Source organism: Myxosarcina sp. GI1 (assembly GCF_000756305.1).
Taxonomy (GTDB): domain Bacteria; phylum Cyanobacteriota; class Cyanobacteriia; order Cyanobacteriales; family Xenococcaceae; genus Myxosarcina.
In genome coordinates, this window is sequence record NZ_JRFE01000006.1 from 286803 (window position 1) to 341602 (window position 54800).

Sequence of the window (54800 nt, forward strand, 5' to 3'; positions counted from 1 at the left end):
TGCCAGTCTTCGGGGGGTTTCCTCAGAACGTGAACGATCTTTAAGTCAAGTTGAGTTTTGAGTTCCTCTAATTCTTCGTAGAAAGTTATTTGCGATCGCGTTTTACTGCTATAGATTAATAAAAAAGGTCGGTCGTCATGACGTTCGGCAGCAGTGAGTAACATACTCATCAACGGCGTAATACCAATCCCCCCAGCAATTAAAATAAATCCTGCCGAGTCCCAATAGAGACTGGTGGTAAACACGCCATAAGGTCCATCGAGATAGGCTTTAGTCCCTGGTGTAATATCTTTAATTCTCTTGGTAAAATCTCCTAAAGCTTTGATGCTAAATTCTAAACGGTCGGGAGATACTGCACTAGAAGACATGGAAAAAGGATGTTCCCGCATCCCGTAGGGAGAAATACCCAGGGTAATCCAGGCAAATTGTCCTGGTTCAAACTGCATCCCTGGGTGTCCGTGCGATCGCAATGCCAGCGTCCAGACGTTACCCCGTTGGGGAATTACTTCTTCCACTAAATAGGGTTTTTTCACCATAAACCAGGGTTTGATTATCCGAACGTAAATCAGCAGCCACAGGGCTAATAAGGCGATCGCGCTCCAAAGGACGCTTTTCCAAAACAGGCTCAGGTAGTAACTCACCCCCAAAGCATGAGCCAAACCAAAAGCAACGATCGCTACTGCTAAAATCCCGTGGAGAATGCGCCAGGGTTCGTAGGGAATTTTCAGAGGCTTGCGCCAGATGGAAGTAATTACCAGCAAAATCAGCGCAGTCGTCGATGCTACGGCATATCTAGCTCGCCAGGGGGCTTCCAGAAGATTTAATAGCTGCCTGGTTTCGGGCGCGGTGATGAATAAAATCAAAGGATGAATCAGGATTAAACCAAAGGCAACGATGGACGTATAGCGATGAAACTGAAGGATAATATCTACGCCATAAGAAGCTTCAACCCGATTAATCCTGGCTGTTAGCGCAAACTGAAGTGCCATCATCGCCAGCCCGATAAAACCCAAAGCTACCGAGAATTCGATCCAAAATCCCCTACTTTCTGCTGGGGCATAAAATAGTAGTACTAATAACGGTAAAAGAGTAATAACAAGATAAATACCAATCCAAAAAACTGCTACCGCTACGGGACTGGTCATTAACAGACGTTTCATTTAAAACCTTCTAACTGCATGACATTGTTTGAGGTTTTAATAGTACCTTGCGAACGCTGCTGTAGTTCTTCGATAGAAATCTGCGCTTTTGCTAAATTGGGAATAGCTAGCGTTGCCCCTGCTGATAGGGCAGTCAAAGCAATAAATAATCTTTCCATTATTAGATTTCTCAAAAACTCTGCTGATATTCAGTTTTAAGAACAAATATGACCAGAAAATGACGGCAGTTAAACTTCGTCCATTTAGAAAACCATAGTTTCATATTTACCGTCTGTTCCCTGTTCCCCGTTCCCTGTTCCCTCGAATAGATTACTTAAAACTGTGGGTTTCAAATTAGATGCGGTTTAACAAGATATGCACTTTCGAGAACTGGTATTATTTTCTTTTTTAAAGTAAATCAATGGAATCAATACTAGCTGAAGCGTTTGGCGCGTTTAATAGATATAGAAGTTTAAAAAAGCCAGGGTTACAAAGGTAACTTAATTGTAAAAATAGTTTTTGTTGCCACTTGTGAAGAGACGGAAATTTTACCACCATGAGCTTCGACAATTTGTTTGGCGATCGCCAACCCCAAACCAAAACCACCAGTGTTGCGCGATCGCTCGCTATCTACCCGATAAAATCGCTCGAAAATGTGAGGTAAATCTGCTTCGGGGATACCAATTCCGCTATCTTCGATCTCGATTATCGCCTGACGGAATTTTTCCTTCAAGCTTAACTCTACTTTGCCTCCAGTGGGAGTATATTTACAGGCATTGGTTAGTAAATTAGTTATTGCCTGAGTCAATAAGGTAGGTTCTGCCAATATTTGAATGGGTTGGGAAGGTAGAGTGCAGGTCAAATTCAAGCCTCGTTCTTTAGCTAAAATCTGATAGTCATTGGCGATTTTTTGGAGTAAATTATTCAGATCGAGTTTTTGTAAAGACTCAGTAGCAAATTGTCCTTCATGACGAGCTAGAAATAGTAAATTACTTACTAAACTGCTAATGGACTCTACCAGCTTGGTGATTTTTTCTAACCGAAAAAGCTGCTGCGAACCATCTTTAACAGGAGTAATCAGTCCTACTTGAGCGTTAGACAGAATTGCTGCTAGAGGGGCGCGTAATTCGTGAGAAGCATCGGCGGTAAAACGCTGAAGCTGGCTGTATGCCAGACGAATTGGTTGCATGGCGATTACTGCCAGTACCCAACCAGTTACGCCGATTATGCCCAAAGAAATAGGCACTGTTATAGTTAAAACTAAGCGTAACTCAGCTAGGTTTTCTTGAGTGGAAGTTAAAGGAGTGCCAACTTGAAGATAGCCAATAAGCTGCTGTTGCTGGTAAACGGGTAGAGTGATTTGGCGAATCCAAAGCGTACCATTTTTAATCGTTTGTAGATCGGAACTAACCATTAAGCGATCGCTGCCAGGGCTACCAAAAAATTGACCCAGTTGCTTTTGAGAATCATACCAACGGGCGTATACCAACTCGGTGTTTAGTAGTCGGGTATTACTTCCCAGCAACGGCACATTTTCTAGGTTGGCAGTGTCAGATTTTAGATCGTATTGAACGTTGGTTGCCATCACTCTCGTCTTGCGATACACAAGGCGATCGAGTTTTTCAAGCTCGTCTATAGATTGTACATAGTAAAGCACCCCTGCAAAAACTATCAAAATACTGCCCATTGAGAAAGTAAACCAACGAGCTAAATTGCGACGGCTACGATTAAACATACAGCGACAATAGATATTATTACTGCTTTAGTTGGGGAGGAGTGAGACGATAACCCATACCGTACACGGTTTCAATCCAATCTGCTGCCTCTACTAATTTCAAACGCTGTCTGAGGCGACGCACGGCTGCGGTAACGGCATTGCTTTCTGGTTCTTCTCCCCATTCCCACAGATATTCTTCAATTTGGTTGCGGGTCAAAACTTGTTGAGGGTGGCGTAAAAAATACTCTAGTAACTGAAATTCGCGGGCGGATAGTTCTACTGTATCTGTATGGCGTTTGGCGGTTAGGGTATTCATATCTAGCTGGAGATCGGCAACTGCTAAAGTATCTCCCTGCCATAAGGGCGATCGCCTGGATAAAGCTCTAACTCTTGCCAATAATTCGGTAATGTTAGCAGGCTTGACTAAATAATCGTCAGCACCCGCATCTAAACCCATAACTTTATCGGTTATAGTATCTTTAGCGGTTAACATTAATACTGGTGCATTTTTCCCTGCATCTCGATACTGGCGACAAAGTTCTAAACCGCTAATTTTGGGGAGCATCCAATCTAAAATCAGTAAGTCATAATCTTTTTGAGAGATTAACCATCGAGCAGTTTCTCCATCTTCGATACCATCTACCAGATAACCAAGTTCTGATAAAACCGCCTGCATCGGCTCTAGTTGTTCGCGATCGTCTTCTACCAAGAGAATTTTCATTTCATTGTTGGCAACAGTATTAGGAATCGAATTAAAAGCATATGGCTCTGGCGATCGCTACACATCATGCTAAGGTTCGATTTTTTATCGAGCAGATTCGTTTTTATGATAAAAAAAACCGAGCAACGTTTGTCTTGATTTTATTAACTAACCAATATTAATTTATACCGTTCTAACCTATGTCATTACCGCGCTGGTTACAAAAAGCGTCCAGTCTCAATTTAGATTTTTGGCTGCTGCTACCTATATTAGCGTTGGCTTTTTGGATGGGTGGCGAAGTTATTTCCGATCGAGTTTTAAGTCGCCCTCATGGTATTGTTACCGAACTAGAAGCCAACCAACGTACCCAGATCGAACTTTCTTTTACGGTACAGGTAATCCAAGTTTTAATCGATAAAAACAGAGGAGCAACTCAGGTTAAGATTAAAACTAATGATTCGGAACTAAAAAAGTTAGAGTTTGAGTTTCCCACGACTGAGTTTGAGCAGGTAGAAAAGGCGATCGCTCTTGAGTTAGGTTTATCCCGAGAAGATGTCAAAAGACTGGCACGCTATCAAATTGAAGATTAAACTCAAAAAAAATTAATGGCAAAGCGGTCGCCCATAGTTTGAATTAGACAAACCGTACTAACAATCCCAATAAGGCACCAGCAAGAATTAACCGCCAAGTAGCAACACGATAATAAATCAATGCAATCAACGCCAAAATAAAAATTACAGTCGCAATAATAGAGTAAGATAATCTTTCCTGGATTAAAGCTGTTTGCGCCAAAGGAATTGCTGCTGCGGCGATCGCTCCCAATACTGCTGGAGTTACTCCCTTTAAAAAGTTTCTGACTTGAGGATTTTGCCTTAACTTTTGTAGTAGCGGTGCAGCTAACATAATAAACAAAAAAGAAGGAGTAAAAATGGCGATCGTCGATACAATCGATCCCATAACTCCCGCGACTTTATATCCGACAAAGGCAGCCGTCAGGACTACAGGACCCGGACTCAATTGCCCTATGGCTACTCCGTTAATAAATTCGGTTTTAGTCAACCAGTGCAGTTGCTCTACTACTTGAAATTCTAATAGGGGAATTATTACCAATCCACCGCCAAAAATGAAGCTGCCGACTTTGAAAAAAAACCAGCTTAGAGGCAAAAAAAATTCGCTGATTCTTTCAATTCCCCAAAAGCTAGAGAGGGTCAAAGATGTAGGAGATATCTCAGCTACGATCGCTGGTAAAATCGGCAAAATTAATTTATTGTCAGACCCAGAAATACGAGCATTTGGCTTGTTGTTCCCTAAAAAATACACTCCCAAAAATCCAGCAACTATAAACTGAATTAGAACATTGACGTTAGTAAACAAAGTAATTACCAAAACACCTATCGCGATCGCGACGCTAGTTCGGTTATTAATAATTCTGCGACCTAACTTCCAGCAAAAACCCAAAATAATTGCCGTCACTACTGGAGAAATGCCAAAAAATAGTGCCGATGTTTGTGGTAGTCCTTGAAACCGAAAATACATCCAAGATAAAACCAGCACGATTAAAAAAGCGGGAAAAATAAAGCAAATTCCCGCTACTAATGCCCCCCACTGACCGCCCCGTAAATAGCCCGTATAAATTGCTACTTGAGTTGAGGCAGGTCCTGGTAACATTTCGCAGACGGCTATTGCTTCGCTAAATTGTTCGGCACTTAGCCAGTTACGTCTAATGACTGCTTCATCATTAATGGCTGCAATGTGAGCTTGGGGACCGCCAAAAGCAGACACTCCCAATTTCAAAAATAGTAAGGCTAGTTCTCTCATCGCATTTATTCAACATCTGTATTTCAGATTGTTTATAGTTTTTTTACTTCAAATTAATTTTGAATCATGCGACGTAGCCGATCTACTTCTTCAACAATCTTTATTATTTCTCCTTATTTTGCTAATTTTGGCATTAAGCTTGAAGAACTTGCTCGATCGCCAATAGCAAATTTTCGACGGTAATTGGTTTGGCAATAAAATTTTTGATGTGAGGATTACTGTTGGATGAATATTCGTTGGCTAGTCCACTCAGACAGATTACTTTTACTTGAGGAGAGATCTTTGCTAAATGCTCGATCGCAGTAAACCCATCCATTCTGGGCATCATCATATCCATCAAAACTAGTTCGATCTCAGCATGATGCCGTTCGTATGTAGCGATCGCTTCTTCTCCGTTTTTAGCTGTTATTACTTTATAGCCATTAAGCTCTAACAGAACCTCAGACATCTGGAGGTTATCTTCCTCATCGTCTACTACCAAAATTAGTTGTTTATTGCCTTCGCTTGCTGGAGATGTTTCTTCTACTGTAGATATATTTTCTGTTTCTATAACTGGTAGAAAAATCTGAAACTGAGTTCCCTGTCCGAAGTCACTGGCTACATCGACAAAACCATTATGTTGTTTGACAATTCCCATGACGGTAAACAGTCCCAACCCCGTACCCTGTCCGATTTCTTTAGTAGTAAAAAACGGATCGAAAATACACTCGATGATGTTGGATGGAATGCCCACTCCAGTATCGGCGACGGTTATAGCTACATATTCTCCAACATGGGCATCTAAATGCTGTCGGGCGTAGCTTTGGTCTACGAAACGATTTTCCGCGCTCAAAGTAAGGCTGCCGCCATTAGACATAGCATCGCGAGCATTTATACAGAGATTTAGCACTGCTTGATGAATCAGCGTCGAATCGCCATTAACTAGCTTAAGGCAATCGGGAAGATTGACTTCGATGTCAATCGTTTTAGGAAAAGTTTCCTTTATCATCTGCTCGATTTCGCAAATAACCTCGGCAGTTTGTAGGGGCATTAGCTGCTTGACTTCCGCACGAGAAAAAGCTAAGACCTGCGTAACTATCTCTGCGCCGCGTTTGGCACTTTTTTCAATAATTTCTATTAACTCCAAACTCATCTTGCTAGGCTTGACCAACGTAGCGGGCAACAACTGAGCCGAACCGAGAATAGGGTTGAGAATATTATTGAGATCGTGCGCGATGCCGCTAGCCATAGTGCCAACACTTTCCAGTCTTTGAGCGCGATATAGCTGCTTTTGGAGTTGCTTTTTTTCGGTGATGTCGGTATCGACTATCATTATCTTTTGGGGTTTACTCTGGCTATCTCTCACTAAAGTCCAACGACTTTCAATTGTCAGTTCTCGTTCGCTTGTAGAGAGTTTTTCTAGCTCTCCCTGCCACTCACCTGTTTCTAATAAACTGTCTTTGGCTATTTCTAATTGCGGCAGTAGTTTTTTGCCCCAAAGCTCCTTTAAGTCTTGTCCTAAAATTTCTGCTGGTTGCCAACCATACAACTGTTCGGCACTACTGTTACAAAAAATTACTTTATCTTCTAAGTCAACAACTATAATTGCATCGGTAGTTACTTCTAAAAGTTTTGCTTGTTGGTGTATCTTTCGCTCGGATTTAAGTCGCTCGCTAATATCTCGGATCGACCACAACAGTCTTTCAATTTTACCCGCATAGTCCCACTCGATTGCCAGAGAAATCGAGCTATAAAATGGTTTTGAGTGTCGGGGCAATAATTTGATTTCAAAGTCGTCGATCTTGTCTTTTCTATTCAAATTATCTAACATCGAGTAAAAAGCTTGACGTGATGATTCTTCTACGAAGATAACTAACGGTTTGTTTATCAAGCGATCGCTACGTACTCCTAGCAACTTTTCTGTAGCCTGGTTGGCATTTTGAATTACGCCATTTTTATCAGTAGCAATATATCCATCTGGAGCTAGCTCGAATAAATTTTGATATTTTTGCTGTTCGTGTTCTAGTTCTTGACGGGAAAAAAGTAATTCTGTATTTTGTTCTTGCAGTTCTTCTACCGCTACATGCAGTTCTTCTAAAGCGGTTGATAAAGCAATTTTTATCTCTTCATTAGTTTTTGTTTTTAATTCAGATTGATTCTGATTGTCTTGCAATTTGGCTAACTGCATTTGCAACTCTTTGATTTTTTCTTCAAAATCAGAACTATACATTTTTGCTGGAACTACCTTTATATATATATTGCTCGAATAATTGGTAATTAACTATAAATAGATAAAATCAACAAAATCATAACAGGGTACAGAAATTGTTCTGTACCCTGTTCTAATTAAAAAATTTATTTGCATTTAATAACGGCTCTTATTTAATAAGTTAATTTAAGTCTAGCGTATTATTTTTAATCGCTAATTATTATGTATTTTAAAATATAAGTTATATTTTGTTTATTAAAAATTAAAGTTTACAGTGATATAGCAGTTCTCAATTATATACATGCGTTACGCTTTGATTCGATTGGGCAAAAGGCACCAAGAGTTTAAGCAATTTATTCTAAGTTTAAATTAGTATCTTACGAAGACAGAGGCAGCTCCGCAGTTAAAATGACGGTGCTTCTCTGACTTAGTTGAGAGTTGCTATATTGACACAACAGCATAAAAATTTACTGTACGGTTTTGTACTTAAAACTATTTTTATGTTTTTTTGTTAGCTATGCTATATAGTATAAAAATTTTATATAAATACTACATTGTGAATCAAAAGTTTTGTAGTTTAACGCTAGTTCGACAGAACCTACTCTAAGCTTGAATATTCGACTCGAGAGAACAAAAGAATAGCCTCTTGCCTGTTCCCCATACGAAGATTTGACTGTTCACAAATAATTTAGGATTGCTGTTGTTGCTTATATTGCTCTATTTTTTGCCGATTCTCTTGAATTTGCTGCTGAAGATATTGGTTATATTCATAAACCGCCTGGGTATGCTCCTCTGTCGCTAGTCTTCGGTACATAGCCGCAGTTTCCTGAGACTGACGAGAATCTGCTTTCCGTTCTCCTACTTGTTTTAAAGCTTCTTCAGCCTGCTGTGCTTCATGTTGCATGTACTGCTGAATTTTTTCGCCATGTGCTTGCAAAGATTTTCCCAGTTCTGTTGCTGGATTTTCTTGTTTTTGCAAAGATTTTCCCAGTTCGATTAATTCTTCGCCGCATTTGGTAGCGATTTCTTGATGCTGTCGGGCAATTTTTCCTTTGTTCGAGGAATAGTTTTTTTGGTCTTTAGCTAATTTTGATTCGTACATAACTATTTATTTATATAGCGATTTTATTTCCTCTGCGAACTAATTAAATTAATGAAAGAAAGCAATAGGTATCTATAAAACTCTTGTCTTTTGCCTTCTAAAATATCAATTATTAGTTTCTATTACTTCCATCATTAGAATGACTCCCTGACGCTCTTGTTGAAAGCCAATCAAAAGATTAAAGCTAATACGACATTGAAACGACTTGCCACGGCGATTAATTGCCTGTAAAGTTATGTCTTCGCTTTTTTTATCTTCATTCAAACAGTCAAGGATTGGTTCTCGCAGTTGTGCTACTGGCAAACCAATATCAAGACCCAAAACAGATTTATTTCTGACTTCATCGGCTCTTAAGCCCCAAAGGTTTTCGGCTTCATCGTTCCAACTGAGAATGTTAAATTGTCTGTCTACTACCACTACTCCCGCCTGAAGACTTCCCAAAATAGAACCCAAAAAAGCATTAGTTTGATTTAATTCAGTAGTACGAAGCCTTAGCTCATCGTTAATAGTCTGCAATTCTTCATTGGTCGATTGCAGTTCTTCGTTCATCGTTTCTAATTCTTCATTAGTCGATTGCAGTTCTTCGTTGGTGGTTTCTAGTTCTTCGTTGGTCGATTGCAGTTCTTCGTTGGTGGTTTCTAGTTCTTCGTTGGTCGATTGCAGTTCTTCGTTGGTGGTTTCTAGTTCTTCGTTACTAGACTGCAATTCCTCGTTTGCTGTTTCTAATTCCTGATTGGCTTGCTGTAGTTCTTCCTGAAGCTGATGATAGCGAGTCGTATCCGCAAAAGTTACGCTGGTTCCTAAAATTTCGCCACTTTCGTTTTGCAGCAGACAAAACTCTACGTCTAGATACTGAAAGTCATCATTTGGCAACTGACGAACTACATCGTTAACAGTAACTTTTTGACGCTCTTGATAAACTTTATCTAAATGGGAGCGTAATTCTAATGGACGATAGGAAATTTCTAAATCTTGTAAGGGACGACCGATATCGATAAAATTGAGTCCGAACATCGAACGAGCTGTGGTATTTGCCAAGCTCAAATTTCCGTTTATATCTATGACAATAAAAGCTGTAGCAACACTGTTCAAAGCTAGTTCTCGCAGTTGAACGTAGCGAGATAAATCGTTGGCATTGTTAGCGAAACTATTAGGAATTAAAATCGAACGATCGCGCCGTTTTCCCGTTTTGACCCGACGAAAAATACGATATTGTAAGTTAATAGGACTAAAAAGATTGGCGTGAGTTAACAGCATCTCTGCTTTGCCTAAAAACAGCAATCCCGAATCGTTAAGTGCGAAGTGAAAACGGCTGAGAATCTTGGCTTGAGTTTCGGCATTAAAATACATTAGCGTGTTACGACACACCAGTAAGTCCAGACGTGAAATTGGCGCGTCTTGTACTAAATCGTGACGACCAAAAATTACGGCGCGGCGCAAGTCGGAACGAAAAATATATCTTTCTCCTAATGGCTCGAAAAATCGCTCGCGTATTTCTGTTTCGATTGGTTCGAGCTTTTCTGCGCTGTAGCTAGCGGTACGCGCCTGAGCCAGAGCATCTTCATCTACATCGGTAGCGTAAATTTTAACCTGCTGGCGAAATCTTTCCAATCCTAAAATATCTGCCAAAATTATCGCCAGGCTATAGGCTTCTTCACCAGAAGCACAACCCGCACACCATACTCGGATCGGCGATGGCTCCGATTTATCCGCAATTATCCGAGACAGAGCCTGCTGCCGCAAAAAGTTCCAGGCATCGGCATCGCGAAAAAAGGAAGTAACGTTAATTAAAATGGTGTTGAATAAAGGCAGAAACTCTTCCTGATGAACCTGTAGATAGTCTAGGTAAGCTTCAAAACTATCGATATTTCGCGAGTTCATCTGTTTGACTACCCGACGCTTGAGGCTAGAGCGTTTATAACCCGTAAAGTCAAAACCCCGCGCTTGTCTGAGATATTCTAGAATTTCTTCAAAAACTCGATCTGATTCTTCGTTCATTTATTTGGTTTGGTAATCTTGTGTCTGTAAGAGGGAATGGGGAACAGAGAACAGTGATTATTTTTCTAGTTTCTTGGTCAGGCTAATAATCATTCTGCTTTCCTCTTTTAGCAAAATGATAATTGTCTCTATATCGCTTTCCTTACATAATCCTATTAGTTCTCAATAATAGATATCAATATATAGTTTGGTTGGGGTTTAAATGTTTATGTGAAAAAATAATATCTGCCATTTGTCTTCTGCCTTCTGCCTTCGCTTGTGGTATTCGCTACAATCAAAATAAAGTTAGTAGCAAATAATTGTTCCATCATTATTAAGATGGCTAGTTTTATGAGTGAATCGCGTATCTGTATCATTGGTGGTGGCTTTGGTGGTTTATATACTGCCCTGCGCCTTAGTGAGTTACCCTGGGAATCGACACTAAAACCAGAAATAACTCTAATTGATAAGAGCGATCGCTTTCTCTTTTCTCCTCTACTTTACGAGTTGATTACCGAAGAAATGCAAACCTGGGAGATTGCTCCCCCATTCGCTGAAATTTTAGAAAACACGGGAATTATTTTTCAGCAAGGTTCTGTTACCGATATCGATGTAGAAAGCAAACAGGTAAAACTAGATAAAGATAGAGAAATTGATTATGATAAATTGGTTATTTCTACAGGCAGTAAAACCCCAACCGAGATAGCTCCTGGAGCCTCAAAGTATGCTATTCCTTTCCGCAGTATCGATGATGCCTATCGCCTTAAAGAGAAATTAAGACTATTAGAAGAACTCGACCCCGAAAAGATTCGCGTAGTTATTGTCGGTGGTGGCTATAGTGGAGTAGAACTAGCCTGTAAATTGAGCGATCGCCTGGGAGCCAAAGGCAGAATTAGAATTGTCGATCGCGGCGACAAAATTCTCAAAGATAGTCCTGAATTCAATCGTGAAGCCGCAATTAAGGCATTAGAACAGCGGCAAGTTTGGCTAGATCTAGAAACCGAAGTTAGCAAAGTTGAGTTAGATACTATTTCTCTAACCTATAAAGGACAGACCGATACAATTCCTGCCGATATCGTTATGTGGACTGTAGGCGACTGTGTCGTAGAGCTAATTCAAAACTTACCTCTAGAAAAAACTCAGCGTGGCTTATTAAAAATCGAACCAACTCTTAAAGTAGTCGGTCGAGATGATATTTTTGCCCTTGGTGATATTGCCGAATGTTACGATGCTGACGGTAAGCTTTTACCCGCAACGGCACAAGTAGCTTTTCAACAGTCGGACTATTGTGCCTGGAATCTTTGGGCATCGACGACCAACCGTCCTTTACTCGATTTCCAATATCAAAATCTGGGAGAAATGATGACCTTGGGCATGGATAATGCTACCTTGAGCGGTTTGGGACTCAATCTCGATGGCTCTGTAGCATATATTGCCCGCCGTTTAGTCTATCTTTCCCGTCTGCCTACCCTCAAACATCAGCTAACGGTAGGCTTGAGTTGGATTACTCAACCTTTAGTAGAATTGCTTTCTACAGCCAATCGCTCTAGCTAGTACCGCCAGGCGGAAGTCAAAAGTTAAAAAGCTGTAATTCATAGGCTTTCAAAAAAATTAAACGGTTGCTTTATTTACGCTATAGTCTGCTGGAAATTGCGGTTTCTCTTTGCCAAATGTGCCAGTAATCACCGAGGCGACCGACAAACGCCTTGGGTTTTTCTACGTAGATTTTTTGTCCCAACCATTGAGCCGATAGCTGTAGTTGTTCGCGACGGCGATCGATTAAAGAACTTAAAATCGCAATTTCGGTATTGCTGGCTAACTCTTCCTGTCGATCGTCGATAAACTCACCGAGTACGGCTAAATCGTGGTCGTCACCCAGGTAATCTGCTAGCTGGTGGCTTTGTTTTACCCACTGTTCTAGTAGATCCGACCAGACAGGGTGCAAAATTTTAAGGTGATACCAAAGATACTTAACCTGTTTGCGCCATTCGTGTAAATTTTCTACCGTTGGCTGGTTATTAAAAATGCCGCGAGCGTCTTGATAACCATGTTGGTAAATACGTTTTAAACCCGCTCCCAATACCGACCAATCATTATCTAAAGACCAGTTGTTAATCCGTTCTTTAGCCTCTTTAATATCTGTTACTACTTCGCTAACCGCATCTTGCTGCTCGAAAACGCGATCGCTCATTAACTTGTAGTGTTCTGTTAATATTTGCTCTAAATCGCCAAATGCTTCCGGATTGACGTACTCTTGAAAATGTTTTTCCAAACTTTCTAGAGTTTCCGATAGTACCTCTGCATCTCGCACGCCAGATAAACGCCTTCCCGCATCTCGAAAACAGGCGTTTTCTTTCTTATAGGTTTTTTTGTCCAAATCATCGCGAACCAAACGAATTACCGCTCGTATTTTTTTAAACCGTTTGCGAGCATCGTGGATTGCTTCATCGCGATCGTCTTTTATCTTAACCGTTAATTCTTCGGTTGCTTTGTCAATCTGTTCGCTGATAATTCTTTTGATTTCTGTAGAGATTGATTCTCCTTCCTTGAGTTTGTATGGCATGAAATGTAAGTGGCTCTATAGTTTTTGCTGAATTAATCATCATACAATCTAATAATAACTTTCGCTTAAATACCTCTTAAACTGCATTTAGATATAGAGCCATAGTTTTAACTTCAGGCGATCGAGATTGGTTTTTACTATAATTTGGGAACTTCCCGACTGTAAAAAATTTGACTATATTAATTTATGTCCGATCGCAGCTCGCAATTTTTTCCCCCGCAACTCAATCCTTTATTTACTCGACTTTGCCAGAGCATTTCTTATCCTGCTGCTTGTCTTGCCTATCAGCTAGAATTAGCGATCGCTCCCGAAGATGTCGCCAAGCTTAAAGAAATTGAATCGGAACGCATTGTCTATCTACCCAACCATCCTACATTAGACGATGGAGTTGTAATGTTTCTCCTGTCGGCAAGAATAGGGCAATTATTTAATTACATCATCGCCCAGGAAGCTTTTCAAGGCTGGATAGGTAAATTTTTACAGACAATTGGAGCTTATTCAATTAGAAGAGGAGTTGGCGATCGCTCCAGTATCGTCCAAACTTTAAAATTACTCCAACAACCTGCTACCCATTTAGTTATTTTTCCCGAAGGGGGTTGTTCCTATCAAAATGATACGGTTATGCCTTTTCGTGCGGGAGCGATCGAACTATCTTTTAAAGCACTCGCTCAAATTGCCAAACAAGAAACCGTTCCCGACTTTTATTTAGTACCCGTAAGTTTAAAGTATCGCTATACAAGTCCTATGGACTCGGCGATCGCAAAAACTTTGAGTCATTTGGAAGCAACTTTAAAAATTACTCCTCTTACTAATGATTTTTATCAGCGTTTGCGAATCGTTGCTGAAAGAATCTTGATCGATTTAGAACATCACTACTTTAGCGGCAAACTCGATACCACACTCAACTGGAATCAACGCATCGAAAGGCTTAAAGAGTTACTAATCGATCGCTGCGAAACCAAGCTAGGATTAACCCCGGCAGATCGCTTGCCTCTACGGGAAAGAGTCTATAAAATACAGTCACTGTTAGATTCTCCCCTTCAGGCATTAGACATAACCAAAGCAACCAGAGAAGATCTCTATCAAACTACGGTACGATTATTAAATTTCGACGCTATTTACGATGGTTATGTTGCCGAGTATCCAACGGCAGAAAGGTTTTTAGATACTTTGGCGCGATTGGAACGAGAAGTTTATCAAATTAACTATCCACCCGTAAAAGGACATCGTAAAGCCTGTATTAATATCGGCTCGCCAGTTAACCTCAAAGACTACTTTACCCAATATCGAGAAAATCGCGAAGCAGTAGTCCAAAAGTTAAATCAACAATTGCAAGAAACAGTACAAAAAAATTTGACACAATCTGCTTTTGATTGACTTGATTCTGACAACGCAAATACTTGTATTTCTAATTTTTGTTTCTTTAATTAAAACTGCTTTAATTATATGAATTCTCAACTATCTTTTGAGACTGCCAAACCCAAGGTAATTTATCTCGATGCTGTAGGAACTTTATTCGGAATTAAAGGTAGCGTAGGCGAAATTTATCGAGCGATCGCTATTAAGTATGGAGTACAAGCAGAGGCTGCTGCAATCGATCGAGCTTTTATTGACAATTTTAAACAGAGTCCGCCCTTAGCTTTTCAAGAAGATCGATTAGAAGCAATTGTGCGACAAGAATTTATTTGGTGGAAAAATTTAGCCGAAGCAACGTTTACTCAAATAGAAGTTTTAGATAATTTTACTGATTTTAATGCTTTTTTTGACGAGCTATATGCTCATTTTGCAACTAAAAAACCTTGGTATATTTATTCAGACGTAGTTCCTAGCCTAAAAAAATGGCGACAACAGGGAATTCAATTAGGTGTTATTTCTAATTTTGATACCCGTCTAAATACAGTATTAAAACTGTTCGATCTCGATCTATTTTTCAGTAGTATTACCGTTTCTTCAATTGTTGGCTCTGCCAAACCAGATAAAAAAATTTTTCAAGCAGCATTAGCAAAACATAATATTAATGCTAGCCAAGCCTATCATATTGGTGATAGTTTTAACGCCGATTATCAAGGAGCAAAAAATATCGGAATTAAATCTTTTTGGTTAGATCGCTCTCAAACATCGATCGAAAATCGAGAGCGACTACCCAATTTAATGAGTCTGGGATAAACTTGTTCTTATATATTGCTAAATATGTGTAGTTTTATGTGGCAAAATAGGGGGAATTAGCTTTGGATACAACCAATCAACAAAGAATTCTAGGCTATTTCATAGAAGAAGCAAAAGAACATTTGCAAACTTTAGAACAGGGAATATTACAGCTATCTACCTCTGCAAAGGATGCCGAAACTGTAAACGAAATGTTTCGTGCGGCACATTCTGTAAAAGGTGGAGCGGCAATGCTCGGTTATACTAGCATTCAAAAAACCGCTCACCGTCTGGAAGATTCTTTCAAAGTACTTAAAGAAAATCAAATTAATGTCGATAGCAAGTTAGAAAATTTATTTTTAAACGGATACGATTGTCTTCAAGATCTGATCGAACGTTTGGAAAGCTCTAGCGATTTTAGCGACAAAGATGCCGTCGAAATTTTATCGCAGGCTGAAGATAACTTTGTAGACTTGCAAAATTATTTGAATAGCTTACTTTCTGGTGGTGATTCGAGCAGTAAGATTACTGTAGTTCTCAAACAAATGTTACAGCTATTCAAACAGCCCGATAGTGCTGAAAATCGCCAAAAACTACAGGATTTATGTCAATCATTAGCCCAAATAGCTCCAGACCAAGCTAACTGGCAAAAACTGATTAATTCTGCCAAGTTAGCAGTAAGCAACAAAAAATATCCTTATAATGCGATCGCGCAAGTAGTTATTAAAGAGCTTAAGCTAGCAGGGGATAAACTAAATGCTGGACAGGCAGATACTATAGTTCCCAGTAGAAATTTACAGCAGCTAGCGGCAACCGCAGGCGGAACTGCTGCTTCAGCAACGATAACTATTCCTAGAGAGCCACAGGCAGCAGCAGTCGCTCTAATGAAATCTTTCAACAAACAGCAACTCAAGCAGATTTGTCAAATTATCTCTAGCCGACTATAAAAACAGCAATTTTTGGGTTTTTATTTTGCTTGGGAAGATAGATTGCCAAAGTTAATCTATGTCATAATAAATTTTTATAGAACGTAAAAGGCATATTTTCCTTGGCTTTATATCATTATCACGGATATTTAATTGGGTTTTTAGAACCAGTTAATCTTTCACTTCGCTTTTTTTGCGCTTCTTCTTTACTAGGTCTTTGTGGTTGGAGCCTGGTAAGTGCAATTATGGATGCAGTGGCTAAAGCCAAGCGAATGCATCAAATTCCCTGTTCTAAATGTCGCTTTTTTACACGGGATTATCGTCTTAAGTGTACGATCCAACCTCATGCTGCTAATACAGAACTAGCGATAGATTGTTCCGACTATCAATCCAAGTAAACTCAATCTGAATTGTCAAAGATGTTAGTTCAAAAACTCAGTGAGATGGCAGAATTTGTAGCAGGAGATGGTACACAATTAAGAGAACTGCTACATCCAGACAAACAGTCTTTAGAATTGGGTTACAGTTTAGCTTGGGCGAGCGTTCCTGTCGGACAAACTTCATTACCTCATTCTCTGGAATTTTCAGAAGTTTATTATCTGATTGGCGGTCGGGGTAAAATGTTTATCGATGATGAAACTCGCGAGGTGGAAGCAGGAGACGCAATTTATATTCCACCAAATGCCAAACAATATATTCAAAATCTTGGTGAAGAACCTCTGGTATTTATTTGTATTGTCGATCCCGCCTGGAAAAAAGAAGCCGAAACGGTTTATTCAGAGGAATAAGTTATAGTCGTCTTATAAAGTGTCTAACTTTTTGGCATCAGCGCGATCGCTACCAGATCTGAAACTGTTCGTAACAAGGTAGTTTCTTCGGCATCAAAGCTATTTCCCGTATCCCTACTAAAAGAAAGCGTTCCCACTACTTTATCTTCAACGATTACAGCATAACAGGCATGAGCGGTGATGCCGAGACTGTGAAGCAGATCGAATTTAGAATTGGCTATATTTTGCACGTTGGCTATTTCTAATCTTCCTTCAGAAACAAGAGCAATACCGCAGACCGAATCATTTAAATTAACGCTCTCTATTTTCTGACGAGTTACTGTGTCAATTCCATAACTGAGTTTTAGCTGTAGATGAATTTTATCTTCGGCGATCGCACAAAAGTAATAACATTTAAGTTGCAGCAATGAAACAAGTCGATTTAATAAATTAGAAAGATATGCTTCGGAATCGGGGTGTTTGACTAGATTTATTGCCGAGTCAGACAAAAACTTAAAAAACTGGTTGTTCCTTTCTAGCTGCCATTTTGTTTGTTTTTCAGCAGTGATATCTCTAGCGATACCAATAATTTGGTCGATTTGACCTTGGCTATCTCGAATGGCAAAGCCACGATCGCTTATCCAGCGAATCGAACCATCAGGGCGAACGATACGATATTTTATTTCAGCGTCTTCTTGGTAATCAAAACTGGCAGTAGTTTCTATAATTCGTTGGCGATCGCCAGGATAAACTGTCTCAAGCCAGTTGGTGTAATTTCGATAAATCTCTTGTCTGGAGCGTCCCCAAACTCTTTCGTAGGAAGGACTGACATATAAAATCTGCGAACTTTTAGGATCTAGTATCCAAAATACATCTCGAACAATTTCTGCCAACAAAGCCAAACGTCTTTCGCTCTGTTGCATACGAGATTGTAGCTTCTGTACTTCGCTATCACAAGTAATGACGGTACGGGCAAACTCAACAGTGTTTGCTACATTGTAGATAGGATATGCCACAAGTTTGACTGCGAGCGGCGAACCGTTTTTACGAAGAAGATGCTGTTTGAGTCGATATGGCAAACTATTACTAGCCATACGTTTTAACAAGTCTATATTTTTGGCTACGTCTTCGGGGTACATTATTTCGGCAAATGTTTTACCCAAGAGTTCGGATTGAGAATAGCCTAACTTTTCGCATAGTTTTGGAGCGACAAAAATAAATTTGCCCTCAAAATCGGTTTTATAGCTGCCATCAAATTCTTCACTAGCGATCGCTACGTCATTTGTTCTATTGTTTGATAATGTTGCTAGTGGTTTTAACTCCTTTATTTCTTGAAAAAAGATGGCAACATTGTTGTGTTGGCTTTCTATCCGTTCGACGGGATAAGCATAAACGCGATACCAACGGTTCAATGCCGAAGCAAAATGCTCGAAATGAATTGCTTCGCTTGTTAGCGCGACTCGACCATAAATTTCAAACCAGTGTTTATCGTGGTTGGGAACGAGTTCGAGCATTCGTTTACCAAGAGCCTGTTTTAGTCCAGTCTGTTTTTCAAAAGCTCGATTTACCGCTACAAAACGATAATCGATGGGTTGCTGCTGGCGATCGAACAACATTTCGATAATACAAAAACCATGTTCCTGAGAAATTAATAAAGGGGAAATTTGCTTTAGCATCTAACTATCATTTTCAACTATTCAATGCTCATTGCTCATTGCTTAAAACAAAGACAATAAAGCAAATTGAATAACTGCTCGACATTTTCTAGAAAAACTATAAATATATTGCCGTCTATTATTTTTTCGCTACCTTCCAGGTAATCAGGATATCGCTCGGCTAAAATAACTGTTGGCGTATCAGTTGAAAGCGTGGTTTGCTGGTAAAGGCTTCGGATCGTTTTTAAATATTCTTCTAAAGATGTATTGACTTGGTTAATCAAAAATACGTCTGGCTTTTCAGCCAAATTCTCAATCCAAACTAGCGCGTTTTCCATATCTACTGCAACTAAAACCCGATAACCTTTGGAACGTAAATTTGTGACTAGTGGTCGGCGGGTTTCATCATCTTCTTCTAATAGTAAAACTGTCGGTACTTGTTTTTGTCTATCTCTCACTATTTTGTACCTGCTTTGATTTTGAATATTGTTTATGCCGCTATATACAGCAGCTTGTAATTGGCTTGAAACTTTATGTTCTTCGATGTTAAGCAGCACAAAATAAGCTCAAAATACCGATAATATTTCTTTGGGTATTTTGTTTTTGCTTTATAAAGTAAACTTATAATTCGCGAAAATCTTAGTTGCTAGCGATCGTTAGCTGTTAGTCTATCTGAAATTCCCAGCAGGCGATCGGATTCTTGTTTCACTACCCAAAAACATTCGCAAGCACTGTCTTCTAGTCCCTGGCGATCGATAATTTCTATATGACCGCGTGAGTATTGAATAATACCTCGATTCTGAAATTGCTTAGCACATTGAGTTACTCCTGCACGACGCACCCCTAACATATTACTGATAAATTCATGAGTTAAGTATAGTTTGTTGAAGCTAGTGCGCTCTCGTGCTTCTAGCAACCAGCGCGACATTCGTTGTTCTAAACTATGAAGTCCATTGCAGGCAACAGTTTGAGCGAGTTGAGCGATTAGTACTTGAGTATGACACAACATCAGAGTTCGCAACTCTAAATTTTTTAGAAACATCGAGCGCATTATCTGCGCGCTGGTTTTAAATGCCCGACCAGAAATTTGAACGATATATTCCGTCTGATTAGTTTCAGTGCTACTCATAAAACCATTAACACCCAAAACATCTCGATTGCCAGCCAAACCAGTCTCTATCGTTCTGCCGTCGCTCATAGTTATGGTCATCGAGAGCAAACAGTCTATGGGAAAATAAACTTCATTAATCCTTTCACCAGCTAAATGAAGGATTTCTCCCTGAGTCAAATGGGCGAGTTTTAGATGTGGTTCGAGCTGTCGATAAACACTATTGGGTAAACTCTGTAGTAAAAAGTTGTTTGCCTTTAGAGGACTTTTTTTTTAGTAGAGATACTTTTTTTATCATTCTATCTAAAGAAAATATTGGTTTATTATTATATTTAGCTTACTATTAATTTTAAGAAAGCTTCTGTACGAGCATGTACAAAAAACAATAATTTAAAAATTTGATGTTACTCAATAATGAGTTTGTTAATACAGGTAAAAGGTTAAAAGGAAAGGGTTAAAAGGTTCGATCGCTCTTTTTTCATACAATATTTATAATTGTTAACTTTTCGTCGTTTTGCGTAAGGTCAGTTAAAAAAATCTGCCACAGTTTGTACTAATCGTAATGGATTTAAAGGTTTAGTCAAATAGGCTTGATAACCACTGGCTAAAGCCCGCTGGCGATCTTCTTCTCTGGCATAAGCGGTTAAAGCGATCGCGACTATCTGTTCTCCGATTTGAGAAGGTAATGCCCGAATCTGTTCGATGAGAGTGTAGCCATCCATATCGGGCATAGCAAGATCGCCGATCAGTACGTATGGTTGAAAAGAGTCGATAATTGTCAAAACTTCATTTGCCGATGTAACCGTTCTCACCTCAGCACCGTAGGAGGTTAATACTGCCGTTAATAAATTTCTAGCATCGGCGCGATCGTCAACCGCTAAAATACGAATTCCTGTCAGATCGAGTTCTGAGGGCGGCAATTCCCTGGTGCCGTTGCTATCGAGAGGAACCTGTAGTAACGGAAGTTCGATCGTAAAGGTCGCCCCGAGTCCTTCACCCGAACTGTCAGCGATAATGGTTCCATCGTGGGCTTCTACCAAATAGCGGACAATGGCTAAACCCAAACCCAGACCGCCAAACTCTCGGGTAGTAGAAGCATCTTGCTGACGGAAAGATTCAAAAATATAGGGCAGAAAATCGGGGGCGATACCTTTTCCCGTATCGCTAACGGTAATTTGGGCAAGATCTTCTATCCGCTCTAACCGAATATCTACCCGACCTCCTGAAGGCGTAAATTTAATGGCATTAGATAGCAAATTCCAGACAATCTGCTGAAGACGTACCGGATCTCCCCATACTTTTTCCGAGGAAGATAGATCGGAATTTAGGGAAATAGAAATAGATTTAGATTCGGCTATGGTTTTAAGTGTTTCAATCGCTGCCACAACGACCGAGTTAAGAGCGACCGCAGTTGGCTTCAGTCTCAGTTTTTTTTCTAAAATTCTTGCTACATCCAGAAGATCGTCAATCAACTGAGTTTGAACTTTAGCATTTCGTTCGATAGCGGCAAGTCCTTTAGCCATTTGAGTCGAGTCTAATTTCTGCTTTTGCAGCAAAATCGACCAGCCCAAGATGGGGTTAAGAGGCGATCGCAATTCGTGAGAGAGAATAGAGAGAAATTCATCTTTTACGCGATTGGCGCGTTCGGCTTCTTGCCTTGCTTCTCGTTCTCGTTCTAAAAGCTGACTGAGTTCGGCTGCGGTTTGTAGCTGTTCGATTAGGTCGGCAGCCTGACGGGTTAGCACCTCAAGCAGATTGAGTTCCCGTTCTAGAGGTTGATGGGGTTTGCGCCAATGGGCAGAAATCATACCCACGATATGACCAGTCCGAGTGAGCAATGGTGTGGTGTATACAGATCTAATATCAGACAGACGAAAAGCCTCATAAGTCATTACGTCAGCGATAAAATCGCAGGTTTCGATATCTGGCACAAATACTCGTTCGCCTTTGTTTAAAGCCATGCCGCATACACAGGGCGAATCACTTCTTACCCGTTGCCAAGAGGCAATCGATTGCGGAGCGAAGCCTCGGGATGCCAGCAGGAGTAGCTCGTTTTGTTGCATATCGAGCATCTGCAAACTACCCATATCCGATCGCATTAAGGCAATGGTTGCATCTAGAATTTGCTCGTAAAGAGAGTTAACATCGTCTTCCTGAATTAATTGGCTGCTAATTAGCTGTAGCTGTTTGGTAGCGTTTAATTCTGCCTTCAGTATCGCCTCACTTTCTTTTAAGGCGGTTTCGGCTTGTAGACGAGCGCGACGTTCATCGGCTTCCCGTAAAGCTCGATGGACGCAAGGCACTAACCGCTCCAACCGTTGCTTGAGAACATAGTCGGTAGCTCCCTGTTTGATTGATTCGATCGCCAATTCTTCTCCCAAACTGCCAGAGACAAAGATAAATGGCATTTCAGGACACAGACGGCGAGCAATTTTTAAGGCAGAAGCACCATCAAAACCAGGAACGGCATAGTCTGCCAAAATCAGGTCAAACCGCTTAGTTTCTAGAGCTTCGATAAACTCAGCACGAGTGTCTGCCAACCACAGTTCGCAGTCAATACCGCCATCATTTAGGGTGGCTAGTAGTACTTCGGCATCTAAGGGACTGTCTTCTAGTAAGAGAAAGTTTAACATTTAGCATTAAATATTTTGGCGTTGCATCATCATTTAAAGGGTAATGGGTAAGAGGTATTGTGCATTGGTGACAAGTTAAGGCTCTGTGTCGGTTGTCAAGAGGGATTCGGAGACAAGTCCAGAGGGGGCATAGCTCTTTTAGGGCGAGGGGATTTGACTATCTCCAAGTCGCGATTTTCAGGTGCAGTTAGATAGGCGACAATATTGGTGACATTGCCTTGATTTAATGCTTGGGTAAAATGATAAATTCCGCGAAAAACCATTTCTACAGAAATAGAATTTATAGGTAAGGTAAGCTCGTCAGCAATCTCATCAGAGAGAGCGAGGAGAAGAGCAGAGAAAAGCCATGTTGCCCAGATTTGTAATTTAATCCCATTAATCGAACGCCACTTGCTTCAAGTCGGGGAACCCGCCCAACGCAGTGGCTCACCAGTCCACAAGTAACTCAAACCTAGCAACCGTTTAAGTAGAAGAAAACTTTCTTCGATTCGCCAGCGACGTGAGTAGAGAGCGCCAACCACAAAGGGAGGTAAAATCTTGGGGTCAAGTACCGAAGTAAGATATCGATACCAGCTACGACCATGACGAATCTCAACTAAACGCAAATCCAGAATGGGATTACCTTTAGGTTTGACCAAATCCTCTAGCTGTTGAGCAATTACTTTATTATCTATATTGGGATGAGTTCTATTTCTGGCGTGGTCTCTGATGCTTTTTTGTGAGTGTGCCATTTAACTTACGATTCGAGCGCTCTGGAGGACAAAATTGATATTTACTACCCAGTTTAAAATTCCAACACTCCATAACTTGACTACATTTGACAACTTTTACTTTTTCTTAACTTGTCACCAATGGGCAATAGCTCATTAAAAAATTAGCCAAAACTTATTATTGGTCCTTGAGGAACGATACCGCTAGGATTGATATGAGGATGACTTTGATAATAGTGCAGTTTGATATGTTCTAGATTGCAAGTTTCTTTAACTCCTGGATGCTGATAGATTTTTTTGAGATAGCTCCACAAATTAGGATAATCCCAAATATGGCGCAGATTGCATTTAAAGTGTACGTAGTAAACGGCATCAAAACGAAATAGGGTAGTAAACATACAAATGTCGGCTTCTGTTAGTACGTCGCCGCAGAGATATTGCTGTTTATCTAATACTTTTTCCCAGTAATTCAAAGCGGAAAATAATTCTGTAACTGCTTCCTCGTAAGCAGCTTGCGATCGCGCAAATCCTGCTCGGTAAACGCCATTGTTAATTGGTTGATAGATATCGTCGATCGCCTTGTCAATTTCTGTTTGTAGCTTTTGAGGATATAAATCTACAGAGTTTTTGGCAATTGCTTCTAGTTCCGTATCTAACATTCGTATAATTTCGCGAGATTCGTTATTAACTATCGTTCCAGTTTGCTTGTCCCACAAAATAGGTACGGTAACTCTGCCTGTATAGTTGGGGTCGGCTTTGGCATATACTTCTCTTAAATAACTGGCATGATTGACAGTATCGGGAACGGTGTCTTTAAAATCAGAAAATTCCCATCCGCCTTCTGCCATCAACGGATCGACTACTGAGATGCTAATAGCATCTTCTAATCCCTTCAAACTTCGCATAATTAAAGTGCGATGTGCCCAGGGACAGGCATAGGAAACATAAAGATGGTATCTGTCGGCGGCGGTAGGAAAACCACTAGAACCGTCAGCAGTTAGGCGATCGCGAAAGGTGGTAGGATTGCGCTGAAAACGCCCTTTATCGTCTTTTTCGTATTCTTCGTTTGTCCATTTACCATCGATCATCATTCCCGTTGCCATAATCTCGCTCCCATTTCTCTAGATAGCTATTGCGATCGCCTTTATATTAGTGTCTGAGGCAATCTTCTGTTTAATTTTAAACTTTCACCAATTGTTCGACTAATTTCAAGCTAAAAATACTGGTAAATTTGCGGTTAGGTAATTATAGCCACAGAGCATAGGCTAGAAGAGATGTCATGGTTGAGTAGCTGATGCTGGCAAGAGTTTGGAGTGCTGCGATCGCAGGAATTGACGCGATTAAGGTAGGGGTAGAAGTAGACATATCGGGAGGACTGCCAAAGGTTATCGTCGTGGGGTTGCCCGATATGGCAGTACAGGAATCTAGAGAGAGGGTGAGAGCAGCATTAAAAAATGCAGGTTTTGCTTTCCCCGTACGTAAAATCGTAATCAATCTCACGCCAGCCGATTTACGCAAAGAAGGACCGAGTTTCGATCTGCCTATTAGCGTGGGAATTTTAGCGGCATCCGAACAGATTAATCCCCAACTGTTAGGAGACTACTTATTTTATGGCGAGGTTTCTTTAGACGGTACTTTAAGAGCGGTGTCGGGAGTTTTACCCATCGCTGCTGCCGCTCAAAAATTAGGCATTACGGGTTTGGTAGTACCTGCTAATAACGCCCAAGAAGCAGCTGTGGTTAAAGACTTAAACGTTTTTGGCTTTAATCACCTAAAAGAAGTAGCCAGCTTTTTAGATCGTCCTCAGCAACATCAGCCAGTAACTTTAGAAACTAGCTCGGCAAAACCACAGCTTTATGATTATGCCAATCTTAAAGACGTTAAAGGTCAAGTTCACGCTCGTCGCGCTTTAGAAATTGCTGCGGCAGGAGGGCATAATTACCTGTTATCTGCATCTAAAACGCTGTAATCCAAAATATAAAAGCTTTTTGCTTTATGGACATATCCACTAAGCTTAATTAAAGATATTTTCTAATCAAACGCCCTTCCTCTATGAAATTTAAAGGAAAGCCTATACTGTTATTGGGCAACAAAGAAAGGATTGTCATGTAGTCATCATACCGCTGCACGAAGCGAAACTCGCCGAAGCGAGCGGTAGCCCATTTTTCAGTAATTTTATTTTTAGCCTGACAGTCAAAGATCCAGAAGCAAGTGATTTTTTGCTTGGCAAAATGTGCCGTTTCGGTATCTAAAGATTCTAGAGAGATGGGTTCGGTTTGATATTTGTAAACGATTTTTGGTTTGTTTCCGTCCAAAAGAAAAATACAGTCGCGATCGTTATGTTTGACGCTCAAAAAATATAGATTTGCATCAATTGTAAGCTCTTTTAAATATTCTTTCAGCCAAAGTATTACTGGCTTTTCTTGTGAATAAGGGTTAAGCCGAGGAGAAATACTATGGGTTTCTGGAATGATATTAAGTGTAAAACTAAATCTACTACTGCTAATTTTAAAGCCGCAGACTTTCATTTCGTAAGCCGCAAACTGCGATCTCTTCTTGTATAATTTTGGACGATTTTTTGCTTCTCGCAGACTATTTGGTGTTGAGCGTAAGTAAAGATTGGAAACTTTTTGGTTCTCAATTAATTTAACAGGGCTTTTGATTTCATTCAATCTCAAAAAATCTTACCTCCCCAGCAGTGCGCTCGCACCACTTTTTTATCTCTGGATTCAAAGATTTTCGCCCAAAATACCAGTAGGGCGCAATACCCAATGATTGATAATCCTGGTTTCTGCTTTCTAGCTCTTTTACAGTAATCGGAGAAATTTGCGCTTCGTGAGCTTCGACAGGTACATCTCTATAAAGCAGGGCGACATCGATAATTCTGCCAATTGCTTTGACGGGACATTCAATATCGACTCGATAGTTATTTCTAAGTTCCTTGCTAAGTTCGCTCAGTCTTTTAGTTAATAAGTCGTATATTATTTTCTTACACTCTAGATGAACCCAGCTTTCTCCTGCTGAGGGGCATTTTTGTGGCGGAGCGTTGTGAACGAAGTGTAATAAGTATCCTACGCGCTCGCGACAATGCATTGCCGCACCACAATAAATACAGACAATATTTTGGTGCTTGGCGATTAACTCTAGTTTGGAAGAATAATTAAAAGATATTATTTTCTGTTTGGTAGCAGCATCTAAAGCTTTAAAAGGCATATTAAAACACACCCTCGATATCACTGGTACGAACTTATTTTATCCGTATCTAAAATGCTTCAGCTTTACTTTTAAAAGCTTTTTACTTTGTATTTATAGACACATCTATCAAGCTACCGTATTACCTTTCAAATACCGAAGAATGACATTGTATGTGTAACCGCTATGCTTCCAATATATAGAATGCTCTTTTCGTAATTCGTCTATCTTCTTAAATGCTTGCACCAACCTTCTCTTCGCCTTGTCATAACCAAGCGATTCGCAAAGACGATGAATCTCTTGCCCACGAGAACTTTCTATAGAATCGTTTATGGCGATCAAATGTTTCCAAAAATATATCCCAGAGGATTCCAAGCCAGCATTAATCTTTGTCTTATTCAATAAGCTTCTACGTCTTTTCTAGATGTTTGCGTAATTTGGGCGGCGCATAGGATCGTAAAAAACTATTTAATTTACTGCCAAACTGTTATTGTAGTTTAACTGAAACTTGGATATAAAAGTAAATTTTTAGTATATTTCATTCTAAAGTTTGCATAAATTTTTTCAAAAACCGTATATATCTAGTATAAATTATTAGATATTCTAATTCTAATTTTTGCGTACTTACTCTAGTAGTGATTTCTCTCTTGTCTACATGTAGAATTGTGTGCGACTATTTAATAGTCCAAAACATGGAGTGATTTTGATGCTACAAGTAGTACAATTAAAACCATCACTAAAATATCTCGAATAGACTATATCATTATCAATTAGAGATTGTACAATAAATTCACCACACGAAAAACATAGAAAAATCATGAAAAAAACTAGTTCTAAAAGAAGAAGGAGCGAAATAAGTTCATCTGAATACCGTACCTCAACTAGTTTTGATGATAATTTTTACAATGAAAGAGAAGACGTTTTGCACGAAGCCAGACTTATACATAAAGCTGGAGTGATTCAAGATAACGCTTATTTCTCTTCAAGCGAGGCAGATATAAACTTAGAAAACACTAAAAATTTTCAAAAATTAGTTGAAAAATTAGCTAGTTAAATCAAAATTCGACAAAATACTTAATTTTCCAGAGTAGGACGGCTTTTAAAAGAATATAGATATGCTATTTTATTTTTTAGTACATCTATGTTCTTTTTTAAATGTTTTATTCATTGATGTTATTAAACATTTCTACATCAAGCATTAATATTGAAGAAGTAATAGTATTAGCCTTTGGACTGCTTGGTATTTTATTAGGAATAATATTTGTAACAGATGGTTGGCGTTCTCCTTCTGAAAGAGACAGTGGATTTTTGGATAAATCTCCAAAGCTTAGAGGGTTAGTAGCAATAATTGGTGGTGGCGTTATACCCACAGTAACAGATTTTTTAAGAATTTTATCGGAAGGAAGTAATGATATATCCTCTAATTTAGCATTATCAATATATACACTATTTGTTGTCTCTACTATACTTGTTGGACTTTTAGTCCTTATAGTATATTCTTTTATTGTTGCTTACAATGCTCTTCTTGAATCAGGAATTAATAAGAATTTCTTTAAGTTAGCTATAAAATCTTTACCGTATGTTGTGATTGCATTTCAGAGTGGTAACGACAGATTCAAATATGAAATTGATAAAATATCTCAAGTTAGTATTGTTTTAAATCAGCAAAAAGAAATATCAGAAAAACAACGCGACAGTGCAGTAAGCTTTTTAATAGGCGTATTTACAGCTCTAGTTGACAACAATGTAAAGCATATAGCTGGAGCTGTGAATTTTATTAGATTTATTGAAAAGTATTTTACAATATTCGTTGAGCTTTTTTTGGAAAATTCTTCAACACTTAAATATCATCGAATATCTTTGTATTGCAGAGATGAAAATGATGACAAACTATATTTTGTAGCAGGAATAAATCCTTGGAATAATCTTCATACAAAAGATCCATTATCATTACAAGATAGTTTTGCGGGATGGGCATTAACGCATCCTCAGCAAGTTAATATTTGGACACCTTCTTCTCCAAATAACATTCCTTTTGAGAAAAGAGAAGTTACTAGCAAATATAAGTTTATAGCTGCTTGTGCAGTTCTTCCTATAGATAGCATCACGGGAGCTACAAAACCGAAAATGGTTTTATGTATTGATACCGTTAAAGACACAATTGATTGTCTAAATGAAAATAGCCCCTACAGAGATTTCACCAGAAAAATGATTATTTTTTTATCGATTGTAGTAGCAACCGCTCAAAGTTCAATGGAGGTGTCAGAACAAGATTTGCTTTCAGAGTCAAAAAAAAGCAAGTAAATTTTGAGAAACAATATGAACAAGGGTGCAAAGTTCTATTAAGCATTTATCTTTAAAATGATTAGAGAGTAATTACAATAAAAATTGTGGAGCGCACGGGAGTTAAACCCGTCAGTGCTGATTTAGGAGATCTGACTGGTAAATCTACGCGCCCCGTAAATAAAGCGACGGTATATCCGTCGCTTTAAATATTTAGAAGGTATAATTGTTTTCGATAAGATACTTGATATCTTCTCCTCCTTCATCTATCAATTCTTGCTTTAGTACATTTAATTGATTTTTCATTTCGCAATATCTTCTCAGCCTAGACGAAAAACTCATAACTTCAGAAGCTACTGAGGTTTTTTCCACAGTATTAACTTCATCGGAGTAAATTAAATCATTTGTATTATGGTCTTTATCGTTATTTGAGCCGTAATGTAAGTTGTTTGTCATTTTTAATAAGCTACATTCTTGAATTTCGTGAAATAAAAATCTTCTATTAAATTCCTCAATACAATCTCTAGCGGGTATTAAATTCGTAAAAAAATAGATATATCCAGATTTCCCTTCTGATTCATAGCGACGACGAACCGTTTTATCTCCTATTAATCTACTAAGAGCTGAATGGGTACTTGAAGACTTTTTCATCCCAGACTTTTCAAAAATATCTTTAACAGTTCCTTGACCTATCAAAGCTAAAGCAGTCAAAGCTTTTAATTGATTTTCACTAAGCTTTTCTAAATATGAGGCAGAAATACTACGATCATCTTGCATTCTAAAAACTAGCTCTTCTTCAAAATCATTATTGAGCGTAAAGAAGTGAGCAACAGCACCATTACTTTTCCTTTTTTTTCTATAAGTAATTAAATGTTCTTGCTCTAGTTTGTTTAATCTTCTTCTGACTGCATCTTGAGTTAGGTAAACTGCATTGCTTAATTCTGCGATAGATGCCTCTCCAAGCTCATTTATCTCAGTCAAAAGTTGTATGTTTGTATTATCCAGACTTATAAATGTTTCCATTAGAAAGACTAGAGTCTATATATCTTGGAAGATTTTGAGATGAACTAAAGCTTGAACTACTTTCCTTAAAAATAAATATTTTATCTACGCATACTTTTGAACAAATGTTAACTCCCTTGAACGTTTCGGAGAGGAAAACTTGTCTATCAGTAGAAACGGTCGCTATGATGTTCATATAAATAAATCCTTATTAGTAGGGGTTTAAGTCCCCGTCTTTATAGACAAGGACATTAGAACAAACGCAATAGGGTAATAGAGTTCTGTCTGCTAAACTTGACTCTTTTGCCCAATTTTGCGTATTTAATATAAACGCTAACATAGTCCCTTTAAATTAAGCACAAAAAATACTGTTATCTTTAGTTAAGATTTGTTACCGCTCGATTTTGACGACTTGTCGTAAATAATCTAAAGTCCACTTAGAAGAAAGCTCTTGTTGTTTAAACCATTGCCCAGTGTTTTCTTGAMCCAGCCACTCCTCATCTTCTCGGCGACGACCTTTGACTATACCGTAGGCGCGAGCTAACAGATACCACTCTTCAATTAGATCTTTCCTAGCCTCTGTCTTGCCTATAGCTTCGTTAGGCTTCCACGAATCACGAATCGCTGCTGCAAGCCAAGCTTCAGGACTTCTAATTGAGTTGCTGTCTATCTGTTGTTTTAAAGCATCAATCGCGGATATTACAACACCCTCGCTAGCATTTTCAATTTGTTTGATCAAGGTACTAGAAGGAGTAATCTCTAAACTTTCTAGCTCATGAGTAATTCTTTCGCTAATACTACTAATTGTCCTTAATTGAGTTACTTTTTTCGCTCTTGACTCTGTAGAAATAGGCGAGTACAGCCTATCCTTAAGCTTGGCGTTTTCCGCTTCCAATCGCTCCAACTTTTGCTGCAACTCTTTCTGGTTTAATAGCTGACCGTAAACCGTCTCAAGCTGAGACTTAAGGGCTTTATTTTCGGCTTCAACCTTCTTAGTCTTAGCTTTAACCGTTCTAATAATCGCATCCTTAGAAGTGTCCGAAGGTTTCTGTTTGGATGGGATTTTCTTAGTACTTTCAGTCTGCTCTCGGAGTTGAACGATCCTAGCCTTTACTTCAGCTTCTTTATACAGCCAGCCCCTACTCAATCCCGATGCCTCGGCAACGGAGTTAAAGTTGATCGCTCTTTTCTCTCTAAGTAATTGCTGGATACCCGACTCTAGCTTTTCAAATGACTTCTGCCGCTTTAACTGAGCATTGTTTATCAAACCTGTAGCGTTTCTTCTATGATTCATCTTTCAAGCTCTCGATAATACTTTCTAAATTGGCTTTGACTTTTTTGTTCATCTCGATTTGTCTCTGCCAACCGTTTGCCTTAGCTTTTTCAATGATTTGAATCGTTTTATCGAGTTGCTGCTGATGTTCCGCTAAAAACTCGCTGGTAGTTCTAAAATGAGTACAAGTCAGACAGGCATTGGCGTGGGGACAGCCTTGAGAAATGATGGGTAAAGCACATGAGCCGTTAGGAAGGGCTTGAGCTTGAATAGTTCGTTTTACCCATTGCAGATCGCCCGTTTCAACTTCTGGAGTTTTTTCTTCAACTACTTCTCCAGATATACTGACTACCTTGCCCTGAAACTTAGCTATTTCTTCTTTCATGGTTTCGTCGTGTATGGTGGCGTAAACCGCAGTCATTTGCGGCGATTCATGACCGAGATATCTTTGCACTATATGCTGGGGAACACCATTGTTAATCATTCGCGTTCCTACGGTGTGTCGAAACTGATGGGTTTGAAAGTGCCAAAGATTGCCCGAACTATCGCAAATATTATGTTTCTTAGCTACGCGATTTAGTTGACGAGGTAGGGTTTTTCTTGTCATCACCGTAGGAAAAGGCTTGAAACTTGGTCTTTTGACTCCCTTATTAGAGCAAAACAAGTAATTAAATTCTTCTTGAGTAAAATGTTGGCGGATAAATCTCTGCTGCTCTTGGATTACTCGAACAATTTCCCGTGAGATGGGAATGGTAATTTCTTTTTTCATCTTGAATTGGTAGTATTTCAAGAACCAATCTCCAGCCTTATCTTGAAGTAGGCAGTCAAAACCTAGATTTACAAGCTCCGAGATTCGCATCCCGCACTCGGTTAAAACCAAGATCATTCTGATTACTGGCGGAGCGAATTCATCTAAATGCTCGTTTAGCTGCCTTATTACTTCCTCTGGTATGTAGCGAGGCAAGGATTTTTCTAGCTTGGGGAAGTCTTCGGAGCGAACCAGATACCTGCGGATATCCAACCATTCGTACTAATAAGCAGCCTCTAAAAATACTTTAAGGTCGCTAAGAATTTTGTAACGAGTAGCGGAAGCTAGCCCCTGTGCTTTTAAGTAGATTGTAAAATCTGTAATCACAGAGCGACTTAGGTTTTTTGCTTCGATACCGTAATACTCTAATCTCAGGAATGAGGAGAATTTTCTTAAGGCATATAATCTTTCCTGTACGGATGAGAAGGCAAGGGTACTCAAGCAAACTTTAGTGAACTTTTTAGCTACATCCTTAAGCCATTTTTGACTTATGGAAGTGAAATCCAACTTGTAGCTCGATTTTCCTACTCCTCCTTGAATCCCCAAGGCTCGGCAATCCCAACAGTCTTTGAGGTATTCCAATTTAGGATTGACTAATATCTCCAATTCTTCGGGCTTTGGGGTAAATCTCCTAGTGCAGCTTTTGCAATAGTAAGTTTGATAACCAGAATCGGCTATCCCATCTTTCCTGAAGTTTTTGCTATTACATTTGGGACAGATAATTTCATTAATTAGAATTTGCTTATTTTGGTGTATTGGTTGAGGCTGATTCATCTCTTTTATCTATATATTTGTTGTATTCTCGTTTCATGTCTTCGTTACTGACATGAATGTAGGTATCGATAGTGGTTTGAATGCTGGCGTGTCCCAAGCGTTTTTGGACGTAAGCCATCTCTATACCCTCTCGAATAAGCTCTGTAGCGTGAGTGTGTCTGAGCTTGTGAGGGGTAACGGGTATAGCAATACCTGTTTTCCTTTTAAGGCGCGTAAACAAAGACATTACATTGCTGTAAGTCATAGGCGACCCCAGCTTGCCGTCCCAAAGATTTACAAAGACGTAATCGCTTAAATTGTCACCAAGTAATTCCATGAATTCTTCCTCTAAATATTGAACGTACAAAGCCATCAAGTCCTGAGTAATCGGCACTGCATAAGGAGAAATAGCTTTAGCCCTCGCCCCATTAGCGTTATCATTTCTGGGAACTATGGTGATAGTGTTATCCCAAGACTTGATATCTTCGTGTCTGAGTCCTAAAGCTTGTCCGATTCTGATTCCGCTTTCGTAGAGCAAGCAGAGGAGGAATTTGTCCCTGATGTTGTTACAACTAGCAATGACTGCTGCTATTTGCTCGGCAGTAAGAGTTTTAGGTTGGAGTTTTGGCTGTTTTAGCTTGAGCAGACGAGTTCTAGTAGGCTTGCCTTTAGTAATGTGATGGAGAAAACTTTTGTATTTCTTTCCTGGGATGAATTGGGAGCGATACAAGGGAATTTCCGAAACGTTGCCTGTCTGCTCCTGAAAATCATACATCATACAAACCGAAGTAAGAATAGCGTTAACGGTAGACTCAGTACGTTTAGCTTCTCGTTCATTCAAGGAAATAACGTTCCCCAAGGGGTTTCTCAGCCACATGACAAAATCTGCTAGCTGAGAAATATTTATCTCTTTCCAGTTAACTTTTACTGACTCTAAATACTCCCAATAAAGTTTTAAGTGATAGGCATAGGAGCGAATCGTATTGGGACTGCGTTCTAAATTTCTTAGATAGGTTAAAAACTTTCTAATTGGCTCTACTGGTAGGTAATCATCTCCTAAAACCAGCCAAGTTACTCCATCGCTCTCTGGTATCCGAACTCTTTGAACCTTCACGATTTTTTGTATGATAAATTGAGAGAAGAAAAAGCGGTAAAACCCCACTATAATTACTTCTCTTGCTTGCTATGAACTACAGTTATTATACCAAAACGTATTCAAAAAACAAAAATATAAATACGTTTCAGAGGTAAATAATCGTGAATATTCAGGGATTATTTACTAGGAGGGAAACAATAGAGTTGAGCGGCGCGACCTCAAATCAACTTCAATATCTCGAACGTTCGGGTCTGATCGTTCCTAGCAGGATTACAGAGAACAGGAAAAAGCCCTTAGTTTTTTATACCTGGGAGCAGATACTAGAAATAAGGGCTGTCAGGGATTTAAACGACCGCAATATCTCCTTAGAAACGAGGAGGAGGATAATCGAGTTTTTGGATAATTCTAAGATTGATAACAGGCTAAGAGACAAGCTTTTGGTAGCTGTTGGTGAAGATGTTTTTTGGGTAAATCGAGATTGGTCGGATCTGGGTAAGAAGATGAAGAGAGTTGTTTCAAGTAAATTCGATACTATCCAATTTTCTTTCGTTGTCATTCCTGGGGTACAAGATATTATCGAGCAAGTTTGGGAGGTTGCTGAAAAATCTCAAGTTGTAGATCTTAATGAATTTAAGAGGAGGGCTAAAGCCAAACCTGCTTAGTTATTGTTTCTACTTTGAATACAGTCTATACACTAAATAATTGATGACTAGATCTTGTCTTCTAAGAAGATAGATCTAAAGATCTGTTGTTGTTGTTTACAAAGAAGATATAAGAATAAATGCTGTTGTTAATGCATCTTCGTGGGACCGCCTGGTAGTGGCAAAACTATGTTAGCTAAGCGTTTACCAGGAATTCTACCCAGTCTTTCTTTTCCAGAGGCTTTAGAAGTGTCGCAAATTCATTCGGTAGCGGGGTTACTTAAAGATCGCGGTTCGTTGATTACCGAACGACCTTTCCGCAGTCCCCACCATTCGGCTTCGGGACCTTCGTTAGTTGGCGGGGGTAGCTATCCTCGTCCTGGAGAAATTTCTTTATCCCACAAAGGGATCTTATTTCTTGATGAATTGACAGAGTTCAAACGCAACGTTCTAGAATATCTGCGTCAACCTCTAGAAGATGGCTATGTAACTATTTCTCGTACCAGACAATCGGTTGTTTTTCCCGCAAGGTTTACTTTGCTTGCCAGTACAAATCCCTGTCCCTGCGGTTATTATGGCGATCCGATTCAAAGCTGCACTTGCTCTCCCAGACAGAGAGAGGGCTATTGGGCAAAGTTATCGGGACCGTTGATGGATCGCATCGATTTGCAAGTGGGTGTCAATCGTCTCAAGCCTGAAGAAATGACGGGGCAAACTATGGGTGAGGCTTCTGAGTCTGTTAGAGAGAGAGTTATCGCCGCACGCGATCGCGCTCTGTGCCGCTTTAAAGCCAAGTCAGATCTTAGCTGCAATGCCGAAATGCGATCGCAACACCTACGGGAGTTTTGTCAGCTAGACGATACTAGCCGTAATTTGTTAGAAGGAGCGATCCGCAAGCTGGGTTTATCGGCTAGAGCGATGGATCGAGTTTTAAAGGTATCTCGCACGATTGCCGATTTAGCTGGAGATGCAGATATTAAAAGTCACCATCTAGCCGAAGCGATTCAGTATCGAACTATTGACAGGATGCAGTAGGGGCAATGCATGTCTTGCCTCTACTGCAAACGTCTTTCGGCATCGGCGATCGCCTTATAAGTATTTTGTACTGCTTGTGGTTCGACAGAAATGCTAGTAATGCCCCATTTTACTAATTTAGAAACTAGTTCTGGATAAACAACTGGTGCCTGACCACAAATCGAACAGGGAATATTGTTGGCTTTGGCGGTTTGAATTATTTGGGCGATCGCCAGTTCTACAGCAGGATGACTGGCGTTTAGACCCTGTTGGCTGAAATGAGCCTGTTCGCGGTCGATTCCCAAAAGCAACTGGGTTAGATCGTTAGTACCGATGGCAACTCCCCGCACTCCAGCGCGGACATATTGGGGAAGTAAAAATAAAACCGATGGTACTTCTGCCATTATCCACAGTCGAAACGAACTGTGTTTGTTTAAGCCGATATATTCAACGCGATCGCGACAAAATTCAAATTCTGCTACGCTACGAACAAAAGGTAAGATTAAGTTAAAATTATCGTGCTGCTGAGATACTGTAAGTAAAGCTTCTAATTCTAAATCGAACAAGTTGGGGTCGAATAAATATCTATAGGTTCCCCGACTGCTAACAATCGGATTGATTGCTGTTGGGTTAGCAGACAAGTCGAGAGAACGATAAAAAACGGGACGAGGTGCAAATGCCGAGGCAAACTGTTTTAGCAAAGTAATTAAAGTATCGCGAAACTGCGATCGCTTCGCTCCCTGCTGCCATGCTTCTAGAGGTTCTGATGCTAGCAATTGCGATAACATCAACTCAGAGCGTAATAATCCTACTCCCTCTACAGGTAAATTAACTACCTCATTAATTGCTTCTGGTTGAGAAAGATTGACCATTAATTTGGTAGTAATATTGCCTTCTGGTTTAGAAGTTTTGGCGATCGCTTTACTACTAGAGAAATGCTGTTCTTCTCGGTGCACTTCTCCAATATCGCCATCGAGAAATATTTTCTGTCCCGAAGCAATAATCTTCGTAGCATTTGCAGCAGCAACAATAGCTGGAATTTCTAATTCTCTGGCAACTATTGCCCCATGACTAGTAATTCCCCCTTCTTCAAGAATAATTCCTGCAATGCGCTTAATTATAGATATTTGTTCTGGAGGGACATTTTTAGTAACCAAAATAGAACCTGATGGAATTGCTTCTAGAGCAATAGAATTCAGATCGGCAATTACAGTTGCAGGTGCTTTAATATTTCCTGCCGAAGCAGCCAATCCAATTAACAAAGGTGGATTTGCTACGTTTGACCGATCGCTTGTTTGCTTATCCACAGTCCACAATAATTTATCGTCAAATTTGGAAAAATAAAATTGAGCTTCATTAGCATTTCTACCAGCGTCGGTAATTGGTTGGTTCCACTCCATGTATTTAACTTGTGGTTGATAATGCAAAATAGCCGTTATCGAACGATACAAGCTAGCGATCTCTTTAGCATTTAAAATATCTGTTTCGGCACCAGCTTCATCAGGCATATATGCCTCCAAACAATTTGCAGTTCCATCGCCAGTAAAATTCTTCAAGCGATAAGCATAATTTTTATTGCCTGGCTTTTTAGCAACTATCTTACCCGTAGGATTTAGTTCGTAAGTATCTAGTTGCACTTCGCCCCACAATAAACTCTGGATTAAGCCTTCTGTTGCCCAAATACGAATTAGATCGGAGTCAATTTCTACGGTTCCCGAGGCTCTAGAATCTTTGAGTGGCTGGATCGATACTGCCATACCAACTTTGTCCATCGACAGACCTAACCGACGATAGTAAAATAAACTTTTAGCTGTAAACAATTCTTGCCAGGTTTTTTTTATCGCACTGGCTAAAGCTACGGGATCGAGCCAGCAAGTTTGCGATCGCCAAAATCCAACTATGCTCTGTGTTTCATCTGGAACTATTAAATACGGACTTAGAACTAAAGCCTGTGAATTGAACTTTAGTGCAGCTCTAAAAATTTCTTCTTGCCAAGCTTGGGGAAAGATAGCTGCTGCTATAGCTTGTTCGATTCTTCGAGCGACTGACTGTAAGACTAAATTGTCGTTTGTGTCTGTCTGCCACCAGGAAGTTAATAAACTATCGATCGAATCGGAAAAAACTAGCTTAAAAAATTCTGGCAGTAAATCTTTGTCTAACACAAATCCAGGCAAAATATCGCAATTATTCAGCAATAATTTGTTGACAATAAATAATCGTTCGCCAACCAAAAGTTTATTTGCAGCCTGAATTTGTGAGAGCCAAAAAAGATGTTTCAAGTCAAAATTAATTTACCGTAGACAAAGGTTCTTCGGCTTGTATTTTGCCTAAAAATTCTTCTGTTAATTTAACAAAAGCTTTCGATCCTGACGAGTTTGGCATAGCTACAGATACTGGTGTAAAGAGGTCTACTGCTCTGGCTACATTGACATCCATCGGTATTGATTGTTCGAATAGACGCTCTGGCTGAAAGTCATCTTTTACTCTTTTCATCACCTGTTTGTAATATCTACCCATCAAGCCTCCAGCCGAAAGAATAAAGACAATACCTAACAGGTTTATATTTAAAGCTTGAGGTTGATGATTTTTTTTGAGCTTGGCAATTCTTCTTTCTAATAATTGTATTCCCACTAGAGATAATGGTTCTGGACGAGCGGGTAATATATAATAATTGCTAGCAGCAATACCACTACGAGTTAGCAAATTATATCCAGGCGCACAATCAAAAATAATAAAGTCATAGTCATCAACTACAGGTTCGACAATCTGCCGAATTAAAACTTTCTCAAATTCGTCCCAAACTTTGGCAAATTCTTTATTATCATCTTCTATTGCTCGCTGGTGAAGCATTTCTGAAACCAAGTATTCATCATATAGCTCGATATCACCTGGTAATAATTCTAAACCTTCGATGTTACAAACATTAGTGAGGATAATGTCTTCTACATTTAGTTTGCTCCAGGGGTTAGGAGAAACAACATTATCGAGTAAATAACTCAAGGTACGTCTTTTTTTACGGACTTTGGCAAATTCGTGTGGCGCGATCAAACTTAAAGTAGCACTAATTTGTGAATCTAAATCTAATACCAAAACTCGCTTTCCGTGATGTTTAGCCAAACAGGTAGCTAGATTAACGGTGAGGGTTGTTTTGCCTACGCCTCCCTTCATATTGACAGTGCTAATAATAGTTCCCATGTCTGTTTTCGTTAACAACTCTAGATTTCAAACAGTTCTAGCTAACTTTAACTTACATCTGGAAACAGAATTAGACATATTAGTTTTTTTGAACAAAGACAACCGCGATCGCGCAAGGACAAATCTATACTTGTAGTATTTAGGAAAAATATATTGCGATCGCTCAAGTAAAACTTTTAATCGAGTTAAAAAAACTATAAAATAATCCGATGAATAATCTTCCCCCACTAAACACAGAAACTATCTGGAAAATACTAAACGAAGAAATTGATGATGCTACCGTCAATCAATTAGTTTGGTACTATCTTGGCTATCGTTACGACAAAAATAACCAAAGCTGGAATATTAGCAACGTCGCCGATAGTTGGCAAGAGTATACCGAACCACCAGATTTTATTGCTAACCGTCCACCCACGGTTAAGTTAACTCGTTCTATTCCCAAAGAAAACAAGCAACTATTAAAAGAGAAACTGGGTTTTAAAGGTTATAAAATAGGTGAATTTGGACCGAGACAAACTCGCCGCGCTACTGCTGCCAATTGGCTGTTGAGCTACATGCAGCAGCAAGGTACAACTATAGAAATAGAATAAGGGTTTGTATAAATAAAAGATTAAGCAAGTTTTTCATTCCGAGCTAGACGTTTGGACATCAAATGAACCATTGCAATCTAAATTAGGGATTCGCTATTTTCAGGGAGGGAGCTTTTAATAATCGACTATTAAACATTTTCTTTTTACAAACAGTCTTTAAAAACAAATGATATATTCAAAATCGCCACTTTAGCAATTAAACTAAAGAGCCACCGCAGCTAGAACCTGTTCCTGCAGTACAGCCATAGCAATAGTTAGCAGTTTTAATTTTGTTTATTACATCCAAATTTTCCAACTTTAATAATTTTGCTACGGTTAATTTGTGTTGGTTACTATCTGTCGCGGCAACTTTCTCCATTTGATTGAAATCGCAGTCATAAACATTACCTAAATAATCGATAGACAACTCATTGCGACACATTAAATGGGGTAGAGTTACCCGATTGAAATTATTTTCTAGAAATTTGAGATAAGTATCGTGCAATTCCCGTCTTTGCAGATATTGTTTGGTTCGTCCGATGGGAATATTGGTAATGGTGAATAGATGATTAAATTCAATATCGAACTGTTCGTATAAATATGTCTTATAATCTTTCTCTAGCTGTTGCTGGTTGGGAGTGAGAGTAAAGTTATCATCTATAGGTAAGGTAGGATTATAAACCAGATCGATAATTAGATTAGGGTTTTTACCATAACCAAGCTGGTTCAATTTTTGGATAGCTCGAACCGATTTGTTGTAAACACCTGCACCTCTTTGTTTATCAACATTGGTTTCTAAATAACAGGGAAGCGAAGCTACGACTCTCATTTTATGCCTGGCAAAATATTCGGGCAAGTCTTCATATCCAGGCTCAAAAAAGATCGTTAGATTGGAACGAACTATAACCTCTTTATTCTTAGCTCTCGCAGCTTCAACTAGCGGTTTAAAACCATAATTCATTTCGGGTGCGCCACCAGTTAAATCTACAGTTTCTATTTGGGGGAAGCGATTAATTAATTCTATTAACTGCTGGCAAACTTCAGGTGATAGTTCTTCGGTACGTTTGGGACTTGCTTCTACGTGACAATGGGTACAAGCAAGGTTGCATTTTCTACCCAAATTAATTTGTAAGACGGTAATTTGTTTTTTAAATAATGGCGTTTCTATTTGACGAGCGAAAGGAGTTATTTTAAAGTTTTTTGTTTTAGATTGGGTCATGTTTAGAAATATTTTATCTACGGTTATTTTAATCAATCAAACTCAATTTCTCTTGCTTCTAACTCGTCAGTAATTCGATCGCAATATGAAACGAAAAATAAGAGATGAGCTATGAACAATTTTAAATACACTCCATCTGCTGATGCGGTTTACATAAAAATGCTAGACTCTGAAATTTGCCAATCAGAGGAGATTAAAGATGGGATAATTTACGACTACGACAAAGATGACAATGTCGTAGGAATAGAGATATTGTTTGTCAAGAAAAGAAGTCCAGAAGAACTTGAAGCTTTTGGCTTCAACTTTAGTGAAGAAGATAGAGAGATGTTTAGAAAGTTTGGCGGTGCGTTTGCTTAATCGAGAGTCAAGTAGTCGATCGTCAAAAACCAAAATAAAGCTTGGTTTAGAGTCAAATGAATCATTTTCATACGAGCAAAGCGATAAGCCTACGGACAGGGCATTAGCCCAGATCGTCGTATTCGACGACTAGCAAAGCTTCGCTTTGCGTGCTTCGCTACGCGAATAGATTTTTCAAGCAATGATAACGAAATAGGTTTTGCGTCCGCTCTACCCAATTTACTTGCTTCAAACTGCCTAACAACATTCTCCTGGACTACAGCAGTCACTGTCATTGGTCTGAGTTAGATTGTATTCCGAACCTTTGGTTTCTCTAGCATGACGAATTGCTTTAGTTTTGCAGTTAAATTCTGTTGCTGCTTCTAAGGGAATATTTTCATAGGGAGGAATGCCGATAATATCTTGAGCGTAAGGACTGTTAGCAGCAGTCATAATTTGATAGGTCTTGTCGCAAACCGCCATTCTTTCGCCGCGACAGAATACATGACCGTCATCATCTCGTACCTGTTTCCAAGGTCCTTTATAAACTACCGACTGTTTTCTTTCCCAACAGGCACCTTCTTTGCCTTTATATGCCCGTACGGTCATCGAACGAAATTCTACACCATCGATTACTTGCCAGGGTTCTGTTTCTCGTTTGAGAATTTCTACGCCGTAAAAACCAGCATCTTCAAACATTTTTAAAAAATTATCTTCGCGGAAAGCCCCTGCAATACAGCCACTCCATAGTTCAGGATCGTTAAGAATAGCTGGAGTGGGATCTTCGTCGCAAACGATGTCGGAAATTACTGCCCTACCACCTCGTTTGAGAACGCGCCAAATTTCTGCAAATAGCTGCTGTTTGTCTTGAGGACGAACTAGATTGAGTACGCAGTTAGAAATAACCACATCGATACTATTATCGGCAATAAGCGGTTCTTGTTGTCGCAGGCGATCGCATTCTGCTTCGTATGCTCCTATTTTGTCAACAGAAGTAATGGGATTTTTTTGCAGCCAACCGTGTAACTTGTCTAAATCGAGCTTGAGATCCTGAATTTTACCCTTGACAAAGTTTGTGTTGCTATATCCTAATTTATCCGCCATCTCTCCTCGATATTTTCTTGCCAGAGACAGCATCTTGTCATTAAAATCTACACCGATAATTTTTCCCGATCTGCCGACTTTTTGCGCCAAAATATAGCAATTCTTACCCGCACCAGAACCTAAATCGACTACGGTTTCACCAGTATCGACATAACGAGTCGGATCGCCACAGCCATAGTCTTTGGCAATAATTTCTTCTGGCAGAATTTCTAAATAGTTTCCTTCATACTCAGTAGGACAACACAAGCTTGGTTGCTGCTGTTTAGCACCTGCTTGATATCTTTCTATTACTGTCGATTCAACGTCGTAATCTACAGATAAAGAAGGGCGAACGGTTTCAGTCACAAATAAATGCTCCTTAAGTGTTAAATTCTCGTCATGAAAAACAATTACCAGCGATATCGTGCCGTAATTGACAGATAGATATAAAGTGTAACGCTTGCTATAACAGAATTTCTTTAAAGTAGTTTAATTTTTTCCAGCGACACTTTTTAATTAAATTTAGCTTGAATGATATTTTTCTGAAAAGAGGCTGTAGTTTTATTGAGAAAATCTAGACAGAGAAATACAGCAAGCGGTAAATTAGCCTTCGATCGCCTGTAATTTCCGAGATTTGTTAGATTGAATTAAATAAAGTTTACTAAATTTTTTTATACTTACTATCTATTATGGCTAAAGGTCAAGACACGCTGTGGGAAAAATTTTTGCAACCGCTATTTGGTTTTCTTATCGACCGTCAGGCTTTAAAAAAGTTATCCGATAAAATTGATTGGGAAGCCGGTTGCGATCGCTTTACCGATCCCAATCTAATCTATCCTGAATACTATAGCTCGCAAAACTTTCACGGTGTTGAGGGCGGATATTTGAATTCTGGCGCGGCGGTGACTTACGATCCCGTAACCCGATACGCTCTGCCTCCTAACGAAACCTGGAATCGTCAAGCGGTAATCGATGCAGTTCGGGGTAATCCCCGTCGCATCCTCGATCTGGGCTGTGGCACTGGTTCGACTACCCTAATGTTAAAACAGGCTTTTCCCCAAGCAGAAGTTATTGGTATAGATTTATCACCACACATGCTGGTTATGGCGGAATATAAAGCCAAGCAAACTGGATTGGATGTTCGATGGCTACATGGCAAAGCCGAAGCCACCAGTTTTGAAGATGAGTCATTCGATCTAGTTACGGCTTCGCTGCTATTTCACGAAACGCCAACCGAAATAGCTCAAAACATACTAACTGAGGCTTTTCGTCTGCTAAAATCTGGAGGAGAAGTAATTATTCTTGATGGCAATCAAAAAACTCTCCGTCATACCGAATGGCTGACTGATATTTTTGAAGAACCATATATTGATGTTTACGCTAGTAGTAGCGTCGATGCTTGGTTGGGAGCGGCAAATTTTGCTCGGATTTACACGGAAGATATTTGGTGGACAAATCAACTCAGTTGGGGAATTAAACCTTTAAGTACAAATGTACCTAAGTTAGAGGACGGTCTGGAGGTTAAAATAACAGAAAACTGGGTATTTGCTTAAACAAAAATTAGCTTTTCCAGTGGCTGAGTAATTGAGAAAGTAATGAGTCTGAAAGCGGTTTTATTTGACCTTAGTGGGGTAATCATAAACGATGAAGCAATTCATCAAGAATTAATTGCAGAAATTTTATTAGGCGAAAACTTACGTCCTAGAGACTCGGAGTACAAGCAATTTTGTTTGGGAAGAAGCGATCGCGGTTGTTTGCAAGATATTTTAGCTAGTCGCGGTCGGCTTGTTTCGGAAGAATATATTACTCAGTTAATGGTAACTAAAGCCCAGGCATACGAGCAAAAACTAGAGCAGCTAGAGAATTTACCTTTATATCCTCATGTTGCAGAGTTTTTGACACGGCTACAGGAGCAAAATTTGTCGATCGGCTTGGTAACTGGAGCGTTACGAACTGAAGTAGAATTGGTTTTACAGCGTGCAGAGATCGCGGAATACTTTACGATAATGGTTACAGGAGACGATTTGCAAGTCAGCAAGCCCAAACCAGACGGTTATTTCTTGGCAATAGAATATTTCAACAAACAAAATCCCCAGTTAAATTTGAGTCCTTCAGAATGTTTGGCGATCGAGGACAGCCCCGTAGGAATTGAAGCGGCAAAACAGGCTGGCATTCAAGTTGTAGGTATTGCTAATACTTTTCCCCTGCATATGCTGCAAAGACAGGCTGACTGGACTGTAGATAATCTTTTGGAAATCGAACTAGATCGCGTAGAGAGAATTTTATAGTATTGCCTTCAAATTTAAAATAGTTGCCAATCTTGGGTACTCAATCGTTTGAGGTGTTGGAGGCGTTTGGTGCAATAATAGTCGTCTAGCTTTGACCAGTCGTGAATTGCCGACCAATTAATGTTAATCGCCCACGACCAGATATGAGCGGCTTTAGTTAACGCCTGCAATGAATTTAACTCTGCCTCGCTCAAATCTTGTACCTCTTGATATCCTGAAAAAAAAGCCTCGCGAGTTTTGCGATCGATCCCCACTCGTAGCGAGATTTCGAGAAATTTAGCCAGATCGAAGGCTCGCCAACCATAACCACACTGATCGAAATCAAACAGAGTTGCTCTATCGTCGGCAGTAAAATGAACGTTACCACTATGGGGATCTCCCCAACAAACACTCCAGTAGGGAGCTTCTCTTGGCAAACTATCTAACTGTTGTTCGATTTCGGCGATCGCTTCTTTTAAATATGCCAGATCTTTTGTTCTCTGATGCAGATAGGGAGCAATAATTTCTAAAGAATTGTGTAGTAAATATTTGAGATCGAGTGGATGACGGGGAGCCTGGGTAGCAAATTTTAAACAAGTTTGATGTAATTTACTAAGAGTTCTGCCGAGAATTTCGCTTTGAGTCGGGTTCAAATCTCCCAAAGCAACTTGTCCTGGGGCGTATAAAAATACAGCAGCGTAGCGATCGCCTTCTAAAGCATTTATGGTCACGAACAACTGTCGATCTTTGGTTTTAAAAGGATAGGCTACAGGTAAATGATGCCGATGCAAAAAATCGAGTAGTTCCAATTCAAACTGAATATCGGTTCTCGAACGCCAATGATGATGGGATATTCGCAGTATAAAATCCTGTTTGTCGGTAGTTACCAAATATACATCACTCAAGCCCCGATTCCAAAATCGACACTGCTTTATTTCCCCCAAGTCATACTGAGTTAATACTCCTTTGACTAAACCTTGAGGAGAAAGAGTCGTATAAATGGCTGGAAAGACATTCACAATCGCGATCGCCAGAAAACCTTATATTGAGCTTACGTTAAGAAGATCTTACTGGTTATATTGGCGGTCTTTGGTATATCTAGCTACCAAAAATTTTACCGAGATAATTTTAAAAATGGCGGGAGGCGGATTTGAACCACCGACCTTCGGGTTATGAGCCCGACGAGCTACCAGACTGCTCTATCCCGCGGCACTTTCGCTATTATGACACAATCTAGAGAATAATTGCAAATATATTTAGCAATTACAGCATCGATAATTCTCCAGAGGCTTGTAACCGCTTGTATTTGCCAATTTTCAAAAAGCTTTCGGACAAAATTTCCGAAACCGCAGGACTAATCCAGCCTAATTGTTTGAGCAGATGAATGGCAATCGCATATTTAGCTCGTTTGGCACCATCTTTGACTTTAATTGCCAAACCCATACCCTCTTTAAGATTACCAATACACTGAATTCCTTCTGCTCCCGATTTGCTAACAATATCTCCTTCGCTCAAGCGCATCAGTTCGGTATCAAAACCACCATCACCTTTAATAGCGCGGGGATGATAGATCATTGCCCGCGCAATACGTTTTAAATCCAAATTATTGCCCGCTGCAAGTTGAGCATACAAGTATGCCATTTGCTGCATTTGCATCGAATAAGTAGGCGCACCACAGTCATCTCTCGCACCGATCAACTCATCTCCAGGCATCCCTAACAGTTCCGATACCTGATTTAAAATCAATTTTTGTACGGGATTGCTGCGGTGTAGGTAAGTATCGATCGCCCAGTTACGATGGCGACAAACAGCCAGCATTCCCGCGTGTTTGCCCGAACAATTGTGTTCTAGAGGGCTTTTTTTGCCTTGTGGTACGGGACATTGTAAGGCAGTGGCATCGACATCGGCACGCCAGAGAATATTAAAAGCTTGCCTGGCTTGCTCGGTAGTCCCTTGATGCGAGCTACAAATAATTGCCAAATCTCGCTCGGTCAGATTGTATCTTTTCAGCGTTCCCGTTGTAGTTACGGCAAGTGCCTGAAAGGGTTTTAACGCCGAGCGAATAAAAGTTGAAGTCTGGCAGCTACCTGCAACTAATAAAGGTCGATTGCGATCGTCGCAAACTGTAGCTTCTACGTGGTGAATTGATTCGACAATTCCTTCTCTTAGTAACTGAACTTCAAGCAAGGGTGTATGAGTGCGCTTTCCTATGGTCATTCGATTTTGTTTGAATTATCTAAAAAATTAAGTTATGAAGTGTTTACTTTAAACTCAGCCAGAACAAACCGCTAACTACTGCTAGCGTTACCAATCCCCAAAAAGTTATTCTAATCCGCTGCATAATTGGCTCTATTTGATATGAAACTATCAGTCGATCGCGAGCGATCATGGCATTGGGTTTTAACCAAGTTTGTCCGTCGTACCAGCCAGATTCTTCGTAAAAAATACGGTCTTTTCTCAGACGATTGCGAACATAAGACCAACCTAGATACATTCTGATTGAAATTAGAGCGACTAGCAAAATTGCGCCAAAAATGCTAGAAAAGGCAAACTTTAAGGGATAGCGATAGGGGGTAAAACTAGCTGAAGCGATCGGTGCAGCTATTAACCAACCCCAAAAACCACACCAAGCCAACTTAGAATAGTATTGTTTGAGTTTCAAAGTTGCCCAACAGAAAAACCAAGTATCTTTTAAGGCTTCATATTCGTGAATGGGTTGCTGTTCTTGAGGAACTGGACAAAGATCGACTGTAGATTCCTTCATGGCTATTCTTCTGGCTGTATTCGATCGAACTCTATGCGTTCGGCATGACCCCAAAACGCTTCTAAATTGTAATATTCTCTGGCTTTTGGTAAAAAAATATGGACGATCGCATCGCCATAGTCTTGAACGATCCAATTAGCTTCTGCTCGACCCGAGACTCTAATCGGATCTTGCTGAAATTTTTCTGCCACTCGCTCTTCAATAGCGTCAGAAATTGCTCTTAGCTGGGTTTGAGAAAATCCCGTAACTACAATAAAATAATCAGCGAGATAGGATACATCCGTGACTTTTAACAACACGATATCGGCAGCTTTTTTATCTTCGGCGGCTGCAGCTATTTCCCATGCTAACTGCTGACTATTAGTAGTTGATAAGTTGTTGTTTTGAGTTGCTAGATCGATTAGTCTATCTGATGATGAATTTCTCATTAAAACTTTAGTATTTTAGACTGTGCATTCTGCGTTCGGCGATATAAGGTTCTCAAGCGATCGTCCTTTTAAGTAATGATAGTAAATCGATCGCGATTAATTCTCTATTTTAATGAATGTAACCAATTTTTTAAATTTATCAAAACTCTAACTGAAGCTATGAACGTGTTTGCTCGTTATTTAATTTTAGTTAAATTTGTTTTTCCTTAGCTAAAGCCCAGTTTCGCATTGAAATAGTTCGAGGATGAATGGTTTTGGCGCGATCGAGCAGGTGTTTTATCGAATAGTCGCTACTTTGCCGCACACATTGATAGAGATTTTGGCAAGCTACTTTCCTTAAATTTCGCAACTCTATACTATCACCGCGATTTGGTTCGATGACATCAGCGATATAAACTACACAGCTTAACTCACTCATTTGAGAATTTCCCAAAGTGTGATTGGCTATGGCGGCTAAAATTTCCGAGTCTTCGATCGCAAATTCTTTTCTGGCAACAATTGCCCCAACTTCAGCGTGAAGCAAATGAGGATTGGCGGCACAAATTTCATCGACGCTCATGCCGTCACCTGCTGCCATCTTCAATAGTTTATCTGGAGGAAAAAATTTAGCTAAATCGTGCATTAATCCAGCAGTTGCAGCTTTATCGGTATCGAGATTGTGGCAGCGGGCTAGTTCGATACAAGTTTGCTCTACTCCTAAAATATGCTGTAGGCGACGACTAGAAACATTATTTTTCAACCAGGCAATAACGCGATCGCGCATGAAACTAAAACTCAATTATTTACGCTCGATAGTTGCTTGTTCGTAATATTTTTTTCGCATTACCAGACAGTTACGGCGATTTGGTAAATTTAAGTATTGCAACTCGTCAGTCAGTTTTTTAATAAACTGTAATCCTCTACCACCCTCTTTTTCTAGAGAGTTAACTTCTAGTTCGCTGGCTTTCAATTTGGCATTAAGATCGAAGGGTTTTCCTCGATCCCAAATTCGCATTTCCAAAAAGTTAGGAAAAAATTCTACTTCTAGTTCGATTGGAGTTGTTTCTGGTAGATTATGATGTGCGTGCCGTACTGCGTTAGTAAAAGCTTCGACTAATGCTACTTCACACTGCCAGCCCATTTTTTGAGGAATAGAAGGAAAAACCAAGCTTTCAAACCATTGCAATACTGCTTGCAACTCTTCTAATTTTGTTTTGACCTGTATTTCAAATTGTTGGATTGTTTGACTTGTTTTCATCTACCACAATTATTCAAATCGGTTATTTCTAGATATTTAATTTAGTAGAGATGAAGCAGGAAAAACGTTATAGCTGTAAAATAAAAAACAATAATAATACTACAATTATGTTTGTGGTAAGCTTGAAATTCCAAGCAAAACCTTCACCTCTCCAGGGTAATAAGCCTCGCTTAACGATTAGAATATTAGTTTAAAATTCAGTTTTGTAAAAAGCGACACTAGCTATCTATATAGTAGCTTAAAAAATTGTATACTTTTTAACGTTTGTTATGGGGTTTTTAAAGCTAAACTTAACAAACTAAAATTTATTAAACATCTGTAATTAGCTCTACTTTTTAAACCGCGCCACTGTTTTTGGCAAAGACAATGGCAACTGTTTTAAAAATTAGCTTTATATCGTATCGTAAACTCCAGTTGCGTTGATAGCGCAAATCTAACTCGATTACGTCTTCAAAATTACGCACTTGCGATCTGCCGTTGACTTGCCATTCTCCTGTCATTCCAGGTTTGACATTCAATCTTTGCCACTCTGGCACTTGATAGACTTCTACTTCTTCTGGGGTAGGGGGGCGAGTTCCCACTAAACTCATATCTCCAATGAAAACATTCCAAAACTGAGGTAACTCATCGAGACTAGTGCGTCTTAGAAACCGCCCGACTTTAGTAATTCGAGGATCGTTATCGTTTTTAAAAAAAGCACCGCTAGCCTGATTTTCTATACTTTTTTTTATTTCTTCGGCATTAGCATACATGGAACGAAACTTCCAAATTTTAAATTTTTTCCCCATCCAGCCACAACGAGTTTGACGGAAAAAAATTTTGCCTGGACTATCAAGCTTTATAGCGATCGCTATAGGAACAAAAATTATAGCGGTAAGAATCAAACCAACAATCGAACCGACAAAGTCAATAGCTCTTTTGAGCCAAGAGCGTACCGAAGGATGAGTTTCTGGTCTTTCTCGATTAGTCCATGTGGCAGAAGATTTAATCGTGAGTACCTCTTCCAAGCCTGTCATTGACAATGTTGCCATTACCGCGGGCTGTACCGATTCTAAAACTAACTCTATATCTTTAGTTTTTGCGGTTTTGTAGTTAGCTATTAATGCGCCTATACCGCTACTGTCAATAAATCTAGTTTGACTAAAATCTAAAATTAACTGTCGATCGCTCTGAAGCTTAGTTAAGATTTCGCTTACGGTTTGCTTAAAGTCCACTGCCTCTAACAAGGTTAACCGTTCTGGAAGTTTTATGACAGGAATATCCTGAGTCTCAACAATTGAAAATTCTACCTTAGAAGTTTTATCGGTCATTACTTCATTACTTTTTAACTTGATAATTTATGGCTTCAGCGCGAAGCTCGATAATTAAATAATTGACTGAGAACTATTTTTAACGAGCAATCGAGTTACTTTATATTATTAATTAATAGATGTTTATATGTAACATTTTAAACAATAATTAGAAATATGCGTGTGACCAAAGTACCGATGTGTATATTTAAGCTGTAGTTGAGTTCTTAGAAGCAAGTTCCATAATATATAAATACGGTATTTTTCGGTGATATCAGGTACGCTCGAAAACAGTCAAGCACTAGTTACTAATAGTTTTACCTCTCTTTGTCTAATTTAGATTTGTACATAATTAATATGCAAGCTGTTATAAAAAGTTGGATGTCAACAAACAAAAAGCTGTTAGCTTATGGCTATTGGTCAATCAAACAATTAATCTATATATAGTTTCAACCATTAACCATACTACAGCTTGAGTCTTTTTTAAAGGCGATTATCTCTGCCCATAGGTTCGTTGCGTTCTTTCATTCTTGCTTTAGCTTTAGAGGCACTACGACGTAACGCTTGCAAACGTTCTTCGTATTTTTTTCGCTGGCGACGGCTGGGAGTTTGTTCGATTAAAGTTTTCAAGGCACTGCCGAGGCTTTTGTAAGCATTAGGCAGGGAGTAACCAAAACGAGTTGCCAGAACAACAGCTTTTTCGTCGGCTTCTATGGCTTCGGTCAAGGTTTTTTCGGCATTGTTTTTTTGCCAGAGACGATAGCCAGAAACACCACAGAGAGAAAGTGCGAGTAAAAGCAACAAACCATCTTGCACCCAGAGTTCTCCTACTGCACCACCCAAACCAATGGCTAAAGCCGCCATTTCCCATCCTTCTTTTGGAATGGTATCGTTTTGAACTCTTGCTACTTCATGCCAAAATAATAAATTACGTTGATCGATCGCCAAACTGTCCCATTTTGCTAGATCGATTTGAATTTCAATTTCATCCTTACCAATTTCTTCGCTGCGAATCAAAGGGGGATTGACTTCTGTAGTACCTTCTACAATTACCCAGCTTTGTAGTTCGGGCGGTAATAAAGTTTTTAAACGCCGCAGTTCATTTATTTCTGCTCTAGCTGAAGTTGCATAACTCATATTTTATTTACCAAAATTACTATTTCAAGTCTAAATTTATTAACGTACGTGTTTTTTTTTATCATATCCAAATTTACAGCATTTCTCGGTTGCTAGTAGCACACTTTGGTCTGGTTAGCGATATGAGGTAATAATCTAACAAAGGCAGAGAGCAGAAGAATTTTCAATAAAAGACTTTCAGTCATTTTACTCTGCTCATAGAGTTTTTTCAGGAGATACCCGTTCGGCAAGAGCATAAGGGGCATAGTTTTCTGTCGATACCCGCGCTCTCTGTTCGATGGGCTTCTATAGGCAGGAGAGAGGGCTTTTGCAAGCAAAAATGTAGAGAAGTTATTAATCGTTTCTTCATTTGACATTAATAAATAGACAAAGTGTAAATGTCTAATATTATTTAACGACAAATTTCGTCAGTCTCGATTAAGCGTTGATAAACTTAGTGGAAGTTTAAAACTTGGAACGATTTTTTATTATGTTTAAACAGATCTACAATCGTTTGACATCTATAGTTTTGTTTGGCTTGGGTATTTTATTTAGCTGGGCTTATAGCTGTTTGCTAGCACATGAGGCTGCTTGGTCTACTTCTTCTCTGGTAATAGGTCAAGCTACCGACGCAGTAGAATCAATTGCAGGAGTGTCTCAAGTAAACTGGTTCCAAGCAATTGTTTTGGGCTTCGTACAGGGAGCGACCGAATTTATTCCTATTAGCAGCACGGCACACCTTAAAGCCGTACCAATATTTTTGGGTTGGGGCGATCCTGGAGTTGCTTTTGCAGCCACAATTCAATTAGGAAGCATTGCCGCGGTGTTGTGGTATTTTTGGCAAGATTTAGTTCAAATTACCAAAGGTATGTTAGAAGCGATCGCTAAATCTAATTACCAATCGCAAAATTTTTGGCTGGCGGTAGGCATTGCTGTAGGAACGATTCCCATAATTATTTTAGGTCTAGGTATTAAGATATTCGTTCCTAATTTTGATAATTCTCCCCTACGGAGCATGGCAGCGATCGCTATTGCTTCAATTGTCATGGCTTTATTGTTGGCTTTAGCCGAATCTATAGGCAATCAAAAGCGTAATTTTAAGGATTTGACGGCAAAAGATGGAATCATTATAGGTTTAGCACAGGCTTTAGCAATAATACCAGGTGTTTCTCGTTCTGGTTCTACTATAACCGCAGGGTTATTTACCAATTTAGATCGGGCAACGGCAGCACGTTTTTCTTTTTTATTGGGTATTCCTGCTATTACTCTTGCGGGATTGGTAGAGTTAAAAGGATTGCTAGAAACTGGGGTAGGAGGTTCGGGATTATTACCTTTAATTTTGGGATTAATTTCTTCGGCAGTATTTTCCTATCTGGCGATCGCCTGGCTGATAAAATTCTTACAGCGCAGAAGCACTTGGGCATTTGTTTGGTATAGATTGGGCTTCGGGATATTTATTTTAATTGGTTTGGGTTTGGGTTGGCTGTAGAAAAAAGTAAAAAGTAGGAAGAGACAAGGCATGCCTTGTCTGTACTTGTTGAAATTTGTATCAAACGAATTAGCTAGAATATGAATTTATGCATTAAGTAATTTTGTAAGTGCGATCGCTAAAACCATGAGCCAAGCTTCGATTCAACCAGCTAAAATAACCAGGGTTTTACCAGATTCGATTGCCGCTGAAATTGGCTTTGAACCAGGAGATGCGATCGTTGCCATCAATCATACTCGCCCCCGCGACCTAATCGATTATCGTTTTCTCTGTAGCGACGAATATTTAGAATTAGAAGTCTTAGACGAGTCGGGCAAAACTCATTTAGTAGAAATCGAAAAAGATTACGATGACGATCTCGGATTGGAATTTACCACCGCATTGTTTGATGGATTGATACAGTGTAATAATCGCTGTCCTTTCTGTTTTATCGACCAACAGCCACCAGGTAAACGAGAGAGCCTTTACTATAAAGACGATGATTATCGCCTGAGTTTTCTTTACGGTAGCTATCTTACTTTGACTAATCTGACAGAGGCAGAGTGGCGCAGGATCGAACAGCTACGTCTATCTCCCCTGTATGTCTCCGTACACGCCACCGAACCAGAGGTTAGAATTCGTCTGTTAAAAAATTCTCGTGCGGGACAAATTATGTCTCAGCTGCAGTGGTTTCAAGAGAGACGCTTGCAGATTCACGCTCAGGTAGTAGTTTGTCCTGGGATTAACGGTGGGATACATTTAGAGAGAACCTTACTCGATTTAGCTTCTTTTCATCGGGGAGACATTCCTGCTGTGGCTTCGGTGGCTGTAGTGCCTGTAGGTTTGACTCGTTTTCGTCCTTCAGAAGATGAATTGATACCTGTAAGTCAAGAAAAAGCTCTCGAAGTAATCGAGCTAGTTCGACAACTGCAAGCAAAGTTTCGCCAACAGTTTAGCAGCAATGTAGTTTGGTTGGCAGATGAATGGTTTTTGATTGCTAGAGAAGATATTCCTTCAGAATCTCATTACGAAGATTATCCTCAAATTGGTAACGGTGTGGGTTCGATTCGTTTGTTTGTCAAAGAGTTTTTGACAACAGCTAACCAAATGTTACCAGCTAAGCTCGATAAACCCCGTTGCTTAACCTGGGTGGTAGGTAACGCGGTAGAAAGAGCCTTTCTACCTCTAGTAGAACGATTGAATAGTGTTGTAGGATTACAAGTCAATCTAGTAGCGTTGCGGAGTGAATACTGGGGACAGGAAATAACGGTAACGGGTTTGTTGACAGGACAAGATTTACTTGCAGGTTTGTCGGATAAAAATTTAGGTGATGGGGTTTTATTGCCTGCTTTGATGCTCAAACATGACGATACCAAGTTTTTGGACGATTTGACCGTAACTGAGATTGGCGATCGCCTGGGTGTAAATATATTTCCTGTTAGTGGCGTTAGAGAGTTAATCGAGCGGTGTATTGTTTGAGTCAAGCTTTAATTTTATACGGCAACGCAAAAAGCCAAGGTTTTCAATTTTTCATCGGTTCTACACAAATAATTAACATTTTTGAAGTTTTTTTGAATCCGTTTTGACTTTTTCTACGTACTAAAAGAAGAAAGTCAAGAAAAAATGACTTTGATTGGAGAGAGAACGCATTTTGCGCCTGTCTCTAGTTAAGTCAAGTTGACGATTCACTTAAAAGCAAAAACAAAATTCAAAACTAATGCTGAAATTTACTTCAAATCTGACAACTCTCAATGAAGAATTTGGTTCGGATGCCTCGGGTAAAGCTACAGTAACTCTCGATGCACCCAATACAAATACTCGTACAGTACGAGTTGAGATCGACGCTGAGGGACTGGAAGATTTGACCGATATCGGTGGAGTTCACGTCGCCCACATTCACGGGCAATTTAAAGGTAACGCCAGCAGCCCTTTTCTCAAGCAGGGTGACGGAGCGTTTTTTGACGGCAACGGCGGCAAAGCAGTTAACTCAATTTTGCCCACTCTCGCCGATAGCGACATCGATGGTGACGGTTTTATTAATTTTTTAGAAGGTCGTCCTAACTATGGTCCTGTGGTACTCAATCTAACTTCCGAGCAGATTGAAGCAGCACCCGATGGCACACCTCCACTGATTCAGTTTCTTAATCTAGCAGGTGCTGGAGAGATCGATCCAGCCCAGGTATTTCCTTCTGGTACTGAGTTCAATCTCGATACAACTTATGAATTCGACCTTAACGATCCAGATGAACTTCGTCAATACAACAATTTGACTCCCTTGAATCTGCGAGAAATTGTCCTGCATGGTTTGACAATTCCCTTAGAAACTTCACAGGCGATTGATGAAACGGCTATGGGTACTGCTCCTGCTGGTATAGATTTAGGCAATGGAGAAGCATTTCGCATTACTGCACCAGTAGCAGCAGGAACTATTAAACCTATGGGACTTACGCCAATAGGCACCGAATTTATTTCCCTAACCGACAATAACTTGTTATTGTCTTTCGATCCAAGTAAACCAATGGAGACAGACTCGGTTGCTGTTAAAGGAGTAGAAGGATTCTTGCTCGGTATTGATGTGCGTCCTGCCGATGGTTTAATCTACGGTATCACTACGGCTAA

At 39.6% G+C, this 54800-nt stretch carries 51 protein-coding genes, 1 tRNA gene and 3 pseudogenes (1 of these 55 only partly in view); 19 read left to right on the forward strand and 36 right to left on the reverse strand.

All coding sequences use genetic code 11. The features are described 5' to 3' along the window. The 4 genes from KV40_RS03200 to rppA all read right to left on the reverse strand — a co-directional run. Window positions 1–1160, reverse strand: the 5' portion of a protein-coding gene (locus tag KV40_RS03200) for a ferric reductase-like transmembrane domain-containing protein (protein ID WP_172657223.1). The gene continues 178 nt to the left of window position 1, outside the view; 1160 of the gene's 1338 nt are visible here — the first part of the coding sequence; it begins with the start codon at window positions 1158–1160; its stop codon lies off the left edge, out of view. Continuing rightward, window positions 1157–1318, reverse strand: a complete 162-nt coding sequence (locus KV40_RS34590; protein WP_156113924.1) for a hypothetical protein — start codon at window positions 1316–1318, stop codon at window positions 1157–1159. Before KV40_RS34590 ends, KV40_RS03200 begins: the two co-directional genes overlap by 4 nt. A 308-nt stretch (window positions 1319–1626) precedes the next feature. Beyond that, window positions 1627–2874, reverse strand: coding sequence for a cell wall metabolism sensor histidine kinase WalK (locus tag KV40_RS03205; RefSeq protein ID WP_036477933.1), 1248 nt, complete (start codon window positions 2872–2874; stop codon window positions 1627–1629). A 19-nt stretch (window positions 2875–2893) separates the two neighbouring features. Further along, window positions 2894–3577, reverse strand: a complete 684-nt coding sequence (gene rppA / locus KV40_RS03210) for a two-component system response regulator RppA (protein ID WP_036477935.1) — start codon at window positions 3575–3577, stop codon at window positions 2894–2896. A 179-nt stretch (window positions 3578–3756) separates the two neighbouring features. Between rppA and KV40_RS03215 the strand changes: the two genes are divergently transcribed. Then, complete coding sequence (locus tag KV40_RS03215) at window positions 3757–4146, forward strand: hypothetical protein (RefSeq protein ID WP_036477938.1); 390 nt, start codon at window positions 3757–3759, stop codon at window positions 4144–4146. 43 nt (window positions 4147–4189) lie between these two features. Here KV40_RS03215 and chrA read toward each other — a convergent pair whose 3' ends face one another. The 4 genes from chrA to KV40_RS03235 all read right to left on the reverse strand — a co-directional run bounded on the left by chrA (window position 4190) and on the right by KV40_RS03235 (window position 10662). After that, complete coding sequence (gene chrA / locus KV40_RS03220; RefSeq protein ID WP_036477941.1) at window positions 4190–5374, reverse strand: chromate efflux transporter; 1185 nt, start codon at window positions 5372–5374, stop codon at window positions 4190–4192. Between the two features lie 133 nt (window positions 5375–5507). Further along, window positions 5508–7583: a PAS domain-containing sensor histidine kinase gene (locus KV40_RS03225; protein WP_036477945.1), complete on the reverse strand. Its 2076-nt coding sequence runs from the start codon at window positions 7581–7583 to the stop codon at window positions 5508–5510. 667 nt (window positions 7584–8250) lie between these two features. Then, window positions 8251–8664 carry a hypothetical protein gene (locus KV40_RS03230; RefSeq protein WP_036477947.1) on the reverse strand — a complete coding sequence of 138 codons (414 nt, stop codon included), beginning with the start codon at window positions 8662–8664 and terminating at the stop codon, window positions 8251–8253. 105 nt (window positions 8665–8769) lie between these two features. Next, the gene (locus tag KV40_RS03235) at window positions 8770–10662 is read right to left on the reverse strand and encodes a CheR family methyltransferase (protein ID WP_036477950.1); all 1893 of its coding nucleotides are present in this window, start codon (window positions 10660–10662) and stop codon (window positions 8770–8772) included. Window positions 10663–10992: 330 nt separating this feature from the next. Between KV40_RS03235 and KV40_RS03240 the strand changes: the two genes are divergently transcribed. Further along, a complete protein-coding gene (locus KV40_RS03240; protein ID WP_036478129.1) occupies window positions 10993–12195 on the forward strand; it encodes an NAD(P)/FAD-dependent oxidoreductase in 1203 nt (400 codons plus the stop codon). Window positions 12196–12274: 79 nt separating this feature from the next. Here the strand turns inward: KV40_RS03240 and KV40_RS03245 are convergent, their stop codons facing one another. Beyond that, window positions 12275–13204, reverse strand: a complete 930-nt coding sequence (locus tag KV40_RS03245) for a CHAD domain-containing protein (RefSeq protein WP_052055307.1) — start codon at window positions 13202–13204, stop codon at window positions 12275–12277. A 186-nt stretch (window positions 13205–13390) separates the two neighbouring features. Between KV40_RS03245 and KV40_RS03250 the strand changes: the two genes are divergently transcribed. The 5 genes from KV40_RS03250 (at window position 13391) to KV40_RS03270 (ending at window position 17063) form a co-directional block, all read left to right on the forward strand. Then, window positions 13391–14581, forward strand: a complete 1191-nt coding sequence (locus tag KV40_RS03250; protein ID WP_036477954.1) for a 1-acyl-sn-glycerol-3-phosphate acyltransferase — start codon at window positions 13391–13393, stop codon at window positions 14579–14581. 69 nt (window positions 14582–14650) lie between these two features. After that, window positions 14651–15370 (forward strand): HAD-IA family hydrolase, encoded by a 720-nt coding sequence (locus KV40_RS03255; protein WP_036477957.1) that lies wholly within the window; start codon window positions 14651–14653, stop codon window positions 15368–15370. A 62-nt stretch (window positions 15371–15432) separates the two neighbouring features. Next, the gene (locus tag KV40_RS03260) at window positions 15433–16296 is read left to right on the forward strand and encodes an Hpt domain-containing protein (RefSeq protein ID WP_036477960.1); all 864 of its coding nucleotides are present in this window, start codon (window positions 15433–15435) and stop codon (window positions 16294–16296) included. 101 nt (window positions 16297–16397) lie between these two features. After that, entirely contained in the window at window positions 16398–16673 is a 276-nt protein-coding gene (locus KV40_RS03265) for a hypothetical protein (RefSeq protein ID WP_052055308.1), read from the forward strand. 21 nt (window positions 16674–16694) lie between these two features. Then, window positions 16695–17063: a cupin domain-containing protein gene (locus KV40_RS03270; protein WP_036477963.1), complete on the forward strand. Its 369-nt coding sequence runs from the start codon at window positions 16695–16697 to the stop codon at window positions 17061–17063. Window positions 17064–17086: 23 nt separating this feature from the next. Here KV40_RS03270 and KV40_RS03275 read toward each other — a convergent pair whose 3' ends face one another. The 7 genes from KV40_RS03275 to KV40_RS03305 form a co-directional block, all read right to left on the reverse strand. Next, complete coding sequence (locus KV40_RS03275; RefSeq protein ID WP_036477965.1) at window positions 17087–18718, reverse strand: PAS domain S-box protein; 1632 nt, start codon at window positions 18716–18718, stop codon at window positions 17087–17089. Window positions 18719–18753: 35 nt separating this feature from the next. Next, the gene (locus KV40_RS03280; protein WP_156113925.1) at window positions 18754–19155 is read right to left on the reverse strand and encodes a hypothetical protein; all 402 of its coding nucleotides are present in this window, start codon (window positions 19153–19155) and stop codon (window positions 18754–18756) included. 188 nt (window positions 19156–19343) lie between these two features. Beyond that, complete coding sequence (locus KV40_RS03285; protein WP_072013761.1) at window positions 19344–19985, reverse strand: Crp/Fnr family transcriptional regulator; 642 nt, start codon at window positions 19983–19985, stop codon at window positions 19344–19346. Window positions 19986–20329: 344 nt separating this feature from the next. Next, entirely contained in the window at window positions 20330–22438 is a 2109-nt protein-coding gene (locus KV40_RS03290; RefSeq protein WP_052055309.1) for a response regulator, read from the reverse strand. Between the two features lie 95 nt (window positions 22439–22533). Continuing rightward, entirely contained in the window at window positions 22534–22701 is a 168-nt protein-coding gene (locus KV40_RS37210) for a hypothetical protein (RefSeq protein ID WP_156113926.1), read from the reverse strand. 132 nt (window positions 22702–22833) lie between these two features. Next, window positions 22834–23169: a transposase gene (locus tag KV40_RS37215; protein WP_036477975.1), complete on the reverse strand. Its 336-nt coding sequence runs from the start codon at window positions 23167–23169 to the stop codon at window positions 22834–22836. A gap of 143 nt (window positions 23170–23312) precedes the next feature. Beyond that, window positions 23313–24251, reverse strand: a complete 939-nt coding sequence (locus tag KV40_RS03305; protein ID WP_036477980.1) for a glutathione S-transferase family protein — start codon at window positions 24249–24251, stop codon at window positions 23313–23315. 191 nt (window positions 24252–24442) lie between these two features. Between KV40_RS03305 and KV40_RS03310 the strand changes: the two are divergent. Beyond that, window positions 24443–25093, forward strand: a pseudogene (locus KV40_RS03310) (magnesium chelatase domain-containing protein); the annotation flags it as partial. A 73-nt stretch (window positions 25094–25166) separates the two neighbouring features. Here KV40_RS03310 and KV40_RS03315 read toward each other — a convergent pair. Both KV40_RS03315 and KV40_RS31765 read right to left on the reverse strand, forming a co-directional pair. Then, window positions 25167–25820 carry a hypothetical protein gene (locus tag KV40_RS03315; protein WP_036477984.1) on the reverse strand — a complete coding sequence of 218 codons (654 nt, stop codon included), beginning with the start codon at window positions 25818–25820 and terminating at the stop codon, window positions 25167–25169. Next, window positions 25813–26361, reverse strand: a complete 549-nt coding sequence (locus KV40_RS31765; protein ID WP_052055310.1) for a competence protein CoiA family protein — start codon at window positions 26359–26361, stop codon at window positions 25813–25815. Before KV40_RS31765 ends, KV40_RS03315 begins: the two co-directional genes overlap by 8 nt. Window positions 26362–27157: 796 nt before the next feature. Between KV40_RS31765 and KV40_RS03330 the strand changes: the two genes are divergently transcribed. Both KV40_RS03330 and KV40_RS03335 read left to right on the forward strand, forming a co-directional pair. Next, a complete protein-coding gene (locus tag KV40_RS03330; RefSeq protein ID WP_036477989.1) occupies window positions 27158–27394 on the forward strand; it encodes a hypothetical protein in 237 nt (78 codons plus the stop codon). 116 nt (window positions 27395–27510) lie between these two features. Beyond that, window positions 27511–28644, forward strand: a complete 1134-nt coding sequence (locus KV40_RS03335; RefSeq protein WP_036477992.1) for a hypothetical protein — start codon at window positions 27511–27513, stop codon at window positions 28642–28644. Between the two features lie 192 nt (window positions 28645–28836). On the opposite strand, the gene KV40_RS03340 is transcribed toward KV40_RS03335, so the two are convergent. The 5 genes from KV40_RS03340 to KV40_RS03355 form a co-directional block, all read right to left on the reverse strand. Continuing rightward, window positions 28837–29646, reverse strand: coding sequence for an AsnC family transcriptional regulator (locus KV40_RS03340; protein WP_036477995.1), 810 nt, complete (start codon window positions 29644–29646; stop codon window positions 28837–28839). A gap of 370 nt (window positions 29647–30016) precedes the next feature. Continuing rightward, window positions 30017–30919: a DUF6262 family protein gene (locus KV40_RS31770; RefSeq protein WP_052055311.1), complete on the reverse strand. Its 903-nt coding sequence runs from the start codon at window positions 30917–30919 to the stop codon at window positions 30017–30019. Next, complete coding sequence (locus tag KV40_RS36005) at window positions 30909–31919, reverse strand: tyrosine-type recombinase/integrase (RefSeq protein ID WP_216595508.1); 1011 nt, start codon at window positions 31917–31919, stop codon at window positions 30909–30911. Before KV40_RS36005 ends, KV40_RS31770 begins: the two co-directional genes overlap by 11 nt. A 9-nt stretch (window positions 31920–31928) precedes the next feature. Beyond that, window positions 31929–32480, reverse strand: coding sequence for a phage integrase SAM-like domain-containing protein (locus tag KV40_RS36010; RefSeq protein WP_052055313.1), 552 nt, complete (start codon window positions 32478–32480; stop codon window positions 31929–31931). Next, on the reverse strand, window positions 32449–33573 hold the full coding sequence (locus KV40_RS03355) for a tyrosine-type recombinase/integrase (protein WP_036478140.1): 1125 nt from the start codon (window positions 33571–33573) through the stop codon (window positions 32449–32451). Before KV40_RS03355 ends, KV40_RS36010 begins: the two co-directional genes overlap by 32 nt. A gap of 143 nt (window positions 33574–33716) precedes the next feature. Between KV40_RS03355 and KV40_RS03360 the strand changes: the two genes are divergently transcribed. Together KV40_RS03360 and KV40_RS03365 are read left to right on the forward strand one after the other, a co-directional pair. Next, complete coding sequence (locus tag KV40_RS03360; protein WP_036477997.1) at window positions 33717–34217, forward strand: MerR family transcriptional regulator; 501 nt, start codon at window positions 33717–33719, stop codon at window positions 34215–34217. 135 nt (window positions 34218–34352) lie between these two features. Beyond that, a pseudogene (locus KV40_RS03365) lies at window positions 34353–35231 on the forward strand (YifB family Mg chelatase-like AAA ATPase); the annotation flags it as partial. A gap of 20 nt (window positions 35232–35251) precedes the next feature. On the opposite strand, the gene KV40_RS03370 reads toward KV40_RS03365, so the two are convergent. Together KV40_RS03370 and KV40_RS03375 are read right to left on the reverse strand one after the other, a co-directional pair. Then, a complete protein-coding gene (locus KV40_RS03370) occupies window positions 35252–37489 on the reverse strand; it encodes a putative PEP-binding protein (protein ID WP_036477998.1) in 2238 nt (745 codons plus the stop codon). Window positions 37490–37496: 7 nt separating this feature from the next. Then, window positions 37497–38405 (reverse strand): ParA family protein, encoded by a 909-nt coding sequence (locus KV40_RS03375; RefSeq protein ID WP_036478000.1) that lies wholly within the window; start codon window positions 38403–38405, stop codon window positions 37497–37499. A gap of 209 nt (window positions 38406–38614) precedes the next feature. On the opposite strand from KV40_RS03375, the gene KV40_RS03380 reads away from it, so the two are divergent. Continuing rightward, window positions 38615–38995 carry a DUF1823 family protein gene (locus KV40_RS03380; RefSeq protein ID WP_036478003.1) on the forward strand — a complete coding sequence of 127 codons (381 nt, stop codon included), beginning with the start codon at window positions 38615–38617 and terminating at the stop codon, window positions 38993–38995. A 196-nt stretch (window positions 38996–39191) separates the two neighbouring features. Here KV40_RS03380 and arsS read toward each other — a convergent pair whose 3' ends face one another. Then, window positions 39192–40193, reverse strand: coding sequence for an arsenosugar biosynthesis radical SAM (seleno)protein ArsS (gene arsS, locus KV40_RS03385; protein WP_036478005.1), 1002 nt, complete (start codon window positions 40191–40193; stop codon window positions 39192–39194). Window positions 40194–40304: 111 nt separating this feature from the next. Here arsS and KV40_RS03390 point away from each other — a divergent pair, with 111 nt between their 5' ends. Next, window positions 40305–40550 carry a DUF2283 domain-containing protein gene (locus KV40_RS03390; RefSeq protein ID WP_036478007.1) on the forward strand — a complete coding sequence of 82 codons (246 nt, stop codon included), beginning with the start codon at window positions 40305–40307 and terminating at the stop codon, window positions 40548–40550. A gap of 237 nt (window positions 40551–40787) precedes the next feature. Here the strand turns inward: KV40_RS03390 and KV40_RS03395 are convergent, their stop codons facing one another. After that, a complete protein-coding gene (locus tag KV40_RS03395; protein WP_036478009.1) occupies window positions 40788–41978 on the reverse strand; it encodes a methyltransferase domain-containing protein in 1191 nt (396 codons plus the stop codon). A 323-nt stretch (window positions 41979–42301) separates the two neighbouring features. Between KV40_RS03395 and KV40_RS03400 the strand changes: the two genes are divergently transcribed. Together KV40_RS03400 and KV40_RS03405 are read left to right on the forward strand one after the other, a co-directional pair. After that, the gene (locus KV40_RS03400; protein WP_036478011.1) at window positions 42302–43165 is read left to right on the forward strand and encodes a class I SAM-dependent methyltransferase; all 864 of its coding nucleotides are present in this window, start codon (window positions 42302–42304) and stop codon (window positions 43163–43165) included. A gap of 42 nt (window positions 43166–43207) precedes the next feature. Then, window positions 43208–43900 (forward strand): HAD family phosphatase, encoded by a 693-nt coding sequence (locus KV40_RS03405; protein WP_036478012.1) that lies wholly within the window; start codon window positions 43208–43210, stop codon window positions 43898–43900. 14 nt (window positions 43901–43914) lie between these two features. Here KV40_RS03405 and KV40_RS03410 read toward each other — a convergent pair whose 3' ends face one another. The 9 genes from KV40_RS03410 to KV40_RS03450 all read right to left on the reverse strand — a co-directional run bounded on the left by KV40_RS03410 (window position 43915) and on the right by KV40_RS03450 (window position 50734). After that, window positions 43915–44898: a homoserine kinase gene (locus KV40_RS03410; RefSeq protein ID WP_253274154.1), complete on the reverse strand. Its 984-nt coding sequence runs from the start codon at window positions 44896–44898 to the stop codon at window positions 43915–43917. A gap of 116 nt (window positions 44899–45014) precedes the next feature. Then, window positions 45015–45088, reverse strand: a tRNA-Met gene (locus KV40_RS03415). A gap of 54 nt (window positions 45089–45142) precedes the next feature. After that, a complete protein-coding gene (locus KV40_RS03420; protein WP_036478015.1) occupies window positions 45143–46096 on the reverse strand; it encodes an asparaginase in 954 nt (317 codons plus the stop codon). Between the two features lie 43 nt (window positions 46097–46139). Then, window positions 46140–46643, reverse strand: a complete 504-nt coding sequence (locus tag KV40_RS03425; protein ID WP_036478016.1) for a CGLD27 family protein — start codon at window positions 46641–46643, stop codon at window positions 46140–46142. Between the two features lie 2 nt (window positions 46644–46645). Next, on the reverse strand, window positions 46646–47071 hold the full coding sequence (gene rsfS, locus KV40_RS03430) for a ribosome silencing factor (protein WP_036478018.1): 426 nt from the start codon (window positions 47069–47071) through the stop codon (window positions 46646–46648). Window positions 47072–47261: 190 nt separating this feature from the next. Next, entirely contained in the window at window positions 47262–47834 is a 573-nt protein-coding gene (yqeK, locus tag KV40_RS03435; protein ID WP_036478020.1) for a bis(5'-nucleosyl)-tetraphosphatase (symmetrical) YqeK, read from the reverse strand. Window positions 47835–47849: 15 nt separating this feature from the next. After that, on the reverse strand, window positions 47850–48308 hold the full coding sequence (locus KV40_RS03440; protein ID WP_036478021.1) for an ATP-binding protein: 459 nt from the start codon (window positions 48306–48308) through the stop codon (window positions 47850–47852). Between the two features lie 335 nt (window positions 48309–48643). Next, on the reverse strand, window positions 48644–49618 hold the full coding sequence (locus KV40_RS03445; protein ID WP_036478023.1) for an exopolysaccharide biosynthesis polyprenyl glycosylphosphotransferase: 975 nt from the start codon (window positions 49616–49618) through the stop codon (window positions 48644–48646). A gap of 462 nt (window positions 49619–50080) precedes the next feature. Further along, window positions 50081–50734, reverse strand: a complete 654-nt coding sequence (locus KV40_RS03450) for a DUF3318 domain-containing protein (protein WP_036478024.1) — start codon at window positions 50732–50734, stop codon at window positions 50081–50083. Between the two features lie 469 nt (window positions 50735–51203). Between KV40_RS03450 and KV40_RS03455 the strand changes: the two genes are divergently transcribed. The 3 genes and pseudogenes from KV40_RS03455 to KV40_RS36015 form a co-directional block, all read left to right on the forward strand. After that, window positions 51204–52202, forward strand: a complete 999-nt coding sequence (locus KV40_RS03455) for an undecaprenyl-diphosphate phosphatase (protein ID WP_036478026.1) — start codon at window positions 51204–51206, stop codon at window positions 52200–52202. A gap of 126 nt (window positions 52203–52328) precedes the next feature. Then, on the forward strand, window positions 52329–53660 hold the full coding sequence (locus KV40_RS03460) for a TIGR03279 family radical SAM protein (RefSeq protein ID WP_036478027.1): 1332 nt from the start codon (window positions 52329–52331) through the stop codon (window positions 53658–53660). 238 nt (window positions 53661–53898) lie between these two features. Then, a pseudogene (locus tag KV40_RS36015) lies at window positions 53899–54800 on the forward strand (hypothetical protein); the annotation flags it as partial.

Bases quoted from the DNA above. Each gene is read 5' to 3' on its own strand.
- KV40_RS34590 (WP_156113924.1), bottom strand. From the start codon at position 1,318: ATGGAAAGATTATTTATTGCTTTGACTGCCCTATCAGCAGGGGCAACG.
- KV40_RS03205 (WP_036477933.1), bottom strand. From the start codon at position 2,874: ATGTTTAATCGTAGCCGTCGCAATTTAGCTCGTTGGTTTACTTTCTCA.
- rppA (WP_036477935.1), bottom strand. From the start codon at position 3,577: ATGAAAATTCTCTTGGTAGAAGACGATCGCGAACAACTAGAGCCGATG.
- KV40_RS03215 (WP_036477938.1), top strand. From the start codon at position 3,757: ATGTCATTACCGCGCTGGTTACAAAAAGCGTCCAGTCTCAATTTAGAT.
- chrA (WP_036477941.1), bottom strand. From the start codon at position 5,374: ATGAGAGAACTAGCCTTACTATTTTTGAAATTGGGAGTGTCTGCTTTT.
- KV40_RS03225 (WP_036477945.1), bottom strand. From the start codon at position 7,583: ATGTATAGTTCTGATTTTGAAGAAAAAATCAAAGAGTTGCAAATGCAG.
- KV40_RS03230 (WP_036477947.1), bottom strand. From the start codon at position 8,664: ATGTACGAATCAAAATTAGCTAAAGACCAAAAAAACTATTCCTCGAAC.
- KV40_RS03235 (WP_036477950.1), bottom strand. From the start codon at position 10,662: ATGAACGAAGAATCAGATCGAGTTTTTGAAGAAATTCTAGAATATCTC.
- KV40_RS03240 (WP_036478129.1), top strand. From the start codon at position 10,993: ATGAGTGAATCGCGTATCTGTATCATTGGTGGTGGCTTTGGTGGTTTA.
- KV40_RS03245 (WP_052055307.1), bottom strand. From the start codon at position 13,204: ATGCCATACAAACTCAAGGAAGGAGAATCAATCTCTACAGAAATCAAA.
- KV40_RS03250 (WP_036477954.1), top strand. From the start codon at position 13,391: ATGTCCGATCGCAGCTCGCAATTTTTTCCCCCGCAACTCAATCCTTTA.
- KV40_RS03255 (WP_036477957.1), top strand. From the start codon at position 14,651: ATGAATTCTCAACTATCTTTTGAGACTGCCAAACCCAAGGTAATTTAT.
- KV40_RS03270 (WP_036477963.1), top strand. From the start codon at position 16,695: ATGTTAGTTCAAAAACTCAGTGAGATGGCAGAATTTGTAGCAGGAGAT.
- KV40_RS03275 (WP_036477965.1), bottom strand. From the start codon at position 18,718: ATGCTAAAGCAAATTTCCCCTTTATTAATTTCTCAGGAACATGGTTTT.
- KV40_RS03290 (WP_052055309.1), bottom strand. From the start codon at position 22,438: ATGTTAAACTTTCTCTTACTAGAAGACAGTCCCTTAGATGCCGAAGTA.
- KV40_RS37210 (WP_156113926.1), bottom strand. From the start codon at position 22,701: ATGGTTTTTCGCGGAATTTATCATTTTACCCAAGCATTAAATCAAGGC.
- KV40_RS37215 (WP_036477975.1), bottom strand. From the start codon at position 23,169: ATGGCACACTCACAAAAAAGCATCAGAGACCACGCCAGAAATAGAACT.
- KV40_RS03305 (WP_036477980.1), bottom strand. From the start codon at position 24,251: ATGGCAACGGGAATGATGATCGATGGTAAATGGACAAACGAAGAATAC.
- KV40_RS31765 (WP_052055310.1), bottom strand. From the start codon at position 26,361: ATGCCTTTTAAAGCTTTAGATGCTGCTACCAAACAGAAAATAATATCT.
- KV40_RS03330 (WP_036477989.1), top strand. From the start codon at position 27,158: ATGAAAAAAACTAGTTCTAAAAGAAGAAGGAGCGAAATAAGTTCATCT.
- KV40_RS03335 (WP_036477992.1), top strand. From the start codon at position 27,511: ATGTTATTAAACATTTCTACATCAAGCATTAATATTGAAGAAGTAATA.
- KV40_RS03340 (WP_036477995.1), bottom strand. From the start codon at position 29,646: ATGGAAACATTTATAAGTCTGGATAATACAAACATACAACTTTTGACT.
- KV40_RS36010 (WP_052055313.1), bottom strand. From the start codon at position 32,480: ATGAATCAGCCTCAACCAATACACCAAAATAAGCAAATTCTAATTAAT.
- KV40_RS03375 (WP_036478000.1), bottom strand. From the start codon at position 38,405: ATGGGAACTATTATTAGCACTGTCAATATGAAGGGAGGCGTAGGCAAA.
- KV40_RS03380 (WP_036478003.1), top strand. From the start codon at position 38,615: ATGAATAATCTTCCCCCACTAAACACAGAAACTATCTGGAAAATACTA.
- arsS (WP_036478005.1), bottom strand. From the start codon at position 40,193: ATGACCCAATCTAAAACAAAAAACTTTAAAATAACTCCTTTCGCTCGT.
- KV40_RS03390 (WP_036478007.1), top strand. From the start codon at position 40,305: ATGAACAATTTTAAATACACTCCATCTGCTGATGCGGTTTACATAAAA.
- KV40_RS03400 (WP_036478011.1), top strand. From the start codon at position 42,302: ATGGCTAAAGGTCAAGACACGCTGTGGGAAAAATTTTTGCAACCGCTA.
- KV40_RS03405 (WP_036478012.1), top strand. From the start codon at position 43,208: ATGAGTCTGAAAGCGGTTTTATTTGACCTTAGTGGGGTAATCATAAAC.
- KV40_RS03420 (WP_036478015.1), bottom strand. From the start codon at position 46,096: ATGACCATAGGAAAGCGCACTCATACACCCTTGCTTGAAGTTCAGTTA.
- KV40_RS03425 (WP_036478016.1), bottom strand. From the start codon at position 46,643: ATGAAGGAATCTACAGTCGATCTTTGTCCAGTTCCTCAAGAACAGCAA.
- rsfS (WP_036478018.1), bottom strand. From the start codon at position 47,071: ATGAGAAATTCATCATCAGATAGACTAATCGATCTAGCAACTCAAAAC.
- yqeK (WP_036478020.1), bottom strand. From the start codon at position 47,834: ATGCGCGATCGCGTTATTGCCTGGTTGAAAAATAATGTTTCTAGTCGT.
- KV40_RS03440 (WP_036478021.1), bottom strand. From the start codon at position 48,308: ATGAAAACAAGTCAAACAATCCAACAATTTGAAATACAGGTCAAAACA.
- KV40_RS03445 (WP_036478023.1), bottom strand. From the start codon at position 49,618: ATGACCGATAAAACTTCTAAGGTAGAATTTTCAATTGTTGAGACTCAG.
- KV40_RS03450 (WP_036478024.1), bottom strand. From the start codon at position 50,734: ATGAGTTATGCAACTTCAGCTAGAGCAGAAATAAATGAACTGCGGCGT.
- KV40_RS03455 (WP_036478026.1), top strand. From the start codon at position 51,204: ATGTTTAAACAGATCTACAATCGTTTGACATCTATAGTTTTGTTTGGC.
- KV40_RS03460 (WP_036478027.1), top strand. From the start codon at position 52,329: ATGAGCCAAGCTTCGATTCAACCAGCTAAAATAACCAGGGTTTTACCA.